50 protein-coding genes and 1 riboswitch (2 of these 51 running past the window's edge) are annotated in these 57,196 nt (G+C 73.5%); of the genes, 16 read left to right on the top strand and 34 right to left on the bottom strand.

What is annotated here, in order from left to right:
* Positions 1-1,056, top strand: the 3' portion of a protein-coding gene (locus O7603_RS03875) for an FAD-dependent oxidoreductase (RefSeq protein ID WP_281574307.1). It extends 321 nt beyond the left edge of the window; only the last 1,056 of its 1,377 coding nucleotides appear in the window; its start codon lies off the left edge, out of view; its stop codon occupies positions 1,054-1,056.
* A 580-nt stretch (positions 1,057-1,636) separates the two neighbouring features.
* Positions 1,637-2,194 carry a winged helix-turn-helix domain-containing protein gene (locus O7603_RS03870; RefSeq protein ID WP_281574306.1) on the top strand — a complete coding sequence of 186 codons (558 nt, stop codon included), beginning with the start codon at positions 1,637-1,639 and terminating at the stop codon, positions 2,192-2,194.
* A 184-nt stretch (positions 2,195-2,378) separates the two neighbouring features.
* On the opposite strand, the gene O7603_RS03865 is transcribed toward O7603_RS03870, so the two are convergent.
* Positions 2,379-6,746, bottom strand: coding sequence for a S8 family serine peptidase (locus O7603_RS03865; RefSeq protein ID WP_281574305.1), 4,368 nt, complete (start codon positions 6,744-6,746; stop codon positions 2,379-2,381).
* A gap of 339 nt (positions 6,747-7,085) precedes the next feature.
* Between O7603_RS03865 and O7603_RS03860 the strand changes: the two genes are divergently transcribed.
* Positions 7,086-7,637, top strand: coding sequence for a winged helix-turn-helix domain-containing protein (locus O7603_RS03860; protein WP_281574304.1), 552 nt, complete (start codon positions 7,086-7,088; stop codon positions 7,635-7,637).
* Between the two features lie 133 nt (positions 7,638-7,770).
* On the opposite strand, the gene O7603_RS03855 is transcribed toward O7603_RS03860, so the two are convergent.
* On the bottom strand, positions 7,771-8,667 hold the full coding sequence (locus O7603_RS03855) for a diiron oxygenase (protein WP_281574303.1): 897 nt from the start codon (positions 8,665-8,667) through the stop codon (positions 7,771-7,773).
* Positions 8,668-8,716: 49 nt separating this feature from the next.
* Here O7603_RS03855 and O7603_RS03850 point away from each other — a divergent pair, with 49 nt between their 5' ends.
* From O7603_RS03850 to O7603_RS03835, 4 genes are all read left to right on the top strand, one after another.
* On the top strand, positions 8,717-9,445 hold the full coding sequence (locus tag O7603_RS03850) for a TetR/AcrR family transcriptional regulator (protein ID WP_281574302.1): 729 nt from the start codon (positions 8,717-8,719) through the stop codon (positions 9,443-9,445).
* The gene (locus O7603_RS03845) at positions 9,442-9,732 is read left to right on the top strand and encodes a DUF4873 domain-containing protein (protein ID WP_281574301.1); all 291 of its coding nucleotides are present in this window, start codon (positions 9,442-9,444) and stop codon (positions 9,730-9,732) included. Before O7603_RS03850 ends, O7603_RS03845 begins: the two co-directional genes overlap by 4 nt.
* Complete coding sequence (locus O7603_RS03840; protein WP_281574300.1) at positions 9,729-10,574, top strand: patatin-like phospholipase family protein; 846 nt, start codon at positions 9,729-9,731, stop codon at positions 10,572-10,574. Before O7603_RS03845 ends, O7603_RS03840 begins: the two co-directional genes overlap by 4 nt.
* A gap of 154 nt (positions 10,575-10,728) precedes the next feature.
* Entirely contained in the window at positions 10,729-11,226 is a 498-nt protein-coding gene (locus tag O7603_RS03835; protein ID WP_281574299.1) for a DUF2231 domain-containing protein, read from the top strand.
* Between the two features lie 6 nt (positions 11,227-11,232).
* On the opposite strand, the gene O7603_RS03830 is transcribed toward O7603_RS03835, so the two are convergent.
* From O7603_RS03830 to O7603_RS03820, 3 genes are all read right to left on the bottom strand, one after another.
* Complete coding sequence (locus O7603_RS03830) at positions 11,233-11,799, bottom strand: DUF3558 family protein (RefSeq protein WP_281574298.1); 567 nt, start codon at positions 11,797-11,799, stop codon at positions 11,233-11,235.
* 92 nt (positions 11,800-11,891) lie between these two features.
* On the bottom strand, positions 11,892-12,425 hold the full coding sequence (locus O7603_RS03825; protein WP_281574297.1) for a hypothetical protein: 534 nt from the start codon (positions 12,423-12,425) through the stop codon (positions 11,892-11,894).
* An 11-nt stretch (positions 12,426-12,436) separates the two neighbouring features.
* On the bottom strand, positions 12,437-12,703 hold the full coding sequence (locus O7603_RS03820) for a hypothetical protein (protein WP_281574296.1): 267 nt from the start codon (positions 12,701-12,703) through the stop codon (positions 12,437-12,439).
* Positions 12,704-12,926: 223 nt separating this feature from the next.
* On the opposite strand from O7603_RS03820, the gene O7603_RS03815 reads away from it, so the two are divergent.
* Positions 12,927-13,934, top strand: a complete 1,008-nt coding sequence (locus tag O7603_RS03815) for an LCP family protein (protein WP_281574295.1) — start codon at positions 12,927-12,929, stop codon at positions 13,932-13,934.
* 139 nt (positions 13,935-14,073) lie between these two features.
* Here the strand turns inward: O7603_RS03815 and O7603_RS03810 are convergent, their stop codons facing one another.
* A complete protein-coding gene (locus tag O7603_RS03810; RefSeq protein WP_281574294.1) occupies positions 14,074-14,712 on the bottom strand; it encodes a response regulator transcription factor in 639 nt (212 codons plus the stop codon).
* Complete coding sequence (locus tag O7603_RS03805; RefSeq protein ID WP_281574293.1) at positions 14,709-15,908, bottom strand: histidine kinase; 1,200 nt, start codon at positions 15,906-15,908, stop codon at positions 14,709-14,711. Before O7603_RS03805 ends, O7603_RS03810 begins: the two co-directional genes overlap by 4 nt.
* Positions 15,909-16,056: 148 nt before the next feature.
* Between O7603_RS03805 and O7603_RS03800 the strand changes: the two genes are divergently transcribed.
* Complete coding sequence (locus O7603_RS03800; RefSeq protein WP_281574292.1) at positions 16,057-16,821, top strand: ABC transporter ATP-binding protein; 765 nt, start codon at positions 16,057-16,059, stop codon at positions 16,819-16,821.
* Between the two features lie 8 nt (positions 16,822-16,829).
* Complete coding sequence (locus O7603_RS03795) at positions 16,830-19,352, top strand: ABC transporter permease (RefSeq protein ID WP_281574291.1); 2,523 nt, start codon at positions 16,830-16,832, stop codon at positions 19,350-19,352.
* 113 nt (positions 19,353-19,465) lie between these two features.
* Here O7603_RS03795 and O7603_RS03790 read toward each other — a convergent pair whose 3' ends face one another.
* Complete coding sequence (locus tag O7603_RS03790) at positions 19,466-20,026, bottom strand: isochorismatase family protein (protein ID WP_281574290.1); 561 nt, start codon at positions 20,024-20,026, stop codon at positions 19,466-19,468.
* 164 nt (positions 20,027-20,190) lie between these two features.
* Here O7603_RS03790 and O7603_RS03785 point away from each other — a divergent pair, with 164 nt between their 5' ends.
* Positions 20,191-20,766 (top strand): DNA starvation/stationary phase protection protein, encoded by a 576-nt coding sequence (locus O7603_RS03785; protein WP_281574289.1) that lies wholly within the window; start codon positions 20,191-20,193, stop codon positions 20,764-20,766.
* A gap of 21 nt (positions 20,767-20,787) precedes the next feature.
* On the opposite strand, the gene O7603_RS03780 is transcribed toward O7603_RS03785, so the two are convergent.
* The 11 genes from O7603_RS03780 to O7603_RS03730 all read right to left on the bottom strand — a co-directional run bounded on the left by O7603_RS03780 (position 20,788) and on the right by O7603_RS03730 (position 34,893).
* The gene (locus O7603_RS03780; RefSeq protein WP_281574288.1) at positions 20,788-21,924 is read right to left on the bottom strand and encodes an alanine racemase; all 1,137 of its coding nucleotides are present in this window, start codon (positions 21,922-21,924) and stop codon (positions 20,788-20,790) included.
* A complete protein-coding gene (locus O7603_RS03775; RefSeq protein ID WP_281574287.1) occupies positions 21,921-23,516 on the bottom strand; it encodes an IucA/IucC family protein in 1,596 nt (531 codons plus the stop codon). The genes O7603_RS03780 and O7603_RS03775 overlap by 4 nt, the downstream gene beginning before the upstream one ends.
* A complete protein-coding gene (locus O7603_RS03770) occupies positions 23,513-25,138 on the bottom strand; it encodes an IucA/IucC family protein (protein ID WP_281574286.1) in 1,626 nt (541 codons plus the stop codon). The genes O7603_RS03775 and O7603_RS03770 overlap by 4 nt, the downstream gene beginning before the upstream one ends.
* Positions 25,135-26,310: a siderophore biosynthesis protein gene (locus tag O7603_RS03765; protein ID WP_281574285.1), complete on the bottom strand. Its 1,176-nt coding sequence runs from the start codon at positions 26,308-26,310 to the stop codon at positions 25,135-25,137. Before O7603_RS03765 ends, O7603_RS03770 begins: the two co-directional genes overlap by 4 nt.
* A gap of 95 nt (positions 26,311-26,405) precedes the next feature.
* Complete coding sequence (locus O7603_RS03760) at positions 26,406-27,305, bottom strand: siderophore-interacting protein (protein WP_281574284.1); 900 nt, start codon at positions 27,303-27,305, stop codon at positions 26,406-26,408.
* A 28-nt stretch (positions 27,306-27,333) separates the two neighbouring features.
* The gene (locus O7603_RS03755) at positions 27,334-29,442 is read right to left on the bottom strand and encodes an iron ABC transporter permease (RefSeq protein WP_281574283.1); all 2,109 of its coding nucleotides are present in this window, start codon (positions 29,440-29,442) and stop codon (positions 27,334-27,336) included.
* Positions 29,439-30,422, bottom strand: coding sequence for an iron-siderophore ABC transporter substrate-binding protein (locus O7603_RS03750; RefSeq protein WP_281574282.1), 984 nt, complete (start codon positions 30,420-30,422; stop codon positions 29,439-29,441). Before O7603_RS03750 ends, O7603_RS03755 begins: the two co-directional genes overlap by 4 nt.
* A 32-nt stretch (positions 30,423-30,454) precedes the next feature.
* Positions 30,455-31,288, bottom strand: coding sequence for an ABC transporter ATP-binding protein (locus O7603_RS03745; RefSeq protein WP_281574281.1), 834 nt, complete (start codon positions 31,286-31,288; stop codon positions 30,455-30,457).
* A 61-nt stretch (positions 31,289-31,349) separates the two neighbouring features.
* A complete protein-coding gene (locus O7603_RS03740) occupies positions 31,350-32,924 on the bottom strand; it encodes an MFS transporter (protein ID WP_348651051.1) in 1,575 nt (524 codons plus the stop codon).
* Positions 32,921-34,186 (bottom strand): MFS transporter, encoded by a 1,266-nt coding sequence (locus O7603_RS03735; RefSeq protein WP_281574280.1) that lies wholly within the window; start codon positions 34,184-34,186, stop codon positions 32,921-32,923. Before O7603_RS03735 ends, O7603_RS03740 begins: the two co-directional genes overlap by 4 nt.
* Positions 34,183-34,893: a siderophore-interacting protein gene (locus tag O7603_RS03730; RefSeq protein WP_281574279.1), complete on the bottom strand. Its 711-nt coding sequence runs from the start codon at positions 34,891-34,893 to the stop codon at positions 34,183-34,185. Before O7603_RS03730 ends, O7603_RS03735 begins: the two co-directional genes overlap by 4 nt.
* Positions 34,894-35,046: 153 nt before the next feature.
* Here O7603_RS03730 and O7603_RS03725 point away from each other — a divergent pair, with 153 nt between their 5' ends.
* Together O7603_RS03725 and O7603_RS03720 are read left to right on the top strand one after the other, a co-directional pair.
* Positions 35,047-35,604: a GNAT family N-acetyltransferase gene (locus O7603_RS03725; RefSeq protein WP_281574278.1), complete on the top strand. Its 558-nt coding sequence runs from the start codon at positions 35,047-35,049 to the stop codon at positions 35,602-35,604.
* A 134-nt stretch (positions 35,605-35,738) separates the two neighbouring features.
* Positions 35,739-35,888, bottom strand: a riboswitch (cobalamin riboswitch).
* 232 nt (positions 35,889-36,120) lie between these two features.
* Positions 36,121-36,807 carry a VOC family protein gene (locus O7603_RS03720; protein ID WP_281574277.1) on the top strand — a complete coding sequence of 229 codons (687 nt, stop codon included), beginning with the start codon at positions 36,121-36,123 and terminating at the stop codon, positions 36,805-36,807.
* Here O7603_RS03720 and O7603_RS03715 read toward each other — a convergent pair.
* From O7603_RS03715 to O7603_RS03705, 3 genes are all read right to left on the bottom strand, one after another.
* On the bottom strand, positions 36,720-37,961 hold the full coding sequence (locus tag O7603_RS03715) for a DUF1501 domain-containing protein (RefSeq protein ID WP_281574276.1): 1,242 nt from the start codon (positions 37,959-37,961) through the stop codon (positions 36,720-36,722). The genes O7603_RS03720 and O7603_RS03715 overlap by 88 nt on opposite strands.
* 13 nt (positions 37,962-37,974) lie before the next feature.
* The gene (locus O7603_RS03710) at positions 37,975-39,276 is read right to left on the bottom strand and encodes a DUF1800 domain-containing protein (RefSeq protein ID WP_281574275.1); all 1,302 of its coding nucleotides are present in this window, start codon (positions 39,274-39,276) and stop codon (positions 37,975-37,977) included.
* Between the two features lie 129 nt (positions 39,277-39,405).
* Positions 39,406-40,692 (bottom strand): OFA family MFS transporter, encoded by a 1,287-nt coding sequence (locus tag O7603_RS03705; protein ID WP_281574274.1) that lies wholly within the window; start codon positions 40,690-40,692, stop codon positions 39,406-39,408.
* A 278-nt stretch (positions 40,693-40,970) separates the two neighbouring features.
* On the opposite strand from O7603_RS03705, the gene O7603_RS03700 reads away from it, so the two are divergent.
* Complete coding sequence (locus O7603_RS03700; RefSeq protein ID WP_281574273.1) at positions 40,971-41,621, top strand: methyltransferase domain-containing protein; 651 nt, start codon at positions 40,971-40,973, stop codon at positions 41,619-41,621.
* Between the two features lie 131 nt (positions 41,622-41,752).
* Positions 41,753-44,179 (top strand): phage holin family protein, encoded by a 2,427-nt coding sequence (locus tag O7603_RS03695; RefSeq protein WP_281574272.1) that lies wholly within the window; start codon positions 41,753-41,755, stop codon positions 44,177-44,179.
* Here the strand turns inward: O7603_RS03695 and O7603_RS03690 are convergent.
* The 4 genes from O7603_RS03690 to O7603_RS03675 all read right to left on the bottom strand — a co-directional run bounded on the left by O7603_RS03690 (position 44,112) and on the right by O7603_RS03675 (position 47,541).
* Positions 44,112-44,693 (bottom strand): VTT domain-containing protein, encoded by a 582-nt coding sequence (locus tag O7603_RS03690; RefSeq protein ID WP_281574271.1) that lies wholly within the window; start codon positions 44,691-44,693, stop codon positions 44,112-44,114. The genes O7603_RS03695 and O7603_RS03690 overlap by 68 nt on opposite strands.
* Positions 44,690-45,448, bottom strand: coding sequence for an MBL fold metallo-hydrolase (locus O7603_RS03685; RefSeq protein ID WP_281574270.1), 759 nt, complete (start codon positions 45,446-45,448; stop codon positions 44,690-44,692). Before O7603_RS03685 ends, O7603_RS03690 begins: the two co-directional genes overlap by 4 nt.
* Before the next feature lie 160 nt (positions 45,449-45,608).
* The gene (locus O7603_RS03680) at positions 45,609-46,682 is read right to left on the bottom strand and encodes an NYN domain-containing protein (RefSeq protein WP_281574269.1); all 1,074 of its coding nucleotides are present in this window, start codon (positions 46,680-46,682) and stop codon (positions 45,609-45,611) included.
* Between the two features lie 79 nt (positions 46,683-46,761).
* Positions 46,762-47,541, bottom strand: a complete 780-nt coding sequence (locus O7603_RS03675) for a YoaK family protein (RefSeq protein WP_281574268.1) — start codon at positions 47,539-47,541, stop codon at positions 46,762-46,764.
* 71 nt (positions 47,542-47,612) lie between these two features.
* Here O7603_RS03675 and O7603_RS03670 point away from each other — a divergent pair, with 71 nt between their 5' ends.
* Complete coding sequence (locus O7603_RS03670; RefSeq protein ID WP_281574267.1) at positions 47,613-48,293, top strand: GntR family transcriptional regulator; 681 nt, start codon at positions 47,613-47,615, stop codon at positions 48,291-48,293.
* 2 nt (positions 48,294-48,295) lie between these two features.
* On the opposite strand, the gene O7603_RS03665 is transcribed toward O7603_RS03670, so the two are convergent.
* The 8 genes from O7603_RS03665 to O7603_RS03630 all read right to left on the bottom strand — a co-directional run.
* Entirely contained in the window at positions 48,296-50,086 is a 1,791-nt protein-coding gene (locus O7603_RS03665) for a gamma-glutamyltransferase family protein (RefSeq protein WP_281574266.1), read from the bottom strand.
* Positions 50,083-51,087 carry an oligopeptide/dipeptide ABC transporter ATP-binding protein gene (locus tag O7603_RS03660; protein ID WP_281574265.1) on the bottom strand — a complete coding sequence of 335 codons (1,005 nt, stop codon included), beginning with the start codon at positions 51,085-51,087 and terminating at the stop codon, positions 50,083-50,085. The genes O7603_RS03665 and O7603_RS03660 overlap by 4 nt, the downstream gene beginning before the upstream one ends.
* A complete protein-coding gene (locus O7603_RS03655; protein WP_281574264.1) occupies positions 51,084-52,148 on the bottom strand; it encodes an ABC transporter ATP-binding protein in 1,065 nt (354 codons plus the stop codon). Before O7603_RS03655 ends, O7603_RS03660 begins: the two co-directional genes overlap by 4 nt.
* Entirely contained in the window at positions 52,148-53,032 is an 885-nt protein-coding gene (locus tag O7603_RS03650) for an ABC transporter permease (RefSeq protein WP_281574263.1), read from the bottom strand. The genes O7603_RS03655 and O7603_RS03650 overlap by 1 nt, the downstream gene beginning before the upstream one ends.
* The gene (locus O7603_RS03645) at positions 53,029-53,985 is read right to left on the bottom strand and encodes an ABC transporter permease (protein WP_281574262.1); all 957 of its coding nucleotides are present in this window, start codon (positions 53,983-53,985) and stop codon (positions 53,029-53,031) included. The genes O7603_RS03650 and O7603_RS03645 overlap by 4 nt, the downstream gene beginning before the upstream one ends.
* Before the next feature lie 6 nt (positions 53,986-53,991).
* Positions 53,992-55,665 (bottom strand): ABC transporter substrate-binding protein, encoded by a 1,674-nt coding sequence (locus O7603_RS03640; protein WP_281574261.1) that lies wholly within the window; start codon positions 55,663-55,665, stop codon positions 53,992-53,994.
* 324 nt (positions 55,666-55,989) lie between these two features.
* Positions 55,990-56,487: a hypothetical protein gene (locus tag O7603_RS03635; protein ID WP_281574260.1), complete on the bottom strand. Its 498-nt coding sequence runs from the start codon at positions 56,485-56,487 to the stop codon at positions 55,990-55,992.
* Between the two features lie 197 nt (positions 56,488-56,684).
* Positions 56,685-57,196, bottom strand: partial view of a BPL-N domain-containing protein gene (locus O7603_RS03630; protein WP_281574259.1) — the 3' portion only. 292 nt of this gene lie beyond the right edge of the window; only the last 512 of its 804 coding nucleotides appear in the window; the start codon falls outside the window, past its right edge; its stop codon occupies positions 56,685-56,687.

Raw genomic sequence — 57,196 nt, 5'->3', positions numbered from 1 at the left:
AGCCGGCGGAACTACCTCGACGGCCGGGTGAAGGTCGTGGTGCCCGACGACGCCGACAGCCTCGCGGGCAGCCGGCCGTTCCTGGAGGGGTTGATCCGCCAGCGGGTGCTCCGCCTGCCCAACGTCAAGACGGTCGCCGCCCGGGCTACCGGCCTCGTGTTCGAGGGTGAGCGGGTCACCGGGGTCCGTTGCGACGTCGGTGGCATGTCCGGCGCCGAGAGCGGCGATCTCGTGGTGGACGCGATGGGGCGTTCGAGCCGGCTGTCCGAGTGGCTGGAGCAGGCCGGCTGGGACCGGCCCGTCACGCGGCGGATGACGGTCGACCTCAACTACTCGACGGCGCTCTTCCGGCGGCAGGAGGCGAACCCGGATCCCACCCTCGTCCTGGCGCTGCACAGCCCGGACAGGTCGTCGGACGTGGCCGGCGCCGCGTTCTTCGCCATCGAGGACGGTCGGTGGATGGCCATGATGGCCGGTTACGGCGACAACCGCCCGGGACGTACCGCCGAGGACTTCGTGCGCCGGCTGCGGGAGCAGTTCCCGCCGGAGTTCGGCGCCCTCGCCGGGAACGAGATGCTCGGCGACGTCCAGACCTACCGCCACGCCGACAGCCGGCGGCGGGACTTCCACGCGCTGAAGCGGTTTCCCGCCGGGCTCGTCAGCGTCGGCGACGCGGTCGCGTCGTTCAACCCGGTCTACGGACAGGGGATCACGGCGGCGGCCCTGCACGCGGCCTGCCTGTCGACGTACCTGCGGTCCGGGCCGGACCTGGGCGCACCGGCCCGCGAGTTCCTCGCTCTGCAGAAGGTCGTGGTCGACGCCGCCTGGTCGATGTCGACCTCCGCCGACCTGGCCCTGCCACACGTCGACGGGCCCTACCCGCGCGGGTACCGGATCTCCAGCTGGGTGGGCAACCAGATCGTCCGCGCCACCGTCACGGACGTGGCGACCGCACGGCGGTTCAACCAGGTCGTTTCCATGCGTACGCACCCGAACTCGCTGGCCACCCCCGGCGTGATCCTGGGCGCCCTGCGCGCCAACCGGCGGGCCCGCTGATCGGCGGGGTGCCCGACCCACACCCCGGGCGCCCGCCGTCGCCCCGCCTGCCGGAGCGCCCGGCAGCCGCGCCACAGGGCGACTCCTTCGGCGCGCAGGCCCCGGATCCAAATGGGAGACGGCCGTTTCCTGACAGCTGTCGCAATGTCGCCACCGGTCGGATCATTGTCCCTTACATCGACGTGCACTACTATTTCAACCGGCCCGATCAGGCCCGGCGGCAATCCGCCGGAAGAAATCCGTCACGACCATCTCGACCGACAGCGCCCCGCCGAGACAATCGGACGACCGCCCGCTGGGCGCGGGCGAAGCGGAGCGGCTGACCAGCGAGGGCACCGAGCCGACCGACAATCCGATCCGGTTCGGACCACCGGATCCCGTCCGGCAAATCCGGTCAACACAACACGAAAACGTCCCAATACAGCCAGCCAACCACACACGACAAATCCAATTTATCGATGCCTGGGTGCAAATATTCTTAACCGTACCGATATAAAACGTCATTAGGGTCGTGCCGCCGATTGATCGGCGTCATGGCGAAACCTCGCGGAACGGGTGGGGAACCGGAAGAGGTGGGGGGATGAGGGGGATCCCGGTCGCGTCCTTGGTCATCGGCATCGCTTCGTCGCCGGCCGAACGGAGACAGCTGGCGCAGTTGCTCGGCGGGACCGAGGCGTTCCTAATCGTTTCGAGCGTCGACCAGGCGCGGGAGTTCCTCGGCGTCGCGGAGGCGACGGGCGCCCTCCCCGAGCCGACGACCGACCTCCCCGAGGAGGCACCCCCGTCGGCGCCGTCACCGGTGGCCGCCGACGTCCTCGACGTCACGGACGAGGCGGACGCGCCGCCACCACCACCCGGTCTGAGCGTCGATTCCGACCAGCGGGTGTTGCGCTGGCGCGATCAGGAGATCGAGCTGACCCGGCTGGAGCACGATCTGCTGCTGTGCCTGGTCGGCGCGCCCGGGCGGGTCTGGACCTACGAGCGGCTGCACCAGACGGTCTGGGGCAACGAACACCTGGGCCGCGGCTCGGACATGCACTCGGTGGTCCGCCGGGTGCGGCGCAAGCTCGCGGAACTCGGCGCCTCGGCGACGATCCACGCGGTCCGCGGGGTCGGCTTCCGCCTCGCCCCGGTCTGACCGCCACACCTCCCCGCCCTCAGCCGGCCGGCGACCGCCCCGACCCGGACCCTGCGCGGGACGGTCGACGTCGCGGCGACCACGAGCCCGGACCGCCCGGCAGTCAACGCCACGGTCCTCCGACGGGGTCCGGCCCGCCCGGTGTGAACCGAGCGGGCCGGACCTGTTCAGTTGGGGTCAGTTGTCAACAGCGGATCGGGGACAACGCGAAGTCCTCCACCGTGGGCGTGCTGGCGTTGATCTTCGTCTGGCGCGTCTGGGGCTTCCAGCCGTCCTTCGCGACGATCATGGTCATCGGGTTGTTCCGACGGTCCATCCAGTAGGCGTACTTGCCCTGGGCGTCCGTGGCGAACGTCCAGGACATCGCCCACGAGTCGAGCTGGACGACGGCACCGGGCAGCGGCGCCCCGACGCCCTGGCAGCTCGTGCCGGTGACCGTACCCATGAGCTTGCCCCAGGTCTTCGGGGGCGTCACGTTCATCGTCACGGCCACCGGGTCCACGGTGTACGGGGTGTTCTCCTTGATCGAGACCCCACCGGTGTAGGTGCCCGGCTGGTCGACGTTCGCCGTCATCCCGACGGTGACCGTGACCTTCTCACCCGGCGCCAGGGTGGCCGAGGTCTTGTCGATCGTCATCCAGCTGACGTCGGCGGCCGCCTCGGCGCACTCCTCGAAGCCGGGGAGCACCTCGCTGTCCGGCATGGCGCTGAAGCTGCCCGACGAGCCGCCCACCTTGTAGAAGCCGCACGCCGCACCACCGCGGTAGCGCGCCGTGTTGGCGTTCGGCAGGGTGGACCACGACGACGTCGCCGGGTCGTAGGCGAAGCCGACGTTGGTGATGGCACCGCCCTGCGAACCACCGACGACCAGGAGCTTGCCGTTCGCGACCGCGAACGAGCTGGCCCAGTTGTCGGCGGGCGCGTCGGCGATGGCCGTCCAGGTGTTGGCGCCGGGGTCGAAGGCGTAGCTGGCCTTCTGCGAGGCGGTACCGTCGTTACCGCCGGTGCAGTAGATCACGCCGTCGATCCCGCCGCAGGACGGGAAGGCGACCGACTTGGGGTAGTCGGCCAGGGCCTCCCACGTGTCGCTGGCGGGGTCGTACCGGACCACATCGTTCGACATCGGGGTGCAGGCCGAGGTCGTGCAGCCGCCGATGGCGTACAGCTTGCCGTCGACGACCGCCTGCCCGGCCGCGGAACGCGGCGCCGGGTTGTCGGCCACCTCGGTCCACGTGTTGGCCGCCGGGTCGTAGGACCAGGTGGTGCCGTCGGGGCCGGCGTCCGCCCAGCCGCCGCTGGCAATGATCTTCCCACCCACGACGCCGACCGTCATGGCGTTGCGCGCGCCGGGAAGGTCGGCGATCGCCGTCCAGGCCTGCGCCACCGGGTCGTAGACGAAGTTCTTCGTCGTGGACGCCGACCCGTTGCCGCCGGCGATCGAGTAGACCTTGCCGTCCAGGTTCACCACCCGGTTGTCCATCACGTTCGCCGGGTAGTCGGCGATGTCCGTCCACGGCGCGGCCTGCGGCCCCGGCGCGGGAGGCATGGCCGCCGGCGACTTGTCCGACGCCTTCGCGCCGAACGACGTCGGCACGCTGAGCCGCTGCTCCGGCGCGCCGGTGGAGCCGAGCACCTGCTGCTGGGTCAGCTTGGACCCGTCAGCGCGGAGAAGCTCGAACCCGCCGTCGCGCTCACCGAACTCGACCTCGACCGGCGCCTGACCGGTGTTGGTCACCGTGAAGGTCTTGTTGACCTTGCCCGACGGCATCTGGACCGTCCCGCTCACCGCCGCCGGCTGGACCGCCAGCCTGCCGGCCTTGAGCTGGAAGTTCGCGGCCGTCGCCCAGTCCGCCTCGACGTTCACGTTCTTGCTCTGGCTGACGTAGTTGCCGGCCGTCGCGGTGAACTTGTGCGTCCCGGTGAGCGAGGAGTACAGCCAGTAGAAGCCGTCGGCGAGCCCGGGGTCGTCCGGGGTCGCCACCGTGGTGGCCTTCTCCGTCGGCTTGTCGGCGCTGGTGACGGTGGCGCCGTTGACGTAGCCGTTGTCGTTGCTGTCACGGACGTGCCCGAGCACCAGGCCGCCGTCGAGCGGCACGCAGGTCACCTGGCTGCCGATCAGGACGTTGTCGACCTCCCACCACCATTCGAACGAGGCGTCGTAGTAGTGGAACCGCACCTGGACCTGCGCCTTGCCGGCGGCCTGCGGAATCGGGATCTCGGTCACCCGGGGGCCGCGGGCGTCGGCCGCCTGCTGCAGCACGTTCGTCCAGGTGGCGCCGCCGTCGAGGCTGAGGTCGACGTCGCCGCGGTCGCTGGCCAGCCAGTTGAAGTCCTGGTTGAACCGGATGACCGGGGCCGCGACGTCGGTCAGGTCGACGACCGGGCTGACGAGCGAGGAGTCCTGCTGACCACCGGACCCGTAGGCGTCGCTGTCGATCATCGCGAAGTTGCCGGTGCCGCCGGTCAGGTTGCCGCGGTTGCCGTCGTCGGTGAACTTCCACACCTGGCCGGTGCCCGCGTGGTCCACGACCGACCAGCCGGCCGGCGCGGTGGTCCCGTCGAAGGTCTCGTACTCGCCGTCGGAACCGTAGGTGTAGCCCGGCGCCGTGGTGCAGGCGTCGGTCTTGACCGGCACGGCGACGTTGGCGGTGACGTTGCGCGAGGCGACGACGACCTCCTTCGTCACCGTCTGGTAGCCCGGGTACTGCGGCTCCACCCGCAGGCGGTAGGTCGCCCCGGCCGGGAGGCTGAGGCTGTACCGGCCGTTGGCCGGCGTCGTGTAGTCCGACACACCGGACGGGCCCTCGACGACGACCTTCGCGTAGAGCGGCCAACCGTGCCCGGAGCCGTCGGTGACCGCGCCGCTGACGGTGACGCTCGGCACCGCGCTCAGCGCGATGTTGAGCGTCGTGGTCGCGCTCTTGGTCACCGTCGCCGGCGACGTCTTGCTCTGGTAGCCGAACGCCGACGCGGCGACCTGGTAGTCACCGGCCGGAAGCAGCGCGGAGTAGGTCCCGTCCGTGCCGGTGGTGAGCTGGCGGTCCGCCGGGCCGGTGATGGCGATGGCGGCACCCGCGATCGGGGAACCGCTGGCCGCGTCGGTGACGGTGCCGGCCAGGGTGCCGGTGTCGCCGATCGGGGCGGCGTTGAGCAGCGCGAGAGCGTCGAGGCGGCCCTCACCCCAGACGTTGTTGTCGTCCGGGGTGCCGCCGCACTGGTCGTCGGAGGTGTCGATGGCCGCGTTGTCCAGCAGTCCGCGGGTCGCGTCGACCTCACCCACGAGCGCGGGCGCCGCCGACCACAGCAGGGCGATGGTGCCGGCGAGGTGCGGTGCGGCCATCGAGGTGCCGCTGATGCTGGCGTAGCCGTTGCCCGGAACGCTCGACCGGACGTTCACGCCGGGGGCCGAGATGTTCGGCTTGATCCCGCCGTTCTGCCCCGGGCCACGGCCGGAGAAGCTCGCGATGTTGTTGTTGACGTCGTAGGCGCCCGCCGAGTAGTTGCTCTCCAGGCTGCCCGGAGAGCCGCTCGTCTGGCACCCCGGGCCGCTGTTCCCGTTCGAGAAGACGCCGAAGATGCCCGAGTCCTTCCAGGCCAGCGTCACGTCCTCCATGAACGGGTCGTTGGAGGGCAGCCGGCTGCCCCACGAGTTGTTGATGATGTTCGGCCGCTTGCTCGCGTCCGGGTTCTGGCCGTTGGCGTCGGTCGGCTCGAGCATCCACTGGCCCGAGGAGATCAGCGCGGCGTCGCTGGGGCAGCAGCCGTTCGCGGCGATCCACTTGACCCCGGGCGCGACGCCGATCTGGTTCGCCCCGTCGGAGCCGACCATCGTGCCCATGGTGTGGGTGCCGTGGCCGTCGCCGTCGCAGGGCGTCGCGCAGGTGCCGGCGGCGTTGAACCAGTTGTAGTTGTGGTCGAAGGTGCCGTCACCGTTGTTGCCGCGGTACGAGTTCACCAGCGCCGGGTGGTCGAACTGGACGCCGGTGTCGATGTTCGCGATGGTGATGCCCTCGCCCTGGACCCCGTACTGGGACCAGACGTCGTCGGCGTTGATGTTCGCGATGCCCCACTCGAGGGCGTTCACCGTCTTCTCGTCGGCACCCTCGGTGGTCTTGGGGATCTCGTAGGCGACCGGCGCGTAGAGGCCCTCGACCTCGGCGTGCGCGGCGAAGTTCTGCGCCATCGACAGCGAACCGCCGCTGACCTTGATGGCGTTGCTCGCCCAGAAGGTCTGGTACTTCACCCCCGAGCCGTCGAGCTCGGCCCGGATCTTGGCCTGGCTCTCGGCGGCGGTCTTCTTCAGGGCGGCGGCGACCGCGGTGCCCCGCTCGGTCCAGTCCTTGATCGCGCGGGCCTTGCCCAGGTCCGCCCGGTCCGTGAAGCGGATCCAGAAGTCACCCTCGCTCTTGCCCTGGAGCTGCTTCGTGAGTTCCGGTCGGATCTTGTCCGCCGGCGACGGCGCTCCCGCGCCGAAGCCGCCCGCGGCCTGTGCGCCGGAGCCGGTCGCGGCCAGCGCGGTGGCGACGAGGACCGTCGCCGCACCGGCGCTCACCAGTGATCTGGCGACGCGCCTCCAGTGTGGACGTCTGAACATTCGGTGTTGCCTCCTTCAGAACGACCCAGGGTTGAAATGGGCCATGGTGAAGGTGCAGGGGGCCACTCCCGTGTGGATGAACCGGTACGGAACGAACCCCTCCAACGCCCCTCCATGCACCGCGCGGGTCACGCCGGTTGCCCGAGTGGACACTATGATCGCGATGAAAGGACGATCAAGAACGTGCGGTAAGCAAGTTGTCGCTAACGGTTATGCGTCTGACGACGAGCTTGTCGAACGTTGTCAGGTTCATGACGAAAGCTGGGCAGACAAGCCCACCGTCTCGGGGTGGATGCGGTGGCCGAGGACGACGCGAGCGCCGATCCGGTCGGGTTCGACCCGGCCGAGGAACAGTTTCCGCTGGTCATCGCGGTGACGCCGTCGGCCGCCGAGCGGATCCGGCTTGCCGAGCATCTTGACGGCATCGGCCCACTGCTGCTCGTGTCCGGCCTCGACGACCTGCGCCGCCTGATCGCCGCCCCGGAGCGAGCGCCCCGAGCGACCCCGGCGCCGCAGCCGGCGGCCACGGCCGAGGCGAGCCACCCCGCACTGGCGATCGACTCGGCCAGGTTGACCGTGCGCTGTCGGGATCAGGAGGTCGACCTGACGCGCCTGGAGCACGACCTGCTGATCTGCCTGTCCACCGAGCCGCTGCGCGTGTGGAGCTACGCCGAACTGCACCGGGCGGTCTGGCACGACGAGGGGCGCCAGCGCAGAGCGGACGTGCAGTCCCTGGTGAAGCGCCTGCGACACAAGCTCAACAACCTTGGCGCCGGCGTGACCATCGAGGCGGTGCGCGGCGTCGGGCTCCGGATGACCGGCCATCGACACCCGGCACCCGGCGGGTGACCGCCCGACGCGAGCAGAACGCGTCCCTGTGCCGGCCACTCGTGACCGGCTCGCGGTCGCCAGGTGGTTAGTACGTCGTCACCGCTGCTGGGAAGACGCTTTCCGGAGCCCGCCGGCGGTAAGATCGACCAGGTCAGATCAGGCCGGCGCGGGTCCACAGCAGACGGCCCGGCCCGCCGACCAGGCCCAGGCTCGCCAGGTCGTCGTACACCCGCTTCGCCGACCAGCGGAGGGTCGCGCGCCAGTGCGGGTTGGCGCGAGCGGCGGCCCGACCCACCGCGGGCGGGATGCCGACCGCCGCGTACGCGTCGGGGTGGACGAGACGGTTGGCGATCGCGCCGGCGGAGCGGCCGATCAACAGCCGGGCGTACGCCATGGCCAGCGGCCCGGCGGCCTCGACCTGACGGGCCAACTCCTCGCGGGCGAACCGGACGTGCCGCGCCTCCTCGACCACGTGGATCCGGGACACCATCCGGATCAGCGGCTGGAGCGACTCGTCGGCCATGATCTCGCGTTGGAACGCGTCGAGGACCTCCTCGGCGATGAGGATCGCGGCGAACATCCGCGGGCCGGTCGCGGTGGCCTTGAGGAAGCGCCCGAGCAGGTGGTCTGCCGGGCTGGCCCGGTAGACCGGGCAGCCCAGCGCCTCGATGAGCCGGCCGAACATGATGGAGTGCCGGCACTCGTCGGCGACCTCGGTCAGGGCGTACTGGGCACGCCGGCTGGTCGGATCGTCGTCGTAGTAGTGCCGGATCAGCATCTGCATGAGGATCGTCTCGAACCAGACCCCGGCGCTGGCCGCGCTGGCCACCTCGTGCTTCGTGAGCTCGATGCGCCGCTCCTCGCCGAGGTGCTCCCACAGTGGCGTGCCGTAGAGGCTGCTGCGGTGGGGCGGGAGCCAGTACGCGCCCGGCAGGTGCGGGGCGTCCCAGTCGAGGTCCACGGCGGGGTCGTAACTGGTCCGCAGCGACGCGGCGAGCAGCCGCTCGGCGAGCACCTCGCCCTCGCCTCCGGTGGGTGTCACGGCCATGAACGCCTCCACATTGACGTTACGCCGGGTAACTGTTACGACTAGTAGCATGCAATCGCCGCTCAAGGATGTCAATGGAGCCGACCCCTCCGGCCCGGCCGCCGACGGGCCACGGAAGGCGACCGGCACCGGCCGACGGGACCGCTGGGCCGGCCATCGTGAGCGGCGGCGGCAGGACCTCGTCGCGGCCGCCGTGCAGGCGTTGCTGCGGCACGGGCCGGAGGTCGACATGGACCAGGTCGCCGCCGCGGCGGGCGTCAGCAAGCCGGTCCTCTACCGCTACTTCGCCGACAAGTCGCAGCTCTGGCTCGCGGTGAGCGAAGTGGTGGCGGCGCGGGTGATCGCCGCCGTCGCGCCCGCGGTGGAGCAGGTCCGCGAGGAACGGGACCTGGTCCGGGCGACCATCGACGCCTACCTCGCGGTGGTCGAGTCGGAGTCCGCGCTCTACCGGTTCCTGATCCACCGGTCCAGCGATCCGGGCGTCCACCAGGTGGTCGCCGGCACCAGCCAGCAGGTGGCCGCCGGCCTCGCCCGGGTGATCGGCGACCGGCTCCGCGCGCTGGGGCTCGACGCCGGGCCGGCGGAGCCGTGGGCGTACGGCCTGGTGGGGTTCGTGCAGGCGGTCGGCGACTGGTGGACCACCCACGGGCAGCCGATCAGCCGGGCGGCGCTCACCGACTACCTGACCACGCTGCTGTGGAGCGGCATCGAGGGCGTGCGGCGCAGCGCCGACCTGCCGCGCGAGCTCACCCGCGCACACGAGCGGATCACGCCGTGAGCTACCACGGCCCGGCGGGCGTGGCGGGAACCGCGGTGCGGGTGCACCTGAGCGGCCGGTGGGAGCCGGTCGACGGCCGCTACCACTGGGGCGGGCGGATCGAGCCCGACCCCCGGCTGACACGGCTGCTGCGGTCGGGGCGGCGGGAGGTGGAGCTGCGGATCGCCGACCAGGTCAGGCCGGCGCGGCTGGGTGAGGTCGACCCGTGGGGCGGCGTACGGATCACCGGCGTGGGTGACCCGCCGTGGCCTGCGATGGGCCCACGGCCTGGTAGCTTCGAACCATGATCAACGCGCTCGTGCTGGCCGGCGGCGGGGTGGCCGGAATCGCCTGGGAACTCGGCGTGCTCCGCGGCATCGCCGACGTCGACCCGTCGCTCGCCGCCCGGATCCTCGCCGCCGACCTCGTCGTCGGCACCTCGGCCGGCTCGACCGTGGCCGCGCAGATCACCAGCGGTGTCGACCTCGACGAGCTGTACGCCGTCCAACTCCGCCCGGACAGCGCGGAGATCCAGGTCGACGTCGACCAGGAGTCGCTGTTCGCGGCGTTCGGCGCCGCGGTCGCCGGCGCGTCCGGCGCGGAGGACGCCCGCCGTCGCGTGGGCGCCCTGGCCCGGTCCACCGAGACGGTGGACCCGCGGGTCCGGCTCGCCGTGATCGACGCGCGGCTGCCGGTCAAGCACTGGCCGGACCGGCGGATGCTGCTGCCCGCGGTGGACGCCGAGAGCGGCGAGGTCGCCGTCTTCACCCGCGCGTCCGGCGTCTCCCTGGTCGACGCGGTCGCGGCCAGCTGCGCGGTACCGGGCGTCTGGCCGCCCGTCGCCATCGACGGCCACCACTACATCGACGGAGGCGTGCGGTCCACGACCAACGCCGACCTCGCCGCCGGAGCGGAGCGCGTGCTCGTCGTCAATCCCACTCTGGCCGACGCTCCGCAGCCGTGGGGCGACCTCGACGCGGAGATCGCCACCCTGGCCCCGGCCCGGGTCCACGTGATCAGTGCCGACCAGGCGTCCGTCGAGGCGTTCGGCGACAACCCGCTGTCGCCCGCGACCCGGGCACCGTCCGCCCGGGCCGGGCGCGCGGTCGGCGCGGCCACCGCCGCCGCGGTTGCCGCGGTCTGGAGTTGAGGCGGCGGCGACCCGGCGTCACGCGCCGGGTCGCCAGCGCGGCGAAGAGTGTCCACAGCGGACATCGGGGGGCTGACACGAGCGGTCCGTACCGATAGCGTCCATGCCCGGACCTCGATGATCCGCGCCCGCCGCCCCGACCGAGGAGACGCCGTTGTTCGAGGAGTTCATGGGCCTGCCGGCCCATCCGCTCGTGCTGCACGCCGCCGTCGTGTTCGTGCCGCTGCTGGCTGCGCTGACGGTCGGCTACGCCCTCGTCCCGCCGATCCGGCCGCACACCCGGTGGGTGCTGGGCCTGCTCGCCCTCGGCGCGCCGGTCGCCGCCCTGCTCGCGAAGCTCTCCGGGGACGCGTTCTTCGACCGGCTGCGGTCCGCGAACCGGGTCAGCCCGGAGTACGGCCCGAAGCTGGAGGCTCATCAGCAGCTGGGCAACCTGACGCTCTACGCCACGATCGGGCTGGCGGTCGTGGCGCTGGCGCTGGTGTACCTCGTCGCTCCCCGCCCCGCCGGGGCGGACGCCGACGCAGCGGCCCGCCCCGCGGCGCTCACCCTGTCGGTGCGGGTGTTGTCGGTCGTGGCGGCCGGCGTCGCCGTCTACTACGTGGTCCGCACCGGCGACTCGGGCGCGAAGGCGGTCTGGGAAGGCCTCTGACGCGGCTCAGAGCCGGCCGGCGACCGCGACGGCGAGGTCCGCCAGCGGCTTGCGGTACTTGACCGGGTCGTCGGTGCGGACCAGTCGGATGGCGACCCACACGCCGCCCTTGTTGACGAAGACCGCGCCCTCCTCGGCGTACGCCTCGTCGCCCGCGCCCGGGATCGGCGTGAACTCGTGCTTGAGTTCGCGGTCGATGTCGAGGATCTTCTTCGCACCGTCCCCGACGTACACCTCGAGCTGAGCGGTCGGCCCGGTGACCGGGCCGGTGTAGCTGCAGCTCTCCGGGGACGCCACCGCGTCCTCGAGCGGAGTGCCGGCCACCTTCTCGGCCTCCGGCTTGGGCACCAGCGCGCACGGGTCGACCGCGGGCGCGGCCGACGGCTCCGCCGACGTGGCCTCCGGCAGCGGGTCACCGCCCGGCGTCGGCGCGTCCGCGACGGTCTGGCCATCCCCGGCCGCCGGGCTGTCGCCGTCGTCGCTCGATCCGCAGCCGCCCAGCGTGGCGACCGCCAGCACGGCGGCGAGGGCGGCGAGGGCACGGCGGCTCCGGCGGGTTGCGAGGCGTCTCATCGTGGCTCCACTTCCTGTCGTCGGCTCGGCAGCACCACTCGTCGGCCGGGCATCAGTTCGTCGGCGGGCATCAGTTCGTCGGCGGTCCGGCATCACAGCGGAAGGGCGTCGAGCACTGTGCGGAGCGTCCGCTCGTACCCGTCCGGGGTGGCGCCCAGCCGCTCGAAGCTGCTCAGGATCACGGTGTAGCTGCCGGCCCGACTGACCACGACGGCCTCCCCCTCGATGTCCTTGACCGCGAGGTATGCCTTCTCCCCCTTGTCGACGTCCTTCACCTCGCGGTAGGTCGCCGTGGCCTGCTGCCGCTGGTAGTCGTAGGTGGTCGCGCCGGCGGCCTGGGAGGCCCTGGTGACGGTGAACAGGGCGACGCCCTTGCCGTCGCCGAACGAGCAGTTGCCCTGGTCGACCATGGGCTGGCCGACGATCTCGGCCACCTTGTCCGCGGTGAACGGGCACGGGGGCGCGGGGGCGTCCGCGCCGGCGGCGGGCAGGTCCCCGCCGCCGTCCGCCTCGACACCCGAGCCGCCCGCGGGCGGGGTGTCACCGGCGTCGTCGGCGCCGCAGGCGGCGAGCGGGAAGAGCAGGAGCGAGCACACCACGGGTGCGATCAGACGGCGCACAGTCATGCCTTTCCGGGTCACGGGAGGTCCGGGTTCGTCGGGTCGGTGTGCGGTGGGTAGATCCACCGGGCGGCGAGCAGCCGGTCGACCCGCCAGTCCGCGGCTTCGGCGGCGGCGGCCACCCGGTCCGCGTCGGCGCCTTCGACCAGCGCGATCACGACGTCGTCGGCGGAGATCCGGACGGCGGCGACCAGCCGGCAGTCGAGGGTGCCGAACGCCGGCAGGGACGTGTCCGCCTCGGGTGAGCAGTCGTACTGCTCCAGCGCGAACAGGCGTCCGGTCATGATCTGAGGCTAGGGCGGGACGGGCGGCGTGGAATCGGGTGTTTCCCTATGCTCTGACGCCGCCGTCCGATCGGCAGGACGTCCGGTTCCCGACCCACCGCGGCGTCTGCCCGACTCCCCTCCCGCCATGATCATTCCAAGGTTGCTCCCAGCTTCGGTTATTACACTGCGTGACATTCGTCGACCGACTGGTGTTCGACCGAGGAGTGAGGGGCTGGAGCGGGTGCGACGACGATCACGACGCTTTCTGATCGGCGTGCTGGCGGCGCTGCTCGTCCTGGGCGGCGGCGGCCTGGTGGCCGCGGGGGTGTACGGACGCTCGCTGGACGGCAACCTGGCCCGCACCGACGCGTTCGCGGGTATCGCCGAGAGCGCCCGCCCGACACCGTCGGTCACCGGCGCCATGAACGTGCTGCTGCTCGGCAGCGACTCCCGCGATCCCGACAAGACCGCGGACTCCCGCACCGACACGATCATGCTGCTGCACCTGGACGCCGACCACCAGAAGGCGGAGGTCATCTCGATCCCCCGGGACACCTGGGTCTTCGTCCCGCGCTCGGCCGACGGCCGGCACGGCAACGCCATGGCGAAGATCAATTCCGCGTACGCGTGGGGCGGCACCCCGCTGACCGTGCAGACCGTGGAGACCTTCACCGGCGTGCACGTCGACCACGTCGCGTTGGTGGACTTCGCCGGCTTCGCCCAGGTCGTCAACGCCCTGGGCGGAGTGGACCTCAAGATCGAGAAGACTATCACCTCCATCCACGCGCCGCACCGGACCTTCCAGAAGGGCACCCGGCACCTGGACGGCGCGGCGGCGCTGGACTACGTCCGCCAGCGCTACCAGTTCGCCGACGGCGACTTCAGCCGGGAACGCCACCAGCGGGAGTTCCTGCAGGCGCTGCTCGACCGGGCCGCGAGCGTCGGCACGCTGTCCAATCCGGTCAAGCTCAACGCGTTCCTCCAGGCCGTCACGAAGTCGGTGACCGTCGACGAGGACTTCGACCTGGTCAACGTCGCGCTGGAGCTGCGGGACCTGCGCAGCGACGACCTCACCTTCCTCGGCAGCCCGAGCGCGGGCACCGGCATGAAGAGCGGTCAGAGCGTGGTGCTGCCCGACACCGCGAAGGCGAAGGCGCTCTACCAGGCGGTCGCCGACGACACCGTCCAGCAGCACCTGAGCGCGACGGCGACGCCGTCCCCGAGCCGATCCGCCACCGCGCTGCACTGATCCCGGTTCGACGATCGGCACCGGCCCGACACCAGGTCCCCGATACGGCGGCATCCGCGGCAGTCGGACACCGCCGTATCGGGGACCTGGTGTCGATCAGGGCGGTGGTCAGGTTGATCGACTCGGGGGCGGACGGGGTCTAGCCGACCAGGCGCCGTTCCCAGGCCCAGGCCGCGATCTCGACCCGGTTCCGCGCCCCCAGCTTCATCTGCACACTCGCCAGGTGGGTCTTGACGGTGCCGACCGCGATGAACAGCTGGGCGGCGATCTCGGCGTTGGTCAGGCCCCGGGCGGCCAGCTTGACGACGTCGAGTTCCCGCGGGGACAGGCCGGCGTCGTCGCGGGCGGGGGCGGGCGGGCTCAGGTGCTCCAGCAGCCGCACGGTGATGGACGGGCTGATCAGCGCGTCGCCGGAGACGGCGGCGCGGACCGCCTCGACCAGCAGCGCCGGGCCGGAGTCCTTGAGCAGGAAGCCGCAGGCGCCGTTGCGGAGCGCGGAGTGCACGTACTCGTCGAGGTCGAACGTGGTGACCACGACCACCCTGACCGGCTCGGCGACGCCCGGCCCGGCGAGCAGCCGCAGCGCCTCGAGCCCGTCGAGGCGGGGCATCCGGATGTCGAGCAGCACCACGTCCGGCCGCAGGCGTCGGGCCACTTCCACGGCCGCCACACCGTCGGCGGCCTCGCCGACCACCTCCATGTCCGGCTGCGCCCCGATGATCATCCCGAAGCCGGTCCGCACCATCGCCTGGTCGTCGGCGACGAGCACGCGGATCACCGGGTCACCGCCCGGTTCAACGGCAGCGACGCGTCCAGCACCCAGCCGCCGGCGGCCCCGGGCCCGGCGGCGACGGTGCCGCCAAGGGCGCGGACCCGCTCGCTGAGGCCGATCAGCCCGAAGCCGTGCCCGCGGGCCGGCGGCGTACGCGGGGTGGCGCCGTCGTCGGCGACCCGCACCAGCAGCCAGTCCGGGGTACGGCGGACGAACACGTCCACGGACCGGGCGTCGGGCGCGTGCTGGCGGGTGTTGGTGAGCGCCTCCATCACCACCCGGTACGCCGAGGTGGAGACCTCCACCGGCAGTCCGTCCAGCGTCCCGTCGACGTGCAGCCGGGCCGGGGCGCGAGTGGTGTCGTTGAAGCCGCGCAGCAGCGGCGCGAGATCGGTGACGCCGGCCAGCGGGGCCAGCGGCGCGTCCGGCGGGGCGTCCGGATTGCGCAGGATCCCGACCATCCGCCGCATCGACGCCATCGTCTCGGCGCCGGCCCGCTCGATCTGTTCCAGGGCGGCGATCACCCGCTGCGGGTCCTGCTCCGCGACGAACCGGGCGCCCTGCGCCTGCACCACGATGCCGGTCACGTGGTGGGCGATGAAGTCGTGCAGGTCACGGGCGAACTCCGCACGCTGCTCGGCCCGTACCAGCGCCACGGCACGCGCCCGCCCGGCGGCCGTGCTCCGCAGGTACAGCCCGCCACCGGCGGCGCCCGCCGCGGCGAGGGCCTGGAGCAGACCGAAGATCACGTACACACTGTCCGTGCCGGTGCGCAACGGCAGCGCGGCGACGGCGAGGCCGGCGGCGACCGCCGCCCACGGCGCGGTGCCACGCGCGCCGCGGCGGGCCACCACGAAGACCACGGCCAACAGCCCGGCCGACTCGGCGAGCCCCCAGCTGCCGCTGAGCACGTTCCCGCCGCCCGCGACGAGCACGATGCCCGCGGTCACGGCGAGTGAGGCGGCGGCGAGCAGCAACGCCGCCGCCGGCAGCCGGCGGGTGCCCTGCCGGTGCAGCGGAAGCCAGAGCGCCGCGGTGGCCACCGCCAGCCCCACTCGCACCAGGAGGAGCAGGGCACCGGCCGTGCCCGCGTCCGCCAACAGGCCGAACCGCAGGTCGAAGAGGCCCAGCAGGCCCAGCGCCGCCAGGCCGGCGAGCTGGCCCAGGCGGACCCACCAACGTCGAAGTCCCGGCGCGTTCATCGTGACCCAGGGTAGCGAGCCGGATGGCAGCGGCAGATCGGCCGAAAGACAGACCCGGCGGCGGTGATCCCTCTCCCCGGGCCGATGCGACGGCCGCCCGTCCCCGGCGAGGCTTCCCGAGGTCAGAGAAGCATTCGCTGGAGGTTCGATGAGAACGCACGCCCTCGCCCCACCCGACGTGAGCCAGGCCGCCGTCGCCGCGGTCGACCTGGTCAAGGTGTACGGCACCGGCGACACCGCGGTACGGGCCCTGGACGGGGTGTCGGTCGGCTTCGACCGGGCCCGGTTCACCGCGATCATGGGGCCGTCCGGGTCGGGGAAGTCGACCCTGATGCACTGCCTCGCCGGGCTGGACACGGCCACCTCCGGGCGGGTCCTGCTCGGGGGCGCGGAGCTGACCGGGCAGTCCGACCGGACGCTGACCCGGGTCCGCCGGGAGCGGATCGGGTTCGTCTTCCAGTCGTTCAACCTGCTGCCGCAGCTCACCGCCGCGCAGAACATCACCCTCCCGCTGGACCTGGCCGGCCGGCGCCCGGACCGTGGGCTGTTCGGGCACCTGGTGGGGGTGCTGGGGTTGACCGACCGGCTGGGTCACCGGCCGAGCGAGCTCTCCGGCGGCCAGCAGCAGCGGGTGGCGCTGGCCCGCGCGCTGGTGTCGCGCCCCGAGGTGGTCTTCGCCGACGAACCCACCGGCAACCTCGACTCGCACTCGGGCGCGGAGGTGCTCTCCTTCCTGCGCGACTCGGTACGCGACCTCGGCCAGACGATCGTCATGGTCACCCACGACCCGGTCGCCGCCGCGTACGCGGACCGGGCGGTGCTGCTCGCCGACGGCCGGATCGCCGGCGACATCGACAAGCCGGACCGCACCTCGGTCACCGAGGCGCTGCACGCCCTGGCGGCCGGCGCGTGAGGGCGCCCGTGCTGCGTACCCAGGTGAGAGCGGCGGCGCGCCGGCCCGGCCGGCTGCTGCTGACCGGTCTGGCGATCCTGGTCGCCTCCTTCGTCGTGTTCGGCACCGTGCTGGCGCAGCAGATCACCGAGCGGACCGCGCGGGACAACCTCAGCGGCACCCCCGCCGCCACCGACCTCGTGGTCGGCGGGCCGGACTCGCCGCGGCCCACCGGGGCGACGCTGGCCCGGGTCCGCGCCGTGCCCGGGGTCGCCGAGGCGGTCGGCCGGCTGGAGGTCGGCCTGAGCGTCAACGACTCGTACGTCAACCTGCGGGCCGACCCGGGCGGCGGCCCGCTGGCCACGGCCCGTCTGATCGACGGCAGTTACCCGGACGCCCCCGGAGAGCTGGCGATCACCCCACGCACCGCCGAGCGACTGGGACTCGCCCTCGGATCGGTGGTCACCGCGGGCGACGCACCGCCCGCCCCCGTCCGGCTCACCGTCACCGGCGTGGTCGAGACCGCCGACGACGCCGGCTCCGACGGGTACGCCCCGGACAGCGTGGTGACCGCGCTGGCCGCGACCGACGAGCTGACCCGGATCGACCTGCGCGTCACGACCGGCGAGGCGGCGGAGGCGGTCCGCCAGCGGGTGGCCGCGGCGCTGCCCGCTGACGTGCGGATCAGCACCGGCGTCGAGGTGCGCCAGCAGGAGGCCGAGGCGGCGGCCGAGCAGGTCGGGGCGGTCTTCGCCCTGGTCGGCATGTTCGTCGCGATCGCGGTCGCCGCCGCGGCGCTGGTCGTGACCTCGACGTTCCGCATCGTCTTCGCCCAGCGGATGCGGCAACTCGCGCTCCTGCGCGCGGTCGGCGCGAACCGGGGCGCGCTGGTCCGGGCGCTGACCGCCGAGGGCGCCCTGACCGGCTTCGTCGCGGGCGTGGCCGGCGTGGCCGCCGCCCTGGCCGTCGGGCACGCCGTGCCGCCGATCATGCGGGCCACCGGCCGGGCCGTCTCCTCCCCGGGGCTGCCCGTCGGGGCGGCGGTCGCGGTGGTCCTCGGCGCCGTCCTGCTCACCGTGCTGGCGGTGCTCGCGCCGGCGTTGTCCGCCGCCCGGGTCGCCCCGCTCGAGGCGCTGCGGGCGGCCAGCACCACCGCCGGTCGGCGCGGCATCGGGGCCGTGCGGCTGGTGGCCGGGCTGCTGCTCGCCGCCGGCGCGGTGCTGGCCGGCGCCGTCGCGGTCACCCGGCTGCCGACGCCGGAGCAGGAGGACTACTCGCCGATGCCAGTGCTGCTCCTGCTCGTCGCGTCCGGCGCCGTGGCGTTCTTCGCGCTCGTGGCGCTCGGGCCGCTGCTGGTCCGCCCGGTACTCGCCGTGGTGGGTTGGCCGCTGCGCCAGCTCGGGCCGGTCGGGCGGCTGGCCGTCGGCGGTGTCGGCGGCACGCCGCGCCGGGCTGCGGCGGTGTCCGTGGTGGTCGCGCTCGGCGTGACCCTGATCGCCGGTGTGGCCGTCGGCGGCGCGTCCCTGCGCGTGCTGATGGACCGCGAGCTGGCGCTCCTGGCTCCGGCGGACATCGAGGTGACCGCCGGCGCGGGCGCCACCCTGCCGGCCGGTGTGGTGGCGCGGGCCGACGCGGCGGACGACACGCTGGCCCGCGTGGTGCCGTACCGGCGGGTCGACGGGCTCACCCTGACCCGCGGCGGCGACCGGCTGGGTGGCGCCGAGTCCGGGTATCCCGCGACCGACCTTGACCTGCGGGCCTTGCCGACCACGGACCGCATCGACGTGGCGCAGGGTCGGCTCGCCGACCTCGGGCCGGGCCACGTGGTGCTCGGCGACTGGGTCGCCCGGCAGACCGGCCTGCGCGTCGGGGACACGGTCGCGCTCGCCGTGGCCGGACGGACCACCGAGGTGCGGGTCGCCGCGATCCTGCCCGATCACGGCCCGCTGCACGCGGGCGTCCTCACCGACCGCGCCGATCTCGACCGGCTCGGCGTGCCGGCGGCGTACTCCGGACTGCTGGCCGACGCGGCCCGGCCGGGCGAGGACGGCCGGACCGCGGCGGTGCAGGCCCTGCGGCAGGCGATCGACGGCGCGGAGGGGGTCGGGCTGGCCGTCCTCGCCGACGACCGGGACCGGGACGGCGCGGTGCTGGACACGATCCTCTGGATCGCGGTCGGCCTGGTCAGCCTCACCGTGATCATCGCGGTGGTCGGGGTCGGCAGCACCACGGCGCTGTCGGTGGTGGAACGGGTGACCGAGTCGGGTCTGCTGCGCGCGGTCGGCCTGTCCCGCGCCGCCCTGCGCACCATGCTGACGGCCGAGTCCGGCCTCTACGGGCTGATCGGCGCGACGATCGGGCTGCTGCTCGGGGTGCCGTACGCCTGGCTGACGGTCCGGGCGCTCGGGATCAACGCGCCGCTGGTCCTGCCGGTGCTGCCGCTGGTCGGGCTCTTCGTGGCGTTGATCGTGCTCACGGCGCTGGCCGGCGTCCTGCCGGCCCGGCGGGCGTCCCGGGTCAGCCCGATGGTGGCGCTGGGCACCGACGGCTGAGCCGCGACGGCGGCCCCCACCCGGAGGCCGAGCAGCTCCGCGAGCGGGTCACCGCGCCGCGCGACTGACGCGACGGCGGCGCCGACGAGGTGTCGGGCCGCCGTCGCGCGGTGTCAGGAGGCGGCGCCGAACTCGACCGCCTTGGTCTCGACGGTGCCGGCCGTGCGCCCCGGCGCCGTCTGGTGGGACCAGTAGAGGTTGGTGTGCGCGATGACCTGGGCCGGCGGCGGCGCCCCCCAGGCCGACAGGTCCTCCGTGGTGTGGGCGTCGCTGACGAGGGTGGCGTCGTAGCCCCGGGCGAATGCGCCGTGCAGCGTCGAGCGGACGCACGCGTCGGTCTGCGCGCCGACGACGACGAGCCGCCCGATCTCGAGGCCCGCGAGCACCGTCTCCAGGGTGGTGTCCTCGAAGGAGTCGCCGTAGTGCTTCTCGACCAGGGGCTCGGCCCGGTCAGGGGTGAGCTCCGGGGCGATCCGCCACTGACCGCTCCCCCGGACGAGGTTCTCGTCGGAGTGCTGGACCCACACCACCGGGACCTGCTCCTGGCGGGCCTTCTCGACGAGACTGCCGATATTCGCGACGACCGTGTCGCGCTCGTGCGCCCCCTCGACCACGCCGGTCTGCACGTCGATGACGAGCAGGGCGGTGTTCGGCCGGTTCTCGAGTGTGGTCATGCGTCTCCCCCTGCGTCCGAGTGTGGGGACACCGTAGGCCAGCCCACCGACAAAACTGTCGATTCGGTCCGGGTGGCGACCTCCGGACGCCTAGGCTCGTGCCGGGCTCACCACTGCCGGTTCGCCACCTCGGCGGACGGTCGGCAGTCATCGAGGGAGGCGACGTGACCGGACAGCCGACGAGTGCGGACAGCCAGCCCCTGCTGCATCAGCACGGCCGGGAGATCCAGGCGTTCGGCAGCGTCCGGCAGCTGCCGGTCGGCCTCGCGTACGAGGCGCGGCTCTACTCGTGCGAACGGCTGAACCTAGTCCTCGCCGACACCCGCATCCTGCACGACCTGTACAAGAAGTACCACTGGCTCATGCGGGGCCCGACCTTCTACCAGCTGCATCTCCTGCTCGACAAGCACGCCGGCGAGCAACTGGAGCTGGTCGACCTGATCGCCGAACGGGTGCAGACGCTCGGCGGCGTGGCGGTCGGCGATCCACGGCACGTCGCCGAGCTGACCCGGGTGCCCCGCCCGCCGGACGGGGCCGAGGAGGTGCCCGGGATGCTCTCCCGTCTGCTCGAGGCCCACGAAACGATCCTCATCGACGCGCACGACGCCGCCGCCCGGGTGCAGGAGGGCGGCGACGACGGCAGCAACGACCTGCTGGTGTCCAACGTGATCCGCACCAACGAACTGCAGGCCTGGTTCATCGCCGAGCACCTCGTCGACACCCCGGTCGTCCGCGCCTGACGCGCGGAGGCCCCGGCGCCGCTACGGTCGGGTGGCCCAGCCGGCGGCCACGTCGCGCGGATCGCCGGTCCGGAATTCCGGCGGCTCGTGCAGCAGGAAGTCCCGGTGGCTGATGTTCCAGGCGTACGCGCCGGCCATGGCGAAGATCAGGACGTCGCCCACCCCCACCGGCCCGCTGTCGACCGACCGGGCCAGCACGTCCTTGGGTGTGCAGAGCTGCCCGACCACGGTGACCCGTCCGCCGTCTGTGCGCGGCTGCCCGTCGGCCGGACGCCGGTGCACGGTGAACGGCTGCGAGTGGCCCTTCGCCGCCGGCGTACGCAGGTGGTGGGTGCCACCGGCCACCACCACGAACCACTCGCCGTACGAGCGTTTGACGTCGATCACCTCGGTCAGATAGGTGCCGCAGTAGGCGGTCAGCGCACGACCCGGCTCGATCCGCAGGCGCAGGCCCGGATGGCGGTCGAGGATCCGGGTCAGGTCCCGGCCGTAGCCGGCCCAGTCGAAGCGGGCGGTCGGGTCGGTGTAGTCCACGGCCATGCCGCCGCCGACGTCGACCTCCGCCGCGCCCACCTCGGCGACCGCCCACTCGACCACGGCGGTGGCGACCTGGCCGGCGAGCGGGGCGTCCAGGCCGCTGGCCAGGTGGGCGTGCACGCCCCGGATGTCGACGCCGGCCGGTGGCCGGCGCGCGCACTCGCGCACGTCGGCGGGATCCATCCCGAACGGGCTCGGCCCGCCGCCCATGACGAGGCTCGCCCCGGGGGCCGCGACCGGCAGGTTCACCCTCAGCAGCACACCGGCGGTGGTGCCGGCCGCCCGCGCCAGCGCGCCGAGCCGCCGCAGCTCGGCCGGGGACTCCACGTGGACGCGGCCCGCCCCGGCGGCGAGCGCGGCGGCCAGGTCCTCGTCGGTCTTGCCCGGCCCGGCGTACGCGGCGGGCGGCCGGTCGGGCAGCACCTCGGCGAGCCGCCGCAGCTCGCCGCGGCTCGCCGCCTCGAAGCCGTCGACGGCGGGAGCGAGGCTCCGCAGCACGCCGGGGTCGGGGTTCGCCTTGACCGCGTAGAGCAGCTCGACGCGCTCGGGCAGGGCGCTCCGGACGGACCGGACGTGCGCCGCGAGCGCGTCGAGGTCGTGGACGTAGACCGGCCGGGTCACCGGGACCCGCCGAACGGGTTCGGCACCGGCACGTACGGCGCCCGCCGGTCCGCGTCGCGGTGCCACCGCACCAGCAGGTTCGCCTTCGCGACCAGCGGGGCGCCGGCGAGCAGGTCGCGGAGTTCGGGTGGTTCGCCGAGGTCCGCGGCGACCGTGGCGACGACGTCCCGCAGCACCCGCCACAGGTGGGGCTCGATGCCGGGGCTGGCGTCGGCGAGTGCCCCGCTGATGCCGGCGAGGTGGTTGACGAACAGGCAGTAGAGGATGCGGTGCCGCGCGTCCGCCGGGCGGTAGCCGGCCTGTCGCGGCACGCCGTCGGGCCAGTTGGGGAGGCGGTCGGTGTCGAGCTTCACGCCCTCCAGGTCGCGGAGCAGGAGGCGGACCGGCCGGCGGTGGCCGTCGAGGACCACGATCACGTTCTGCAAATGCGGCTCGTGCACGACGCCGTGGCCGAGCCACCAGCGCAGCACCGCCGGCACGAGCAGCCGGGCGTACGCGCGCCACCAGCCGACCGGGTCGGGCACCGCGAGCGGCGCGGCGGCCAGCGCCGCCGCCAACAGCGGGGTGTCCCCCGGTCGCAGGTGCGGGCGCAGGCCGGTGCGCAGGATCGTCCCGTACGCCTCGTCCGCGCCAGGCGTCGTGACGGTCCGGTACGCGGGCTCCGCCAGCAGCCGTACCTGTGCCGGCAGCGGCACGCCGGTCAGCAGCCGGGTCAGCGCCGGCGCGCCGGTCAGTTCGTAGCGGGCGTTCTTGCGCAGGCAGTTCGTGATCCGTACGTGCAGGCTGGTCTTGACGAAGAGATCCGCCTCGGGGGCGTACAGGGTGCGGACGCTCGCCGTCGGCCGCACCGGCACGCCGGCCGGGCCCAGGTGCCGCAGGCGGCGGTCGGTCGGCGGGACCAGGGCCAGCTGCCAGGGGTGCACGGGCAGGGCGTGGTGCCCGGCCGGGACGGGCGGCGGGTCGAGCGGGGCGATCAGCTCGTCGAACGGCCCCGCCTCGGCCACCAGGTCGTCGGGGACCGCGAGCCAGTGCAGTTGGAAGGTGGTGCGCAGCTCGGGGGCGTAGGCGCCCCAGCTGCTCGGATCGCCGGTGCGCCACTTGGGCGCCGGGTGGTGCGGGTGGCCGAAGAGCAGGGACTGCTCGGAATCGACGTACGCGTCGATGGCCGGGTCGCCGGTCGGCGTCGGGTCCTGTGGCGGCCGCTCGGCCAGCAGGCGGGCCACCGCGTCGCGGCTCGCGCGGACCTGCCCGACGAACTCGTCGTTGCCGACCCCGGTCCGCGCGGTGAGCTCCGCCGCGAGGAGCCGCGCCAGCGCCACGGCGTCGAGGTCCTCCCAGCCGGCGCCGGTGTTCCTCTGCACCGGACCGGCGTAGCGGTGTGCGCCGGCCGGCGAGGGCCGGTCGACGGCGCAGCGCAACTGCGTGCCGAGGTGCCGTGACCACACCCGTGCCTCGCCGTCGACCAGGTCCGCGTCGCCGTCCGGTGCGGCGACCTCGCGCAGGTAGCAGCCGAAGACGGCGTGGGCGGCGGCGAGGTCGGCGAGGTGGTCGGCGTCGAGGCCGGGTCGGGGACACAACCCGGTTCTCGTCATGGTGCTCCCCGCAGGTAGTTGGGTCCGGTGCGACGGTAGTACTTGTTGACGTCGGTGGCGCCGAGTCGTTGCTTCGGCAGCAGGGTTCCGGCGGTGAGCATGGCCTTGACCGGTAGGCGCGGGGCGTCGAGCACCCGGGCGGTGAAGATGCGCGCCGCCGGCCCGGCGCCCCACCGGTCCCGGGCGGCGGCCAGCCGCGGCGCGAGGGCGGTGGCCGGTGACGGGACGGGCACGCCGCGGGCGGCGAGCGCGAGCAGCGGTGCCGCCGCGGCGAGGTGCACGGTGATCGTGACGAAGACGTCGGCCAGTTCCCCGGGGTCGTGCGTCCACATGCGCTCGTCGGACAACGAGAGCCCGCCGGAGCCGCGGTGGCGCCGGTCCAGCCGGGCACCGTCGTTGTCCTTGTAGAGCAGGCCGACCGACCCGTCCGGGCGCCGCAGCAGGTGGATGTTCTGCGGGTGAGCCTCCAGCGCCACGCCGTGCCGCAGCCAGAGGCAGACGTGCCAGTCGACCAGCAGGTCCAGGTAGGCCTCCAGGAGTGGCCCGACGGCGCCGGGGCTGATCCGCTCGGCGACGGTGCCCGCGACGGGGTCGGCGGCGGCGAGCGCGGCGACCGGCACCACCTGGACGCCGGCCAGGTGGTGCGGGAACCGGCGGAGCAGGAACGCCAGCCACTCGTCCCCGGTCTCGGCGTAGGTGCCCTCGTCGGCGTGGTGGATCCGGCCGGCGAAGGCGGGTTCCGCGGCGGCGATACGGTGCAGGAGCCCGGCGACGGCGGCGCCGTCGGCGAGCGTCCCGGCCGCGAGGGTCCTGCGGTTGCGGGCGCCGAGGGCGGCCGTCGGCAGCGGCAGCTTCAGATGGGTGTACGGGTCGCCGTCCAGCGCCACGGTCCGCATGGACAGGGTGGGTCGCACGGTGATCGGTGGGGCGTCCACGACCGGCAGTCCGCGGCGGGCCGCGGTGAGCGGATGCGTCGGCATGAGGAACTGGCCCGGCCGCTCGGCGCGCGGCCACCAGGGCGGCAGTTCGCCGGTGAGCTGGACCGTCTCGACCGGGGTCGGGTGCCACCGCAGCGGGAAGCTCGGCGCGTGCTCCGGGGCGTACCGTCGCAGGTCGTCGTCGGCGAGGCCGTGCCGGCAGCGGTCGGTGGGGTAGACCGGGTGCCCGGCGTGCGCGGCCAGGACGTCGTCCAGGACGGCGCCGGCCATCCCGTTGGGCGCGTTCCTACGGCGGGCGGCCACGGCGGCGTGGACCCGCGCGCGGGCGCCGTCGGCGAGCCGGCGGGCCCGCAGGTCGTCATGGCACTCGGCGGTGAAGGTGTGCCAGCCGGCTTCGGCGTCGGGATCGTCGTGCGGGGCCAGCAGGGCCAGCAGCGCGTCGAGGGTGTCGACCCGGTGGGCCCGGCCGTCCGGCGGGACGACGTGCAGCACGGGCGCGGCGGTCCGGACACTGTGCTGGAAGCCGTCGGGGCGTACCGGTATCCGCAGTAGGCCGGCGGGGTGCGGCGCCTGCCACCAGTCGGGGCCGTCGGCCCGGCCGCGGCTGGTCAGGCCGAGGTGGTCCTCGCGGAGCAGGGCGTCGAGGACCCGGGTGAACACCTGCCGTTCGCTGTCGTCGGTCATCCGGCGATCTCCCAGCGCAGGTCGGCGCGGAAGGTGTTCAGGGCCCGGCGGACGGTCCGGTCGTCCGGCCCGATGGCGTGCAGCACGGCCAGGTAGTCACGGTTGGTGCCGGTCAGGTCGGCGGTGCGGCCGGGCTCGCGCAGCGGTCGGCAGCCGAGGCGGACGTCGTCGCGGGCGGTGTCCACCGGGCCGGGGGCGGCGGTGAGGCGACCGGACCGGTCCGCGCAGACGTACTCGACCCGGGCGTGCCGGTCGACGGTGTCGGGAGCGGGCAGGTCGAGGGCGGCCAGCGGCTCGCCCAGGTGCAGCCGGATCAGGTACTCGAACAGCGGCACACCGAGCAGCTCGGCGAGGATCAGGTCCATCCGGTCCCCGATGAGGCGGTAGTTGACCTCGATCAGGCGGACCCGGCCGTCCTGGACGACGTACTCGGTGTGGCAGGCGCCGAACCCGACGGCCAGGGCGTCGAGGTGGGCCCGCACCTGCGCGGTCTCGGGGGCCGTGGGCGGCGACCAGTCGAGGCTGACCTCGGTGAAGGTCGGTGGCGGGCCGAGGCCGGTGCGCCAGCCACCCAGGACGGCCAGGGCGGAGCCGTCGCCCAGCGTCTCGTGCGTCCGCAGGTCGCCGGCGAGGTACTCCTCGACCACCAGCGCCACGTCCGGCCGCCGCCGGCGGATCTCGGCGACCCGCGCGGCCAACTCCTCGTCGTCGGCGACCAGATACGCGTCCTCGCTCGCCACCCCGTCGCGGGGCTTGACCACCGCCGGGAACGTCGCGGCGGGCACGACCGGGTCGGCACCGGGCTCGACGGTGGCGGTGCGGACCAGGTCGAGCCCGGCCGCCGCCACGGCGCGACGGGTGGCCGCCTTGTCCTTGCAGCGGCGCGCCGCGTCGGGGTCCTTGGCGGGCAGGCCGAGCCGCCGCGCGGCGAGCGCGGTGGCCGCCTGGAGATGGTCGCTGTTGGACAGCAGCGCCGCGGGCCGTCCCGGGGCGACGGCCGCGAGTACGGCGTCCGGGTCGCGGACCGCGCAGGCGGTGGTCGGCACGTCCGCCGGCCACTCAGCGGGCCGGTCGGTCAGCACGGTGACCGGCAGACCCAGCGTGGCCGCCGCCGGCACGAGACCGTCCAGGACGGCGTCGGTGGGGTTGAGCGCGGTGATGTACAGCCGCATCCCACCTCCGCACCGGCCCGACCGTCCAATTAGGCGAGCCTACCCTTACCGCCATCGCCACGGACGCGGCGGCTCGCCGTCCGGAAGCGACACCGTCAGGAGGGGTCGGCGCGGCCGATCCGCCAGTAGCCCATGAACGCCACCGCCCGCCGGTCGAGGCCCCGCTCCCCCACCAGGTGCCGGCGCAGGGTACGGATGACCCCCGCCTCCCCGGCCAGCCACGCGTACAACGGCGTCGCCGGCACCTCCTCGGGCACCTCCCAGAGGTCGTCCACGTCCACGTCGGGGACCGGCTGGGCGACGGGCGGAGCCGGGGCGACCAGCAGCTCCCCCGCCGCCGCCGCGACCGCCTCGACGAGCCGGCTCCCGTGCTCCCCCGCGTCCCGGGCCAGCCAGGTCACGGTGACGCCGGGCGGCGCCACCAGCGGCAGCACGTCGTCGGCCCCGGGCACCTCGAGCAGCACCCGGCCGCGCGCGTCCCGGGGCAGGCGTTCCAGGATGGCGGCGATCGCCGGCACCGCGGTCTCGTCGCCGACCAGCAACAGCTGCGCGGTCGCCGGCGGCCGGAACTCGACACCGCCGTGGTCGCCCCGGTAGCCGGCGTCCGGGCCGACGAGCACGATCTCGTCGCCGGCGCGGGCCCGCCGCGCCCACCGGGTCGCCGGGCCGCTGTCGCCGTGCAGGACCAGGTCGATGTCGACCTCGGCCAGGTGCGGGCGTACGGCGCGGACGGTGTAGGTGCGGATCGGGTAGCGGCGCTCGTCCGGCAGGGCCCGCCAGGCCGTGTACCAGTCGGGGCCGTCGGGCATCCGCACGGTGTGCTCGCCGGGGAGCGGCAGCGCGAGTTTGATCCGCTGGTCGTAGCCGTTGTCGGCGAACCGGTCGAGGTCGGCCCCGGTGAAGGTGACCCGTACGAACGACGGGCTGAGCCGGCGTACCGCCCGGACCTCGACGGTGAACAGACGCCAGGGCGCGACGGGCAGGGTCTCGGTCATGGTGCCTCTCTCGGTCAGGCCGGTTCGGTCAGCGGGCGGTGGCCGCCACGGCGCGGGAGCGCCACAGCAGCCAGACGAAGTACGGGGTGCCGATCATGGCGGTGACCAGGCCGGCGGGGATCTGCGCGGGAGCGATGACGGTGCGGCCCAGGGTGTCCGCGACGCTGACCAGCGCGGCGCCGAGCAGCGCCGCGACCGGGAGCACTCGGGCGTGCCGGGCACCGACGAGCGCCCGGGCCATGTGCGGCGCGACCAGGCCGACGAAGCCGATCACGCCGACGGCGGAGACGGCGGTGGCGGTGAGCAGCGCCGCCGCGCCGAGGGCGACCAGCCGGGTGCGCTCCAGCCGGACGCCGAGCACCCGGGGCGTGTCGTCGTCGAGGGCCATCAGGTCGAGCTCGCGCCGGGCGGCGACCACCGCCGGGGTGAAGAGCAGCAGCGCGATCGCGACCGGCAGGACCTGCAGCGACGTGCGGCCGTAGGTAGAGCCGGAGAGCCAGGTCAGCGCCTTGCCGGTGTTCCACGGGTCGTACGAGACGATCAGGAAGGTGATCACGGCCAGGCCGCCCTGCCAGACCCCGAAACCGATCAGGACGAGCCGGTCGGAGCTGAGACCCCCGCGCCACGCCACCGCGTAGACCAGGGCGAAGGCGACCATGGCGCCGAGCCCGGCGACGCCGGAGATGGCCCACACCCCGGCCAGCGGAACGAAGGTGAGCAGCGCGACCGCGCCCAGCCCGGCGCCGGCGGTGATGCCGAGGACGCCCGGCTCGGCGAGCGGGTTGCGGCAGACCGCCTGCACGGTGGTGCCGGCGACGGCGATCGCGGCGCCGGCCAGCACCGCCGCGGCGACCCGGGGCCACCGCTGGTCCAGCACGAAGGTGTACGCCGGCCCGGTGGTCCCGTTGAGCCAGTTGACGATGTCGCCGAGCAGCACCCAGGTGTCCCCGGCGAGCATCCCGACGACGATCGCGGCGACGGTGGCGGTGGCGGTCACGGCGACGACCACCCCGACGAAGGTCCGTGAGCGGACGGCGGCGTGCCCGCCCGGCGGTCGGCGGGTCGGGCCGGCGTCGCGGTGCCGGCGGGCCAGCCAGACCAGGACGACCGCGCCGAAGAGGGTGGTGACCACGCCGGTGGGGACGTCCACGCCGGCCTGCCCGCCCATCACGGCACGCAGCAGGATGTCGGAGCCGAGCACGATGAGCACCCCGGCGATGCCGGAGAGCGGCAGCAGGATCCGGTGCCGGTGCACGCCGGGCACCACGCGGCCGAGCAGCCGGACGATCACCGGCGCACAGAGGCCGACGAAGGCGACCGGACCGGTCAGGGTGACCGCAGCGGCGGAGAGCAGCACGGCCAGCAACGTCACGATGAGCCGGGTCTGCCGTACGTCGAGGCCGAGCACGGTGGCCGTGTCGTCGCCGAGGGCGAGGATGTCGAGCCGGTGCCCGAGCAGCATCAGCGCCAGCACGGCGAGGCCGATCACCGGGGCGAGCTCGCGGACCGCGACCATGTCGCTCTGGACGAGCGAGCCGTTGCCCCAGGCGAAGAGGCCGATGGTGGCCTGCTCGAAGAGCAGCAGGAGCAGGGTGGTGACCGAGCCGAGCGCGAGTGCGATCGCCGAGCCGGCGAGGATGAGCCGGGTGGTGCCGGCCTGCCCCCCGGCGGACATCGCCAGCACCAGCCCCGCCGCGGCGATGCCGCCGCCGAACGCGAGGCCGCCGGCCGGTAGGGCGGGCAGGGAGACGCCGAACGCGGCGACGGCGACGATGGCCAGGTGGGCGCCCGCGTTGACGGCGATGGTGTCCGGCGATGCGAGCGGATTGCGGGCGATCGACTGGAAGGCGGCGCCGGCGAAGCCGAGCGCGACGCCGATGGCGAGGCCGGCGAGCAGTCGGGGCAGCCGGGAGGCGATCAGGACCCGGGCGGCCTCGTCGTCGCCGCCGGTGGCCAGGCGCAGCAGGTCGAGGGCGCCGATCGAGGAGGTGCCCTGGGTGAGGTGCACCGCCGCGACGACGAGCAGGAGCAGGGTCGCGGCGACGAAGACCCCGACGAGGCGCGGGGTGGCGAGGCGCCCGGCCGGAGCCGGCTCGAGAGCCGGCTCCGGGCGCGGGGGTGCGGTCAGCGCGGTCACACCGTGTAGGTCTTCACGAGCTGGTCGATGTACTGCTTGCCGGAGAGCGGGCCGCCGAAGGTCCAGATGCCGTTGGGCATCCGGTGCAGGTGGCCCTGCTGGACGAAGGGCAGCGACTTCCAGATGGCGTTGCCGGCGAGGCCGTCGGCGAACACGTCGGTGTCGTCCGAGGCGTTGTAGAAGAAGTGCAGGTTCGGGTCCTTGAGGACGGTCAGCCCCTCGACGTCCGTCTGGCCCAGCCCCCACGCCTCGTCCGTCTTGCCGGTCCACGCGTTGGTCAGGCCGAGCTGGATGCCGAGCTGGGAGACGAGGGCGCCCTGGCCGAACATCCGGATGCTGACGGTGCTGCCCTCCTTCCAGCCGTCGGCGATGGCGAACGGGCGGCCGGCGGCGCCCGCGTCGGCGATCTTCTTCTTGCCGTCGGCGAGGGCGACGTCGAAGTCCGCGAGCAGCTTCTCGGCCTCGGCGGTCTTGCCGGTCGCCTTGGCGATCATGTTGAGGTCGTTGCGCATCCGACCGAGGTTGTCCTTCGCGTCGCTGCCCTTGGTGACCAGCACGGGGACGTACTTCTCGAGCTGGTTGACCAGGGTGGCGGTGCCGTCGTCCTCCATCACCACGAGGTCGGGCTGGAGCGCGACGACAGAGTCGACGCTCGGCTCGCCACGGGTGCCGACGTCCTTGACGCCCGGGTCGAGCTTGGCGGCGGTGACCCAGGTGCCGTAGCCCTTGGGGTCGGCGACGCCGACGGGCATGACGCCGAGGCTGACCAGCATCTCGACCTCACCCCACTCCAGACCGACCACCTTGGTCGCCGGGGACTTGAGGCTGATCGCCTTGCCGCGGCTGTCGGTGACGGTGACCGGCCCGGCCAACGAGGCGGAGGCCTCCGGGGCGGCGGTGTTCTCGGTGGTGCCGCAGGCGCTGAGCAGCAGTGCGGCAGCCGTGGCGGCGACGATGGCGGTGAAGCGGGTACGGGACATTGGTGTCTTTCTCGTGAGATGAGTTGCCCGGCTCAGACCGGGATGCGGGTGAGGTGCCGGCCCACGGGTCGGGTGGTCACCAACCCGGTGAGCGGGTCGGCGGTCACCTCGATGCGGATGCCGTACGTCTCGGTCAGCGCCTGCTCGGTGAAGACCTCGCGCGGGGCGCCGGTGGCGCGGACCCGGCCGCCGTGCAGCAGGACCACCTCGTCGGCCACCGCGGCGGCCTGGTTGAGGTCGTGCAGCACCACGCCGACCGCGACCTCGTGGTCGTCGGCCAGCTCGCGCACCAGGTCGAGGATCTCCACCTGGTAGCGCAGGTCGAGGAAGGTGGTGGGTTCGTCGAGCAACAGCACCGGCGTGTCCTGGGCGAGACAGGTGGCCAACCAGACCCGCTGCAGCTCGCCGCCGGACAACTCGTCGACCGGCCGGTCGGCCATCGCGGCGACGCCGGTGACGTCCATGGCGCGGCTGACCGCGGCGGGGCCCTCCGGATCGTCGGCCCGCCACCGCCGCCGGTACGGGTGGCGGCCGTAGCCGACCACGTCGCGAACGGTGACCCCGCTGGGCACCGGCCGGCTCTGGGCGAGCAGGGTTACTCGGCGGGCGAACTCCCGGGCCGGCAGGTCGGCCGCGGCGGTGTCGCCGGCGAGCTGCACCGCGCCACCGGCGATCGGGTGCAGCCGGGCCAAGGCCCGCAGCAGGGTGGACTTGCCGCTGCCGTTCGGGCCGACGAGGGCCGTCACGGCGCCGGCGCGGAGGGCGATCGCCGCGCCGTGCACGACCGGCACCCCGTGATAGCCCAGACGCAGGTCGATCCCCCACAGGCTCTGCTCGCCCCCGGCCAGCTTCCGTCCCTCTGACATGAGGTTAGGCTAACCTAAGCTGATGGTCATTTGTCAAGGCGGCACCTCCCGCCACGGCTGGTCAGCCGATATCCGGTGAGTCGACGGCCGGGGTCGGCTCGTCGACGCCCACCCGACCGGGCCGCCTCCGCTCCGCCCGGTACAACAGCCCGGCGGCGACCAGGCCACCCACCAGGACGGCGCCGGCGCCCACGGTCTGGCCGGTCTTCAGCGCCGCGGCGAACGCCCCGGCGACGGCCTCCCGGTCCGCCTCCGTCCCCGCGGCGGCGAGGGCCGCGGGGAACGATCCGGCACCGGCCAGGGCGGCCGGGAGCAGGGCCGTGAACCGGGCGTGCAGCACGGCGCCCAGCACGGCGATGCCGAGACTGCTGCCGACCTCGGTCATCGTGCCGTCGATCCCGGCGCCGGCACCGGCCTTCCGCGCCGGGATGGCGCTCATCACCGCCTCGACGATCGCCGGGTTGGCCAACGCGCAGCCGGTGCCCATCACGAGCAGACCGCCCAGCAGCACCCCGTAGCCGTCCGTCGGGTCGTGCGTGACCACGGCGAGTCCGACGGCGAGCAGCGTCATGCCGAGCGCGATGGCGGCCGCCAGCCCGAGGCGGCGGATCAGGGCCGCGGCGACACCGCTGACGTTGAGCAGCACGATGGACAGCGCGAACGGCGCCATCCGCAGGCCCGCCTCCCAGGCGGGGTAACCGCGCACGAACTGCAGGTGCTGGGTGAGCAGGAACAGCGCGCCGGTGGCGCCGAAGGTGATCAGGACGACTCCGCAGACCGCGCCGACGAAGCGGCGGTCCCGGAAGAAGTGCATGTCGAGCATGGGCTCCGGCGTGCGCCGCTCCCAGAGGACGAAGAACCCGAGCAGGCCCGCACCGGCGGCGGCCGCGCCGAGGACCTCGACCGACGCCCAGCCCCGCTCCGGCCCGGAGATGATCGACCAGACGACGGTGGTCAGGCCGGCGACGGACAGCGCCACCCCTACCAGGTCGAGGTGCCCGCGGGCCGGTTCGCGGGACTCCGGTATGAGCGCCCGGCCGGCGAGCAGGCAGATCACCACGATCGGGACGTTCATCAGGAAGATGGCGCCCCAGGGCAGATGGGCGAGGACGGCGCCGCCGATCGGCGGCCCGGCGGCGAAACCCAGCGCGCTGGTGGCCGCCCAGATGCCGATCGCCCGGGACCGCTCGGTGGGATCGAAGACCTGCATCGCGACGGCGAGGGTGGCCGTGGCCAGCAGGGCGCCGCCGACGCCCATGCCGGCGCGGGCGGCGATCAGCTGCTCGGTGGTGCGCGCGAGCCCGGCGACCAGCGAGCCGAGTCCGAACAGGACGAGCCCGGCGAGCAGCATGCGGCGACGCCCGTACCGGTCGGCGGCGCTGCCCGCGGTGAGCAGCAACCCGGACAGCACCAGCGCGTACGCGTTGATGATCCACTGCACGTCGGCGGTGCTGGCGCCCAGTTCGGTGGTGAGCACCGGTACCGCGACGGTCAGGACGGTGTTGTCCAGCACCACGACGAGTTGCGCGAGGCAGAGCACCGCCAGGATGAGCCACCGGGTGGGCGGCGGGCCCGGGACGGGTGCGGTCCCGTCGGTCGCACCCGGGGCGGGGTCGACCGTGGACGCCGAGCTCACGACGCGTTCGCCAGCCCGCCGACGGCGGGCCGCGCGAGGTCGTCCACCGGCGCCCCGCCCGGGCGCGTCGGGCGGGGGAACCGCCGCCGGTGCGCGACGCCGAGGGCGACCCCGGCGGCGACCAGCACGATGGACGACACGGCGACCACCGGGTAGCCGAGCCGGTCCGCGGCGGCCAGGCCGATCGAGGCCGCCACGAAGGAGCAGATCAGCCCGAACGACGACAGGACCGTGAAGTCGGTGCCGCCGACGGCCGGTCGGGAGTAGTCCATGTTGACGGTGTAGAGCACCACGTTCGCGACGGTGTACGCCGCCAGGAAGCAGCACAGCGCGACGATCGTGCCACCCAGCGGCGCGCGGCCGTACATCAGCGGCAGCAGCCCCACGGTCGACAGCGCCAGGGCCGCACCGCCGGTCACCAGCATGCCGCTGCGCCCGAACCGCCCGATCCCGAGCCCGGCGGCCAGGCCGGCCAGGATCGCCGGCGCGCTCGTCACCACCCCGGTCACCACGCCGATCCGGCCCAGCGACCAGCCGGCGTCGACCAGCGCGGGGGTGACCAGGGCGTATGCCATCCCCGCCCCGACGTAGACCAGCGGCACCACGCCGAAGGTCCACCACCGGCAGCCGGGCTGACCGAACACCGAGAGCAGCGCCCGGTAGGCCGCGCCGACCCGGGCCACCCGGTCGGCGCGCGCCGGTTCCCGGAACCGCCACACCACCAGCAGGCCGACCGCCGTCAACGCGGCCAGCAGGCCGACCGCCGGCAGCCACCCGTACCGGTCGTAGACCAGCACGCACGCGCCGCCGCCGAGCAGGTTGCCGAGGTAGCTCGCGGCCACCTGGATGCCGTTGCCCGTCCCGCGGGCGGTCTCGGCGAGCATCCGGACGGCCACCGCGTCGACGGCGATGTCCTGGGTCGCCGAGAGGAGCACGTACGCGGCGCAGACCGCGATGACGGGGCCGAGTTCGGCCGCGGGGCGCGAGAACGGCAGCAGGGCCAGCAGCGCCAGGACCATGCCCCCCTGGAGCACCAGCAGCCAGGACCGGTAGTGGCCGCGGTGGCGGGAGCCGTACCGGTCGAGGATCGGCGCCCACAGGAACTTGATCGGCCAGATCAGGCCGACGACCTGCAACAGCGCGAGGGTGTCCAGCGAGGTGCCGCCGTCGCGCAGGATGGCGGTCAACCCGACGGTGATGAAACCGATGCCGAGGTACTGGGTGACGTACAGCGCGGTGAGGGTGCCGAGCCGACCGCTCACCTGGCGCTCCAGTAGCCGAGCGAGGTCAGCTGCTGCCGGCCGACGCCCAGGGTGCGCCGGACGTGCCGGGTGATGGCACGGGTGCTGGCCGCCTCGCAGGCCACCCAGTAGTGGGCGTCGCCGCTGGCGGACAGCGCCGCGCAGACCGTCTCGACCAGGTGCCGCCCGTCGTCGCGACGCGGCACCCAGGTGACGTCGTGGTGCGCGCGTGCCCGCGGGGCGAGCGCCTTCTCGCCCTCGTGGGCGTACTCGAGCCACACCGTCGCCGGGATGTCGGCGCCGGCGTCGAGGAGGCTGTTCACCGCGGGCAGGGACGCCGCGTCACCGACCAGGTAGAGGTGCTCCGGCGCGGGGTCGGGCAGCTGGAACCCGCTGCCCTGCACGGTGGCGTCGATGGTGTCCCCCACCCGCGCTGCGCTGGCCCAGCGGGCGGCGCAGCCGTCGTGCAGGGCGAACTCCAGACTGAACCGGCCGGTCGCCGGGTCCGGATCGACGAGGGTGTACGCGCGCTGGTGCGGGCGGCCGCCGTCGTCGAACCACAGTCGGATCCACATCGTGGGGTGCACGCCACACGCCTCGAGCAGCCCGCCGTCCTCGACGAGCAGGCGTTGGTAGTGCCCGTCGACCGACTCGACGGCCAGCACGGTCAGCCGAAAGTCCCGGCCACCCATGGCCTTGAGGACGAGGGCTTCCCAGTTCCGCTTCACGCATCCTCCAGGTAAGGTCTGCCTTCCTTAGGTTAGGTTAACCTAAATTCGATCACGAGGGAATCGACGGCTGCCGCGCGGTCCACGTGCCCGTCGAGCGCCCGACGACCGATCGCGATCGGCGCCGCACCGAAAAGCAGAGGACCAGGCCATATGCGCTACCAGGAGAAGATTCCCGACCTCGGCGAACTGTCGCTCGCGCCGGTGGAGCCCGACCGGCACGCCCCGCTGCTGCACGGCTGGGTCACCCAGCCGCGGAACTCGTTCTGGGGCATGGGATCGCACACCCTCGACGACGTACGCGAGATCTACACGTTCATCGACGGTCTGCCGACGCACCACGCCTACCTGATCCTGCTCGACGGGGAACCGGTCGGGTTGTTCCAGACGTACCAGCCCGAGGCCGACCCGGTCGGTGAGCGCTACCCGGTCCAGCCGGGCGACATCGGGATGCACCTGTTGCTCCATCCCGGACAGCGGTACGCACGCGGCCTCACCACCGCCGTCGGCCCCGCGCTCGCCCGCTTCCTGTTCCTCGACCCGGCCGCGCGACGGATCGTCGTCGAGCCGGACGTGCGCAACCACCTCGCGCTGCGCCGGCTCGAGACGGAGGGCTTCACGTTCGGGCCCGAGATCGACATGCCGGACAAGCGGGCCCAGCTCGCCTTCCTGACGCGTGCCCGCTTCGAGGCGGACCGCCCGACCGCCTGACCGGCACGCCTGCCGACCGTCGGTCGCCCGGGGCGGTGTGACACCGCCCCGGGCGCGCCGGCTCAGAAGTCGTCGTCGAAGGCGGCCGTCCCGGTCACCCCGACCTGGTGCGCCGGCTCGACATCAGCCGGTAGCAGTCGACCGCCTCGGCGGGCGGGTCGGACAGCCCGCACGCCTGCGGCCCAATGCTGATGACGGCGGTCGTTCCCACTCACCGCTGCGGGCAGTCCCGGATTTCCACCGGGTTCCCCTTTGCCTCGGCCGCCCCCTGAGGAACGGCCGAACCAGCTGCGTCGGACACCAGATATGGAGCGCCGCTCCTCGTAGCGACCCAGATGTCGCGTCGGCGTGTCGTCCGAGTCTCACCTCTGCCGCGACGCGTCGTCCGCCCACGGCGGAGCGCCAGTACCTCGCCGGCCACACTTTCCCGCCACGCGGCTAGCCGGACGCGCACGGGGTAGGACTGCACGAGCAGCGACCTCGAACAGTGTCGACATGCGGTAAGGAGAACTCGCGATGACCAGCACACCACAGCCTTCGACGGTGTCCATCGGCCTCCGGACGGCCGCCCACGTGGGGATCTCGGTGCGCGACCTCGACCGTTCGGTGGCCTTCTACCAGGCACTCCTCGGTGCCGACCCGGTGGTCCGCGACGAGACCATGCAGGGGCCCGGCTTCGCGCAGTCCCAGGGGCTGCCGACGACCAAGCTCCGGTACGCGACGTTCAACCTCGACAACCTCGGCATCGACCTGATCCAGTTCCTGGACCCGGCCGGCGAGCCGGCGGTGGGGGCCGCCAACCGGCCCGGCACGATGCACCTCTGCTTCACCGTCGCCGACGTGCACGCCGTCCACGCGCGCATGCGCGAGGCCGGCTTCGCGTTCCTCGGCGAGCCGTACACGTTCGCCGCCGGCGAGGTGTACCCGGTGGAGGCCCTCGGCACCGAGGTCGCCTACTTCAACGACCCCGACGGCACCAACCTGGAGCTCATCGCGCCCCGGGTGGGTTCGCCCGGCCGGAGTGAGCCGAGGCGGCACGGAAGGAATCCGGCGCGGCGGCCGAGGGCGGTTGCCCTCGCCCGCCGCGCTGCCGCGATCCGTGGAGCCGTGGGACGTCAGAGGACGCCGGTGAGGCGACCGCGCCAGTCGGCGAGAATCGTCCCCGGGTCGGTGTCCAGCACCCGCTCCAGCAGCGTGGCGTAGACGTCCCGGAAGTCGGTGGTGAACTTCAGGTCGCCGTCGTCGAGGTCGGTGAGGCTGGGCGCGGCACCGCGCACCCCGCCGCGTACCCCCGCTCCGAGCAGCAGGACGTTGGACGCGGTGCCGTGGTCGGTGCCGTCCGAGGCGTTGGCACGGACCCGGCGGCCGAACTCCGAGTAGACGGCCACCACGACCTTCCGGCCGGCCTCGGTCCGTGCCATCCGGTCGGCGAACCCGCTCAGGGCGCGGTCCACCTGCCCGAGCAGCACCTCCTGGAGCTGCCGCTCGTCGGCGTGGGTGTCGAACCCACCGAGGGACACCGAGAAGACCCGGGTCGACACCCCGGCCTCGACGCACTGGGCGACCAGGTCCAGCTGGGCGTCGAGCGGGGTACGCGCACCACCGGTCGCGGTCGCCGGTTCCGCCCCGCCGTCCTGCTCCTGTTCCTCGGCGCCGTCGGCATCGCGTACCTCGCGGATCATCGCGTCGACCGACCGCAGGTCCGCGAAGCAGGTGGCCGCGCGGGCCCGGGCCGGCGACTCGTCGGGCGCGGCCGCGGCGAACGCGGCGAGGGTCTCGTCGGACAGTCCCTTGGCGGCCTTCCGCCCGGTCACCTGCACCGACGCTCCGGCGCTGCGCTCGCCGGCCAGCAGGGGCGGCAACGCCGGCTCGAACGAGACCGCCAGCCGCGGATCCCCGCCGGCGCCGTCGAGCCACCGGCCCAGCCAGCCGGTGGTGCCCGGGCGGTCCGGCTGGGCGGTGTGCCAGATGTCCATCGACCGGAAGTGGCTGCGGTCCGGCTTCGGGTAGCCGACGCCCCGGACCACCGCGAGCCGCCCCGCGTCGTGCAGGCGGTGCAGTCCGGCCAGGGCCGGGTTGAGGCCGACCTCGTCGTCGAGGCGCTTGACCTCCTCGGCCCGGTACGCCAGCTCCGGGCGTGCGGCGTGGTAGGCCGGGTCGGCGTACGGGATGACGGTGTTCAGTCCGTCGTTGCCGCCGTAGAGCGTCACCAGCACCAGGGTCCGGGCCTCGGGGTCCCGGTCACCGGCGGTGGCGAGCAGGTCCTCCAGCCGGTATGCGGCGGCTCCGGCGGCCAGGGCGGTCGCGCCGACCACGCCGCTCGCGACGAGGAACCGTCGTCGGGTCAGGACGTCCACTGCGCTCTCCTCCTCAGCTGACCGAGTACTCGGGACTGACCAGGCCGGCCACGATCAGTCGGCGTGGTTCGCCGGCCAACGGCGTCAGCGCGGCCCGGGTGCGGTCACTCCACCGGTCGACCACGAGCAGCCGGGCCAGCGCGTCGGGTCTGCCCTCGGGTGGCGCGGCGTTCAGCCGGGCCAGCACGGCCGGCGTCGCGGCGGCGGCCAGGACGTCGGCCGCCCGGAGCCGGGCCTGCAGCGACGAGGTGGTGAGCCAGGCGTTTCCCGCCGGCCATCCGCCGACGCTCGGCGGGCGCAGCGGCACCTGGTCGAGCGCGTTCAACCCCGCCAGCAGCCGGCGGCGGTTCTGCTCGGGCAGCGCCGACGGGCGGACGCCGAGCTGCCGCGCCGCGCCGACCAGCCACTCCACCGGCTGCTTGACCAGGGTGTCGCGGGTCTGCGCGAAGTCCGGCGCGGTGAGGATCCGGCGCAGCGTGGCGATCGTGTCCGCGCCGGCGAGATCGTTGGGGGCCGGCACGTGCGGGCCGGCGAAGCGGAACCAGAGCCGGCCGGCGACGAACCGCGCCGCCTCGGGCCGGGTGGCGAGCAACCGCGCGTACGACCCGGCGTCGAAGGCCTCCCGCTGGCCGAGGATCGTCTTCGGGCCGGCGTCGTGGCGGCGCGGTTCGAACCGGGCCGTCCCGGTGCGGCGGTCCACCGCCCAGCCGGTGAGCGCCCGGGCGCCCTCCTTGACGTCCGCCTCGGTGTAGCCGCCGCCGACGCCCAGGGTGAACAGCTCCATCAGCTCCCGGGCCAGGTTCTCGTTGGGCGCTCGGCGGGTGTTCTTCTGCCCGTCCAGCCAGAGGATCAGGGCCGGGTCCCGGACCATCGCGTCGACGAGCGGTGTCAGCGGGCCGCGGCCCAGCCGTCGCAACGTCTCCAGTTGGCGCAGCATCAGCGGAGCGGAGCGGACCTTCTGCACGCTGGTCGCCCAGTGCCCGTGCCAGAAGAAGAGCAGCTTCTCGGACAGCTGGTGGTCGGCCGCCGCCATCCGCCCCAGCCACCAGTCGGTCAGTCGGGTCACCTGCTCCCGGCGCTTCTGGTTGGCCTGTTGGCGTTGTTCGCGGGTCGCCCCCTTGTCGAGCTGCGCCGCGGGGTCCGGTCCGAGCGCCGGGGGCGGGGTCGCCGCCGCACCCGCGTCCGGATCGGTCGGCGTCAGCAGCCGGTCGAGCGTACGGCCGACGCCCTCGCGTTCGGCCGTGTCCACCTCGTCGGCGGTCGGCCCGAACGTCGCCCGACGCAGCAGGTGCGCCACCGCTTCGCGCTCAGTCATGTGATCCGACGCTAGAGCATCAATGTTCGAGGTCGGTAAGAGCGCCGTCCGGGCATCGTGTGGCGGTCCGGCCTGCCGGCGCCGGTCCGGGTCGTCCGCGAGCGGCGCGGCGGGACGACCCGACCCGGCTCAGGGGCCGGTGACCTCGTTGTGCGGTCGCGGCCGGCCCGGTCGGGTGGGCAGCCGGGTGATCGGCGGCAGGATCAGGCCGACGAGGGCGACGATCGCGATGACCGTGAACGGCAACGTGTAGCTGTTGCCACTTGCCTCGTAGAGCACCGCGGTGACCAGCGGCCCGACCACTCCCCCGATGCTCCAGGCGACGATCATCGCACCGTACACGGCGCCGGCGTTGGGTGTGCCGAAGTAGTCGGCGGCGGTCGCCGGCATGGTGCCGAACCCCCCGCCGTACGCCAGGTAGACCAGCGCGGCGAGGACGGCGAACAGCCCGATCGCCGCCGCGTGCGGCAGGATGAAGAAGCAGATCGCCTGCAGCAGCAGCATCCCGATGAACGCCGGCATCCGGCCCGTACGGTCGGACAGCCAGGCCCACGCCACCCGGCCGGCGCCGTTGAACAGGCCGAAGACGCCGACCAGCGTCGCCGCGGTCGCGGCGCTCGCCCCCGTGATCGCCTCGGCGGCGTCGGAGGCCTGGGAGATCAGCGCGATGCCGCAGGCCACGTTGAGGGTGAGGATCGCGGTGAGCAGGTACCACTGCGGGGTGCGCAGCGCCTCGCCCAGGGTGTAGACGCGGGTGCCGGCGACGGCGCGGCCCCCGACCGCCGGGGTGAACCCGGGCACCTGGTACCCGGCCGGCGGATTCCGGAAGAGGGACGCCCCGAGCAGGATCGCGACCAGGTAGGCGATGCCCAGCGGAAGGAACACGCTGGTCTTGTCGGCGGTGCCGTTGAGCAGCGACTTCGCCACCGGCGCGACGATCACGGCGCCGAATCCGAAGCCGGCGACGGCGATGCCGGTGATCAGGCCCCGGCGGTCCGGGAACCACTTCGCGAGCATCGCGATCGGCGTGATGTACGCGGCTCCCAGGCCGATGCCGCCCAGCACGCCGTAGGTGAGCACCAGCAGCCAGAGCTGGTCCTCCGCGGAGGTGAGCGACGCCAGCATGTTGCCGACGGCGTAGAGCACGCCGCCGCCCAGGGCCACCGGTCGCGGACCGCGCCGGTCCTGGATCCGGCCGCCGATCAGGCTGCCGATGAAGATCGTGCCGATCGCTACCTCGAACGGCAGCACCGCCTCGGTCTTGCTCCAGCCGAACTGCTGCTGGAGCGGCTTGTTGAACACGCTCCACGCGTACACGGCGCCGAGCGCGAGCTGGACCAGCACCGCGGCGACGACCAGATTCCACCGGCCCCGCGTCGGCGTGGACGTTCCCGGATCAGGTGCGGTCTGGGCCATGAGCGGCAACCCCCGTATGTCGGCGCATGGGCCGGCGTCCGCGACGACGGTCGCTCACCGCGTCGGTGGCAGCCGGCCCTGGCTGCGGGGTCGCCCTCGATCTGGCCGGTCCGGCGGTGCGGACCATTGCCGTGAAGCGCAAGAACACGAACAAGTCTGACAATAGAGGACCGGTCGGCGGGGTGTAACGCGATGACCACAAGCTCCCCACGGGAGACGCGGCCGGGGTTGCGCCGGGCGGGAGACTTGGGGAGGTGACCGACGGGAGGGAGTCTCCGGTGGCGGCATCGGATCGGCAGGGGCGGCTGCGCCGCTACTGGGACAGACAAGCGCCCACGTACGACCGGCAGATGAGCTTCGCCGACCGGCGCCTGTTCCGCGACACCCGGCCCTGGATCGCCGCAAAGGCGGTCGGGGATGTGCTCGAGGTGGCGGTCGGCACCGGCCTCAACCTGCCGTACTACCCGTCGCAGGCGCGGTTGACCGCGGTGGAGTGGAGCCCGCGCATGCTGGCGCTCGCCCGGCACCGGGCCGCCGAGCTGGGCCGCGACGTGGACCTCCGGCTGGGCGACGCGCAGGCCCTCGACTTTCCCGACGCCTCCTTCGACACGGTGGTCTGCACGTTCTCGCTGTGCGCCATACCCGACGAGCGCCGGGCGCTCGGCGAGATGAGTCGGGTGCTGCGTCCCGGCGGCCTGCTCCTGCTGGCCGACCACGTGCCGGCGACGGCCTGGCCGCTGCGTCTCGGGCAACGGCTCGCCGAGGTGGTCTCCGTCCCGCTCGGCGGTGAGCACTTCCTCCGCCGCCCCGCGGACCAGGTCCGCGGGTGGGGCTGGGCCGTCGAGGGACACGACCGGTTCGCCCGGGGCGTCATCGAACGCCTCGCCGCCCGCAAACCCCCGGTCGCGGACACGGCGCCCGCGCGCTGACGGGTGCCCGGCGCGGGTCGCTCGGCGGCCCGTCGCGCCGACCGTACGGGGCGCCGAGGCGCGTCCACCCGCACTGTGACCCACGCCAACGACAAAAGATCTTGTTGGTGGCGCTGTGGCATTGTGGCGTGATGGATCCGCAGCCGGAGGCCGACGCGCGGCGCGCGCTGCCCGAGCCCGTCCGCGTCGGCGTGCGGATGCTGCGCGACTACCGGCCCACCGTCGCGCGGATCCGCGCGCTGCTGCGCAGCATGGCGACCTCGTTCGTGGTGCTCGCCACGACGCTGTGGCTGCTGCCCGGGGTCACCGCCAGCGGCCTGGTCGCGATGCTGTGGCTGGTCGCCCTGGTCACCGGCGTCGGCGCGGTGCTGCGCCCGCTGCTGCTGGCCCTGGCCACGGCGCTCGGCGGGCTCGGCGCCCTCGCCATCGGCGTGGGTGTGCAGGCCGTCGTCCTGTACGTGGCGTTGCGCCTCGACCCCGAGGCACACGTCGCCGGGTTCGGCGTCGCGTTCGTCGCCGCGTGGCTCGCCGTGGCGCTCGCCGCGATCGTCAACTGGCTGGCCGACGCCGGCACCGACGACACGTTCGTGAGCGAGATGCTGCGGCTGATGAGCCGGGTGCGGCGGTCGCCGGACCGGCGCGATCGCCCGGCCTGGCGCCGGCGCGAGGCCGCGGCCGCGCCGCCCGACGTGCCGCCCTCCGACGGGCTACTCGTCATCCAGCTCGACGGGGTGGCCGCTCCGCTGCTGCAGTGGGCCGTGCGGGCCGGGAACCTCCCGACCATCGGCGGGTGGCTGCGCTCCCGCAGCCACCGGATGACCCGCTGGCACACCGGCCTGCCGGCGACCACCCCCGCCGCCCAGGCCGGTCTGCTGCACGGCGAGTTCGGCCGGGTGCCGGCCTATCGCTGGTACGAGAAGGCGAGCGCGACCGCTGACGGCTCGCGCGCGACCGGCCGGCTGGTGGTGACCAGCCGGCCCCGGGACGCCGCCGAGATCGAACGGCGCCTGTCCACCGGGCAGGGGCTGCTGCGCGACGGCGGGGTCAGCATCAGCACGGCGTTCTCCGGTGACGCCCCCACCAGCCTGCTCACGGTGAGCCGCGCCGGGCTCCCCGGCCGCTTCACCCCCGGCTACGCGGCCTTCATGACCAGCCCGTACGGGTTCGCCCGCACGGTCGTGCTGGGCGCGGGGCAGGTGCTCCGCGAGTTGCACGAGGGACGGCGGCAGCGGATGCGTGGGGTGCAGCCCCGCGGGGACCGGGGCGGCTCGTACCTGGCGCTGCGTCCGCTGGCCAGCCTGCTCAACGACCTCAACGTGTCGCTCATCGCCGAGCAGATGGCCCGCGGCGCGCCGGTCATCTTCTGCGACTTCGTCGACTACGACGAGGTCGCCCACCACGCCGGGCCGGCGCGCCCGGAGGCGATGGCGGCTCTCGAGGCGCTCGACCACACACTCGGCGTCCTGCAACGGCTGGCCGGCGAGGCCGCGCGGCGCTACCACCTGGTCGTGCTGAGCGACCACGGGCAGAGCCAGGGCGCCACATTCCGCCAGCGGTACGGCGAGACGCTGGCGCAGGTGGTCAGCCGCCTCGCCACGCCGCCGGCGCAGCCACCGGCGCCGAACGGCCGGAACAGCGCCGTCACCGCCCGGGGCATGGAGAGCGTCGCCGCAAGGGGCGCGGCGGGTGCCGCGGCGGACGGGCGCGTCGAGCAGTGGAGCCGAGTCAACACGCTGCTCACCGAGGTGGCGGGCCGGGGTGGGATGGCCGGGGCCGCCACCCGCGCGGCCGTACGGGGACGCTCGGAGGGGGGCGAGGTCACCCTCGGGCCGGCCGAGCGCGAGGAGGACGCGGCGACCCGTGCCGACCCGGAGACCGTGGTCGTGGCCTCCGGAAACCTCGCGATGATCTACCTGCCCCGCCATCCGGGGAAGCTCACCCGGGAACGGATCGACGCCGTCGTGCCGGGGTTGATCGACGGACTGACCGCACATCCGGGTGTCGGGCTGGTGGTCGTCGACTCGGCCGCCGGGCCGGTGGCGCTCGGCCCACGCGGGCGCCACGTTCTCCGCGACGGGCGGGTCGACGGGGACGACCCGCTGGCCCCGTACGGGCCGCACGCGCGTCAGGACCTGCTGCGCCACCAGGGGATGGACCACGTGGGCGACCTGGTGGTGATCAGCACCGTGGACCCCAGCCTGGACGAGGTGGCGGCCTTCGAGGAGTTGGTCGGCTGCCACGGTGGGCTGGGCGGCTGGCAGACGGACGCCCTGCTCATCCATCCCGCGCACTGGCCGCAGGACGCGGACCTGGTCGGCCCGGACGCGGTGCACCGTCAGTTGCTCACGTGGCTGCGCCGGCTCGGCCTGCGCCGGCCCGACGACCCCGCCGGCGACGTACCGCCCGGCGGCGTGGCCCGCACCCCGGACGGCCACGACCGGAACGCGCTTCCCGACCCGCGGCGTGCCCAGCCGGGCGGGCCGGATCCGGTCACCGTGCGGCCGGAGGGTGAACGGGCGCCGTCCGGCGCCGGCTCACCCAGCTCAGGCCCTGGCTGATCAGCACGACGAGCAGGATCGCGGCGACGACGCTCTGCCAGGGCTGGGGGAAGATGGCGCGGCCGAGGACGCCGATCGCGGCATAGAGCGCCGACCAGGCGAGGCTGGCGGGCGCGTTGAGCACGGCGAAGCGCTGCCGGGCCAGCCCGGACACCGCCGCGGCGAGCAACACCGGCAGCCGGCCGCCCGGGATCAGCCGGGACACCAGCAGCATCGAGACCCGACCCTCGCGGACCCGCGCCGTCACCCGCTCGAAGCGTTGCGGGTCACGCAGCCAGCGCAGCCGTCGGGCGATGCGCTCACCGCCCCAGTGGAGGACGAGGTAGACCGCGAGGTCGCCGACGTACGCCCCCACCGCGCCGGCGAGCACGACGAGGACCACGGTCGCCGGATCCTGGTGGGCGGCGAGGGCGGCGGCTCCGCTGACCGCCGCCCCGGTCGGCACCACCGGCACCAGAGCGCCGAACAGCACGACGACGATCAGCCAGCCCAGCGCGCCGAGGGTCGCCGTCACGGTCGCATCGCGAAGGACTCGCCCGGTCGCAGCACGCGTACCCGCGTGCCGGGCGCGACCGCTCTGGCGTGGCGGGCGAAGTCGTCCCCCGGCCGGAGGAAACGGTCGGGCCGGATCCGGTCGCAGCCGATCGGCCAGAAGGTGCCGAAGTGGACTGGCACCGCCCACGCCGCCGCGGCGCGGCGGACCGCCTCGGCCGCGTCGGCCGGGTCGAGGTGACCGGGGCCGAGGGTGGGCCCCCACCCGCCGACCGGGACCAGTGCCAGGTCGAGCGGCCCCAGCTTGGCCATCTCGTCGAAGAGGCCGGTGTCGCCGGCGAACCAGGTGGTCGCCTGACCGTGGACCAGGTAGCCCACCGCGGGCGCCTGGTGCCGGGACCAGGGGCCACGGCCGCCGTGGTGGGCCGCGGGCACGGCGGTGATCGTGAGTCGCCCGACCGTGATCCGGTCGCCGGCGGCCACCTCGACGCACCGGTCGTCGCCGGCGCGCAGCGCGCGGCGGACCAGGCGCCCCGCGCCCGCCGGCACCACCAGAGGGGTGTGCGCGGGCAGCCGTCGCAGGGACGCGAAGTCCAGGTGGTCGGCGTGCAGGTGGGAGACGAGCACCGCGTCCGGGGCGGCGGGCAGGCGCGGAACGGGCCCACGGCGGCGGCGCAGGTGGGCGAGGCGGCTGCGCAGCAGCGGGTCGGTCAGCAACCGGGTGCCCGAATCCTCGATCCACACCGTGCTGTGCCCGTACCAGGTCAGCGAGAGCATCCCGCCACCCGCGTCGCCGCTGTCACGCCTGCCACCGTATCCGGCCCGAGGGTGCGGCGGCACGGCGGCGCATCCGCGTCCGTCCCCAGGCCCGATGGTCAACGGCCCAACCGGCCGGCCGTCCGGGCTCGCGGTCGCGCGGGGTGGCTCGCCCGTCCGCTCACGGCGCCTCCGGGGTGAGGAGGTAGTCGTCGGCCTCGGGGCTCCATCGCAGGTGGACGGCGCCGGCGGTGGTGGCGGCCTTGCAGAACTGCAGGAAGCTGCGGTAGCCGAGCTTCTGCTCGCCGAAGTCGGGCCGCGCCCGCCGGAGCTGGTCCTTCAACCCGGAGAGCGCCACCGCGCCGTCGCCACCGGCGAGCTCGACGACCACCGATCGGAGCAGCCCGAACGCGATCTCCCGGTCGCCGTGCTCGGGCAGGGAGACCTCGGGGTCGCCCTTCGCCGGGCCCTCGGCCAGCTCGACCACGTTGTTCGTGGCGAGGTGTCGCAGCAGTTCCCCGAAGGTACGGAAGCCGTAGTCGGACTCGCTGAACGTCGGGTCCTTCCGGAGCAGGGTCCGCTTCAGCCTCGATGCGGTCACCTCGCCCCCGGAGCTGCCCTGCAGGCCGGCGACCGTCTGGGCCACGAGCGCGGCGAGCCGGTCGACGTCGCGTCCGGGTTCCTCGGCGGGTTGCGGCTCGGGTTCCTGCTCCACCTGTCGCGGTTCGACGGTGGGTTGTCGGGTGGGGCGGCCACGGGGGGCACGCGCCGGCGGGATCTCGACGCCCTCGAGGCGGTCGTAGTAGAGGAACTCGTCGCAGGCCGGCGGGAGCAACGCCGAGGTCGACTTCTCCACCCCGACGCCGATGACGCGCTTGTTGAGTTCCCGAAGCTTGTGGACCAGCGGGGTGAAGTCGCTGTCGCCGGTGCAGATCACGAACGTCGAGATGTAGTCCCGCTCGAAGGCCAACTCGACCGCGTCGACCGCCATCTTGATGTCGGCCGCGTTCTTGCGGGAGGCGCCCATCCGCTGCGGAATCTCGATGAGCTCGACGTGGTTACGGGTGAGCATCCGACGGTCCTCGTCGAAGTACGACCAGTCGGCGTACGCCCGACGCGCCACCACCCGTCCGCGCTCGGCGAGGGCGTCGGCGATGGGACGGAAGTCGAAGGCGTGGCCGCCGTGGTGATCGCGGAACCCCAGCGCCAGGTTCTCGTAGTCGAGGAACAGAGCGATCCGATCTTCTTGATCCACGCGAGCCAGGGTAGTCCGCCGGAGGTTCGGTCACCCGCCAACGCCGCCAACGTCGCCGCCGCCGTCGCGTTGCACCCGATCACACCCGGTCCGCACGGCGCGCCGCCCGCCGGCCGGTCGGCGCGTCGGTGGACCGCTTCCCCGCCAGTCGGGAGGCCGCGGCGATGACCAGGACGAGCGGCACGATCAGCAGCACCGGCGCCAACGCGGGCAGGTGCCTGGCGACCAGGGCGCCGACCGCGGCACCGGTCACCAGCGACACCAGGACGTGGGCGTTGGGCCGCAGGCTGCGCCACGGGCTCCGGACCGCCACACCGGCGATCAGGCTGGTGAGGGTGCCGGTCAGGTACGTGGAGGAGAGCCCCGGGACGCCGAACCGCTGGACGGCGCTGCTCTGGATGCCCAGGGCCGCCGCCGACAGCATCAGGAGCGCGAGGTCGACCTGCTCGGCGCGGTCGCGCAGGGTGGCCTCCCAGACCACGAGGAACACCAGGAAGACCAACAGCTCCAGGACGAGCGCCCGGGTGACCCGGCGGGGCCAGACGGGATCGTCCGGCTCCGCCCGGCCGGCGAGGCGGGCGCCCGCGAGCACGCCGACGATGAAGCTGGCGATGGCGCAGCCGGAGGTCACGGCGAGTTCGGCGTCGCCACGACCGGCCGAGAGGCCGAGCAGGACCATGTTGCCCGTCATGACGCTGGAGAAGGCTCCGCCGAGGGCGAGGAAGCCAATGGCGTCGGCGCTGCCGGTCAGGAAGGTGAGGACGACGACGAGGGCGTGCCGCCGCCGCGGACGGTGATGGTCGTGGTCTCCGTCCGCGCCGGCGCGAGGGTGGATGACGTGTGGCACTGTTCTCGACACTGTCGGCCATCCTTCACAGATTGTTCTTCGTATACACTTTGCCGGAACGGGGTTCACGGAGAGGCGATCGGTTGGCTGAAGACCTGCGGGACAAGCTCGGCGCTCAACACCTGCCGCTACGCGACCAGGTCCTCGGCGCCCTACGGACCGCCATCATCGACGGCGACTACCTTCCCGGGGAGCGGCTGACCGAGGACCGGTTGGCCGAGGACTTCGGCGTCTCGCGGAACCCCGTGCGGGAGGCGCTGCGGGTCGCCGAGGCGGAGGGCTTCGTCGTGATCCTGCCCCGGCGCGGCGCGGTCGTCGCCTCGCCCAGCAGCGGGACCATCGCGGACATGTTCGCCGTACGCGAGCGCCTGGAGGCGCTGGCCGCCCGGCTGGCTGCCGAGCGGGCGACGGCGGCGGACGTGGCCGCCCTGCGGGCCCTGCTGGAGCAGGGCCGCGAGGCGACGGAGCGGCAGGACCTGCGGCGCGTGGCCGAGCTGAACAGCGCCCTGCACCTGCGGATCCTCCAGATCAGCGGAAACCCCTGGCTCTCGTCGATAGCCAAGGCGCTGTACCTCCATGTGCAGTGGATCTTCCGGTTGGGTGCCGCGGAACGGGCGCCGCACTCGTGGGCCGAGCACATCCAGCTGGTCGACGCCATCGAGTCGGGTGACGGTGACCGCGCCGAGCGGGCGGCACTCGCCCACCTCGACGCGGCGTCCGCGGCGGCCTACGAGAACGCGGAGGGCGGGTACGGGGCCCGCTGACGTCAGCGGCCGCAGGCGTAGCCCTGCATGCCCCGTGGGTTCGCCCCGGCCGCGAGCACGCCCGTCTCCGGGTCGCGGGTCACGGCACAGAGGCGGCCGAGGCTCCACCCGTCGGACAACCGCACCTCGTGCCCGTACGCGCGCAGTGCCGCCAGGACGTCCTCATGCAGCCGGTCCTCCACCACCAGGACACCGGGCTCGCTGTCGCGGGGGTAGAACGACGCCGGCAGGCTGACCGAATGCCAGGCCGGCGCGTCGACCGCCTCCTGCAGAGCCTGGCCGCCGACGAGATGCCGCAGCAGGAACGGCAGCTGCCACTGGTCCTGCTGGTCGCCGCCGGGCGTGCCGCACGCCAGCACGGGCTTCCCGTCGCGGTGCACCATCGTCGGGCTCAACGTGGTACGCGGCCGGCGTCCCGGGGCGAGCGACGAGGCGAGCCCCTCCTCCAGCCAGAACATCTGGAGTCGGCTGCCGAGGGGAAAGCCGAGTTCCGGGATGGTGGGGGAGCTCTGCAGCCACCCACCGCTCGGGGTCGCGGAGATCATGTTTCCCCAGCGGTCGACCACGTCGACGTGGCAGGTGTCGCCGCGGGTCACGCCGTCCGACTTCACCGTCGGCTCCCCCGTCGTGGCATCCACCAGGTCGGCCAGCCGCCCCCCGGCGCGCCGTACGTGCTCCGGAAGGCGCGGTTCCGCCCCGTCCGGCCGGCCCGGTCGCAGCTCGGTGGACGCCCGGAGGCCGATCAGGGCCGCCCGCTCCCGCGCGTACTCCCGGGAGAGGAGCGCCTTGGCGGGCACGTCGGCGCTGTCGCCGTACCAGGCCTCCCGGTCGGCGAAGGCGAGCTTGAGCGCTTCGGCCTGGGCGTGGATGCCGGCCGCGGTCGCCGGATCGTGCGCGTGCGGGTCGCCGAGCGCGTCGAGGACGGCGAGGGCCTCCAGCAGCACCGGGCCCTGTCCCCAGAAACCGGTCTTCGCCACCGAGTAGCCCCGCCAGTCGAGGGTGACCGGCTCCTCCCAGGTCGCGGAGTAGGCGGCCAGGTCCGCCCCGGTGACGAGGCCGGCGTGGGCGCGCCCGCTGGAGTCCTGGAACGGTTGCCGGCTGAACCGGTCGATCGCCTCGGCGACGAATCCCTCACTCCAGGCGCGGCGTGCGGCGTCGATCTGCGCGTCACGATCGGCGCCGGCGGTGCGTCCGGCCTCGACGAGCTTCTCCAGCGTCCGCGCGTACGCCGGGTTGGCGAACAGCTCGCCCGCCGCCGGCGCCCGGCCGCCGCGTAACCAGAGCGCCGCGGAGGTGTGCCAGTGCTCCTCGAACAGCGTCCGCACGGCGGCCACCGTGTCGCCGACCCGGCCGACGAGCGGGTGGCCGGCGGCGGCGTACCCGATCGCCGTTTCCAGCACGTCCTCCAGCCGGAGCGTGCCGTGGTCACGCAGCAGCAGGAGCCACGCGTCCACGGCGCCGGGCACGGCCGCGGCGAGGGGGCCGGACCCGGGGACGAGGTCCATCCCGAGGGACCGGAAGTGCGCGATGGTGGCGCCGGCCGGCGCCGGCCCCTGCCCGCAGAGCACCTTCGGCGCCGGGTCCTGCGCGGTCGACACGAGGGCGGGCACCTCACCGCCCGGCCCGTTGAGGTGTGGCTCGACGACGTGCAGGACGAACCCGGCGGTGACCGCGGCGTCGAAGGCGTTCCCGCCGCGTTCGAGGATGCCCATGGCCGACTGGCTCGCGAGCCAGTGGGTCGAGGACACCATGCCGAAGGTTCCCTGCAGCGTCGGTCTGGTGGTGAACGTCATGACAACACCTCACTCGTGTCGGCGGCCCGGACGTCGGGCCGGGTGCCGTCCGGCTGGACCAGGTGGCACGCGGCCATGCCGCCGCCGATCGCCACCTGCGCGGGGACCTCCGTCGCGCAGCGGTCGAACGCGAGCGGGCACCGGGTGCGGAAGCGGCAGCCGGACGGCGGGTCCAGCGCGGAGGGCAGGTCGTCGCCGAGCAGCACCGGCTGGCGCTCCCGTTGGCGGACCGGGTCGGCCACCGGCGCGGCCGCCAGCAGCGCCTGGGTGTAGGGGTGGGCGGGGCGCGCGAAGATCTGCTCGCGGGGGCCCTTCTCGACGAGTTGGCCGAGGTACATGACGGCGATGTCGTCGGCCAGGTACTCGACGGCGGACAGGTCGTGGGTGATGAAGAGGCAGGCGAACCCGATGTCCCGTTGCAGGTCGGCGAGGAGGTTGAGCACCGACGCCTGCACGGACACGTCGAGCGCGCTGGTGGGCTCGTCCGCGATGAGCAGCATCGGCTCGGAGATCAGCGCCCGGGCGATGCTGACCCGCTGGCGTTGCCCTCCGGAGAGTTCGTGGGGATACCGGCGGGCCACCTCGGCGCGCAGGCCCACTCGTTCGAGTTCCGTGGCGACCCGGGCCTCCCGGTCGCGTCGCGGGATCCGCCGGCCGGACAGCCGCAGCGGCTCGGCGACGACCTCGCCGACCAGCATGCGCGGGTCGAGCGAGGCGGCGGGGTCCTGGAAGACGATGGACACGTCGCTGCGGTGCGGGCGCAGCTGCCGCCGGGACAGGTGCGTGACGTCCGCTCCGGCGATGCGCACCACGCCGGCGGTGGGCCGCACGAGCCGCACCACGCAGCGTCCCACCGTCGACTTCCCGGAGCCGCTCTCCCCCACCAACGCGGTGACCCGGCCCTTCGGGATGCGCAGGGACACGCCGTCCACGGCGCGTACCGGCCCGAAGTGCATCACGAGGTCCTCGAGTTCGAGGGCGTGGGGTTGCGTCGTTGTCATCGCGTCGCCTCCTCGGCTGGCGTCCGGGGCGCCGGGCAGGGGTGCCAACAGGCCGCGAGGTGGTCCGACGGCGTCGGCGCCGCGCCCCTCCCGGCCGCTTCGAGCGGCGGAGCGGAGTCCAGACACCGCGCGTCGGCCGCCGGGCAGCGGGCCGCGAACGTGCACGCGTCGGGCTGGGTGGACAGGACGGGCACGAGACCGGGGATCTCCTGCAACCGCCGGGTGCCGGCGTGGACGCCCGGCGTCGGCGACGCCGACAGGAGCCCGGCCGTGTACCGGTGGCGCGGATGGGCGAACAGGTCGGTGACCGGCGCCTGCTCCACGACCCGCCCGGCGTACATGACGACGACGCGGTCCGCCACGTCGGCGATGACTCCGAGGTCGTGCGTGATGATGAGGATGGTGGTGCCCAGTCGGTCGCGCAGGTCCCGGAGCACCTGGAGGATCCCGGCCTGCACCGTCACGTCCAGGGCGGTGGTCGGTTCGTCGGCCACCAGCACCTTCGGGCCGCAGGCCACCGCCATCGCGATCATGACCCGCTGGCGCATGCCGCCGGAGAGCTGGTGCGGGTAGTTGTCGACGCGGGTCGTGGCGGACGGGATTCCCACGAGCGACAGCAGTTCGACGGCACGGGCCCGGGCGGCCCGCCGGGACATCCGTTCATGGACCTGGAGCACCTCCGCGATCTGGCGCCCGACGGTGAGCACCGGGTTCAGGGAGGTCATCGGTTCCTGGAAGATGTACGCGATCTCCTTGCCGCGTACCCGACGCAGCGCCGACTCGCGGGTGCCGACCAGCTCGGTCCCCCGCAGGCGTACCGAGCCGGTGATGCGGGCGCTGTCCGGGAGCAGGCCGGCGATGCTCATCGCGGTGACGCTCTTTCCGCAGCCCGACTCGCCCACCATCCCGACGATCTCGCCGGGCGCGAGGTCGAGGCTCACCCGGTCGACCGCCGAGACCGTCCCGCCCTCGGTCCGGAACGACACCGAGAGGTCGCGGATCTCCAGCACGGGGGTGGCGACCGCGGCGACGGCGCCGCCCGCCGCCTCGACGGTGGTCATCACCGGTCTCCCTTCGGGTCGAGGGCGTCCCGCAGGGCGTCGCCGAAGACGTTGAACGCCAGGGCCAATCCCATGATCACCACTCCGGGGAGGACCGCCGCCCACGGGGCGCGGGCGGCGAACTGCTGGGCGGTGGCCAGCATCGTGCCCAGGCTGGGGGCCGGGGGCTGGATGCCGAGACCGAGGAACGAGAGCACCGCCTCGCCCAGGATCGCGGCCGGGATCGCGACCGTGGCCTGGACCAGGATCACCGAGGTCGCGTTGGGCAGGATGTGCCGGGCGAGCACCCAGAGGTCGCTCGCGCCGTCCACGATGGCCGCGGCGACAAAGTCGAGTGACTTGAGCCGGAGGGTGTCCGAGCGCACCACGCGGATCACGCCCGGGATCTGGGCGATCCCGATGGCGACGGCAGCGTTGCCGAGGCTAGCACCCCGGATCGCCGCCAGCCCGACCGCCATGATCAGGAACGGGAACGCGAGCAGCAGGTCGGTGAACCGTGAGATCACCGCGTCCCAGGCCCGGAAGTAGCCCGCCGCGAGCCCGAGCGGCACGCCGATGACCAGGGAGGTGGCCACGGCCAGCAGCCCGACCTGCAGGGACGCGCGGGCGCCCAGCATGATCCGGGACAGGACGTCGCGACCCAGGTCGTCGGTGCCCAGGACGTGTCCGGGAGTGCCCGGTGGCGAGAACGTGTGGGCGAAGTCGGTCTGTTCGACGGCGTACGGGGCGAGCCAGGGTGAGAGCAGGGCGACGACGGCCGCGAGCGCGAGCACGACGAAGCTCCCGACGGCGAGCGGGTTGCGCCGCAGCCGCCGCAGGACCCGGGTACGCCGGGTGAGGCCGGCGGGGGCAGCCTCCGCCATGGGCACGGTGAGGACGGTCATGCCGGATCCCCCGTCACGCGGATTCGTGGGTCGATCACCGAGTAGAGCAGGTCGACGAGAAAGTTGATCACGATGTACGCGGTCGCGGTCAGCAGGACGACGGCCTGGATCACCGGGTAGTCCCGCTGGAACACCGCGTCGATCGTCATCTTGCCGAAGCCCGGGAGCCCGAAGATCTGCTCGGTGACGACCGCCCCCGAGATCAGGCCTCCGAGTTGGAGGCCGACGATCGTCACCACCACGATGAGGCTGTTGCGCAGCGCGTGCCGGGTGATGACGGCGCGCGGCCGCAGGCCCTTCGCCTTCGCCGTACGCACGTAGTCGGACGAGAGCGAGTCCAGCATCGCGGAGCGGGTCTGCCGCATGATGATGGCGGCGAGCCCCGTGCCGAGGATGACGGCGGGCAGGACGACGTGGTGCAGGTTGTCCACCGGGTCGTCGAGGAACGGCACGAACCCGGAGGCCGGGAAGAGCCCCGTCGCCACGGAGAGGTAGAGGATCGCGAGCAGCCCGAGCCAGAAGTGCGGCACCGACAGTCCGACCAGGGCCAGCCCGTTGGCCAGCCACTCCGCGGGGTGCCCGCGGCGGACCGCCGCGAGCACCCCGGCGCCGACACCCAGCAGCGCGGCGATGAGGATCGCCAGGACGGCGAGCTCGGCCGTCACGGGCAGGGCGGTGGTGAGCATCGAGGAGACCGGGATCCCGGTGCGGATCGACTCACCGAAGTCGCCCTGCGCCATGCGTTCCACGTACTGGGCGAACTGCAGGGGCAGCGGTTGGTCCAGCCCGTAGTGGTGCCGGATGGCCGCCAGCGCCTCCGGGGACCGGTCCTCGCCCGCGAGGGCGAGTGCCGGGTCCCCGGGCAGCGCCCGCACGCCGAGGAACACCACGACCGTCGACAGCACCAGGGTCAGCGCTGACTGCCAGGCGCGCGTGAGGAGATATCGGAGCACGACGACCTACTTGCTGAACCCGGCGAAGGCCGCGCGGATCACGCCGTCCGGGAAGACCTGCAGGCCCTGGATCTGCTTGGAGAAGGCGGTCAGGTTCCGCTGCCGGTAGAGGTAGATCAGCGCGTCGTCCTGCTGGAGGATCGTCACCGCCTGCCCGTAGAGCTTCTTACGCTCCTCGAGGTCGTTGGACTGGCGGGCCTGGGTCAGCGCGGCGTCGAGCTGAGGGTTGCTGTAGCCGGAGACGTTCTGGCTGCCACCCGTGCCGACGAAGTTGGTGATGTTGGCGTCCGGGTCGATGCGCCCGCTCCAGCCGAGTTGCAGCAGTTCGAAGTTCCCCCGGTCCTGCTCGTCGAGGAGCGACGAGTACTCCACCGGGTTGATCTTGAGGTCGAACCCGCCGTCCTTCACCATGGCCTGGAGTGCCTGGGCGAGACGCAACGTGTCCGGCGTGTTCGACGCGAGCATGGTCACCGGGTACGGAGTCTGCACGCCGGCCTCGCCGAGCAGCTGCTTGGCCTTGGCGGGATCGTGTGCCGGACAGTTCTGCGCCTCGGGCGACGAGAACGGGCTCGCGGGTGAGATCGGTGAGCAGGCGACCGCGGGGATCCCGTTGAAGACCGCCTGGACGAGGGCCTTGCGGTCGATCGCGTGCTCGAACGCCTGGCGGACCTTGGCGTTCTGGGCGATGGGACGGTTGATCGGCTTGGGGGTGGTGCCGACGCCGTCGACGTTGCCGATGTTGAAGGTGAGGCCCTGGTAACCGAGGGACTGCGACTGGAGCACGGTGAGCGCGGAGTCCTGCTGCAGCGACGCGACGTCCTGGGTCGAGACGCTGTCGGCCACCTGGGCGTCGCCGGAGCGCAGGTTGGCGGCGCGGATGCTCGCGTCGGTGAGGATCCGCCACGAGATCCCGTCCAGGTGGACCTTGCTCGCGTCGTAGAAGTTGGGATCCTTCACGACGTCGATGGAGTTCTGGGGCACCCGCTTGGCGAACTTGAACGGGCCGACGCAGACCGGGGCGCTGGCGAAGTTGTCGCCCAGGCTCTGGACCGCCTTCGGGCTCAGGATCATGCCGGCGCGGTCGGCGAGGGCGCCGACCAGCGGTGCGAAGGGCTGCTTCAGGCGGATGACCACGGTGTGCGCGTCCGGCGTCTCGACGGCCTCGATGGGGCCGAGCTCGCTCTTGCGCGCCGACCGGGCGTTAGTGAGATGCCGCTCGATCGTGGTCTTCACCGCGGCGGCGTCGAGCTGCGTACCGTCCGCGAACTTCGCGTCCTGGCGCAGCGGGATGGTGACCGTCTTGCCGTCGCTGCTCGTGGTGGGGAGCGCGGTCGCCAGCTGCGGTACGACCTGCGCCTGCTCGTTGACGTCGTACAGCTTCTGGCACATGGCCTGGAAGACGTAGCGGGAGTAGAGGCTGCGCGACAGCGTGGGGTCCAGCGCGTCGGGCTCCGCGGAGAGGGCGATGACGAGTTGGCCGCCGTCCTTCACCGCGGCCGGGTCCGCCGGTGTGCCGAAGGAGTCCTGGCCCGCCGACTGGTTGTCGCCGGACTGGCTGTCACCCTCGCTGTTCGACACCGGCGAGCAGGCCGCCACGGTGCAGGCCACCGCGACCGCCGCCACCGCGGCCCGGAGCGGACCGAGCCGCCGGCTTGTATCACTGAAGGAGAGGTTCGTCATTTTTTGGGCTCCTCGAGTGGGCGATTCGGGGAGCGTATGTTGTATACGATGACCGGCGCAAGACCTCCGTGGATGCCTCCCGAGCACTGGTCGACGTCCGCCCGCGCCCCCTCGTCGGCGCTCGCCACCCCTGGTCAGGATAGACACACTTCACTCTGACCCGCCTGACGCGGGAGCCCGCCGGGGCGACGATCAGCTCGGTGGCCGGCCTGCCCCTCAGCGCGAAACAGCACTAGGGCCGAGTACGCGCGGCTGCGGCAGGCAGGGCGCACGTGCCCCTACCGATCAGGCCGCCGTCGTCCGCGCGCGTCCGAGCCGGACGGGCTACGCATCCGCGTAGACCAGGTCCATCGTGTCGGTTCCCCCGGGCCAGCGCAGGTCGAGGTGCCAGCAGCCGGCCCGCGGCATGTCGATGATGGACGGACCGGGCCCACCGCTGACCTCGCGAGTCACCCGGGTGTCGGTGCCGTCCAACGTCGCGGTGATGGCCAGGGCGCCCGATTCGGTCGACGTGGACGGTGTCGCGACGGACCGGGCGACCCAGAGGATCTTGTTGTTGGACCCGTCCGTCCTGTTCTGACGCAGCGGGTGGGCGAACAGCACCGCGACGATGTCGCCCTTCGCGCCGAAGACGTGCGCGATCCGGGCGTCTCCGCTGAACCCCTCGTCCGCCCAGTCGGGCAGGGTTCCCGTCTCGATCCGCGAGCCGCAGCCCGTCGTCGCGCTCGCGGCCGGACGGCCGGACGTGGTCGCCGGAGAGCCGACCGGCTCGGTCGACCCGCCCGTCGTCGTACATCCGGCCAGCAGGAGCACCGACCCCACCAACACCCTGCCCCACGAACCCATCTCACGCCCTCCGGATAGACGTCGCGCCGGCCGGTCGATCGACTCGTGCCCGCCACAGTCAGGACACCGGTCGGGGCCGGCGGGTTCCCGTCGGTGAGCCGTCCGAGGGCGAACTGGCCAGGCCCGTTCGGCCGACCGGGCCTGGCCAGCCAGCCGGAGTCCGGGGCACCGGGTCAGGTCTCTAGGTGCGCCGCCCCGTGCCGGTCCAGCGTGCTCTGCACCAGGTCGTGGCCCAGATCGAACCGGATGCCGTCCGGGTTGGTCAGTCCCATGTCGGCGTACCAGGAGCGGTCGGCTTCGGGGTGCGGCCCGACCAGGCCGACCCGCCCGGCACCGAAGGTCGTGACGACGGCGGCGGCCGCGCCGTTGTCATAGGTGGCGAGCACGTCGCCCGGCACCCCGGGTCGCAGCGCGAAGGTCGGACCGTCCTGGAAGTACATGTGCCGGGAGCGGCCACGCCACCGCACCTCGATCGTCGTGTCGTCGGTGCTGTCGACGTCCGCCCCGTCCGTGCTGATGTACTGGTTCACCTTTCCGTCGATCAGCCCGAAGCCCGGGTCGGCGGCGGCGAGGTACGCCCCCAGGCAGAAGCCGAGGTAGTGCCCGCCGTCGTGGACGAACCCGCGGATGTCCACGGCGTGGTCCCGCATCCTCCGCCAGGCGCGGTTGACCTCGCCGCCTCCGG

This window comes from Micromonospora sp. WMMD812, assembly GCF_027497215.1.
GTDB lineage: Bacteria > Actinomycetota > Actinomycetes > Mycobacteriales > Micromonosporaceae > Micromonospora.
The sequence above is the reverse complement of the archived record's forward strand: the minus strand, read 5'-3'. Positions and strand labels throughout refer to the sequence as shown.

Excerpts from the sequence above, each read along its gene's own strand:
- O7603_RS03870 (WP_281574306.1), top strand. The coding sequence starts at position 1,637 with ATGAGGGGGATCCCGGTCGCGTCCTTGGTCATCGGCATCGCTTCGTCG.
- O7603_RS03855 (WP_281574303.1), bottom strand. The coding sequence starts at position 8,667 with ATGGCCGTGACACCCACCGGAGGCGAGGGCGAGGTGCTCGCCGAGCGG.
- O7603_RS03850 (WP_281574302.1), top strand. The coding sequence starts at position 8,717 with ATGCAATCGCCGCTCAAGGATGTCAATGGAGCCGACCCCTCCGGCCCG.
- O7603_RS03840 (WP_281574300.1), top strand. The coding sequence starts at position 9,729 with ATGATCAACGCGCTCGTGCTGGCCGGCGGCGGGGTGGCCGGAATCGCC.
- O7603_RS03830 (WP_281574298.1), bottom strand. The coding sequence starts at position 11,799 with ATGAGACGCCTCGCAACCCGCCGGAGCCGCCGTGCCCTCGCCGCCCTC.
- O7603_RS03825 (WP_281574297.1), bottom strand. The coding sequence starts at position 12,425 with ATGACTGTGCGCCGTCTGATCGCACCCGTGGTGTGCTCGCTCCTGCTC.
- O7603_RS03820 (WP_281574296.1), bottom strand. The coding sequence starts at position 12,703 with ATGACCGGACGCCTGTTCGCGCTGGAGCAGTACGACTGCTCACCCGAG.
- O7603_RS03805 (WP_281574293.1), bottom strand. The coding sequence starts at position 15,908 with ATGAACGCGCCGGGACTTCGACGTTGGTGGGTCCGCCTGGGCCAGCTC.
- O7603_RS03800 (WP_281574292.1), top strand. The coding sequence starts at position 16,057 with ATGAGAACGCACGCCCTCGCCCCACCCGACGTGAGCCAGGCCGCCGTC.
- O7603_RS03790 (WP_281574290.1), bottom strand. The coding sequence starts at position 20,026 with ATGACCACACTCGAGAACCGGCCGAACACCGCCCTGCTCGTCATCGAC.
- O7603_RS03775 (WP_281574287.1), bottom strand. The coding sequence starts at position 23,516 with ATGACGAGAACCGGGTTGTGTCCCCGACCCGGCCTCGACGCCGACCAC.
- O7603_RS03770 (WP_281574286.1), bottom strand. The coding sequence starts at position 25,138 with ATGACCGACGACAGCGAACGGCAGGTGTTCACCCGGGTCCTCGACGCC.
- O7603_RS03765 (WP_281574285.1), bottom strand. The coding sequence starts at position 26,310 with ATGCGGCTGTACATCACCGCGCTCAACCCCACCGACGCCGTCCTGGAC.
- O7603_RS03760 (WP_281574284.1), bottom strand. The coding sequence starts at position 27,305 with ATGACCGAGACCCTGCCCGTCGCGCCCTGGCGTCTGTTCACCGTCGAG.
- O7603_RS03750 (WP_281574282.1), bottom strand. The coding sequence starts at position 30,422 with ATGTCCCGTACCCGCTTCACCGCCATCGTCGCCGCCACGGCTGCCGCA.
- O7603_RS03745 (WP_281574281.1), bottom strand. The coding sequence starts at position 31,288 with ATGTCAGAGGGACGGAAGCTGGCCGGGGGCGAGCAGAGCCTGTGGGGG.
- O7603_RS03725 (WP_281574278.1), top strand. The coding sequence starts at position 35,047 with ATGCGCTACCAGGAGAAGATTCCCGACCTCGGCGAACTGTCGCTCGCG.
- O7603_RS03720 (WP_281574277.1), top strand. The coding sequence starts at position 36,121 with ATGACCAGCACACCACAGCCTTCGACGGTGTCCATCGGCCTCCGGACG.
- O7603_RS03710 (WP_281574275.1), bottom strand. The coding sequence starts at position 39,276 with ATGACTGAGCGCGAAGCGGTGGCGCACCTGCTGCGTCGGGCGACGTTC.
- O7603_RS03705 (WP_281574274.1), bottom strand. The coding sequence starts at position 40,692 with ATGGCCCAGACCGCACCTGATCCGGGAACGTCCACGCCGACGCGGGGC.
- O7603_RS03695 (WP_281574272.1), top strand. The coding sequence starts at position 41,753 with ATGGATCCGCAGCCGGAGGCCGACGCGCGGCGCGCGCTGCCCGAGCCC.
- O7603_RS03685 (WP_281574270.1), bottom strand. The coding sequence starts at position 45,448 with ATGCTCTCGCTGACCTGGTACGGGCACAGCACGGTGTGGATCGAGGAT.
- O7603_RS03665 (WP_281574266.1), bottom strand. The coding sequence starts at position 50,086 with ATGACGTTCACCACCAGACCGACGCTGCAGGGAACCTTCGGCATGGTG.
- O7603_RS03660 (WP_281574265.1), bottom strand. The coding sequence starts at position 51,087 with ATGACAACGACGCAACCCCACGCCCTCGAACTCGAGGACCTCGTGATG.
- O7603_RS03655 (WP_281574264.1), bottom strand. The coding sequence starts at position 52,148 with ATGACCACCGTCGAGGCGGCGGGCGGCGCCGTCGCCGCGGTCGCCACC.
- O7603_RS03650 (WP_281574263.1), bottom strand. The coding sequence starts at position 53,032 with ATGACCGTCCTCACCGTGCCCATGGCGGAGGCTGCCCCCGCCGGCCTC.
- O7603_RS03640 (WP_281574261.1), bottom strand. The coding sequence starts at position 55,665 with ATGACGAACCTCTCCTTCAGTGATACAAGCCGGCGGCTCGGTCCGCTC.